The sequence below is a fragment of the Pseudomonas sp. Snoq117.2 genome, assembly GCF_900110545.1.
GTDB classification, from domain to species: Bacteria; Pseudomonadota; Gammaproteobacteria; order Pseudomonadales; family Pseudomonadaceae; genus Chryseomonas; species Chryseomonas benzopyrenica.
Map to the genome: position 1 here is coordinate 1 of NZ_FOED01000004.1, position 56,296 is coordinate 56,296.

52 protein-coding genes and 1 pseudogene (1 of these 53 cut by a window edge) are annotated in these 56,296 nt (G+C 66.1%); 12 read left to right on the plus strand and 41 right to left on the minus strand.

Translation table 11 applies throughout. The features are described 5' to 3' along the window. Positions 1-129: 129 nt before the first annotated feature. The 10 genes from pdxJ to rpoE form a co-directional block, all read right to left on the minus strand. Complete coding sequence (gene pdxJ / locus BMZ43_RS11875; RefSeq protein WP_093253800.1) at positions 130-870, minus strand: pyridoxine 5'-phosphate synthase; 741 nt, start codon at positions 868-870, stop codon at positions 130-132. Between the two features lie 3 nt (positions 871-873). Continuing rightward, on the minus strand, positions 874-1,557 hold the full coding sequence (gene recO, locus BMZ43_RS11880) for a DNA repair protein RecO (RefSeq protein ID WP_093253803.1): 684 nt from the start codon (positions 1,555-1,557) through the stop codon (positions 874-876). Between the two features lie 2 nt (positions 1,558-1,559). Continuing rightward, on the minus strand, positions 1,560-2,465 hold the full coding sequence (gene era / locus BMZ43_RS11885) for a GTPase Era (RefSeq protein WP_017640152.1): 906 nt from the start codon (positions 2,463-2,465) through the stop codon (positions 1,560-1,562). Then, complete coding sequence (rnc, locus tag BMZ43_RS11890) at positions 2,458-3,147, minus strand: ribonuclease III (protein ID WP_064307342.1); 690 nt, start codon at positions 3,145-3,147, stop codon at positions 2,458-2,460. The genes era and rnc overlap by 8 nt, the downstream gene beginning before the upstream one ends. Then, positions 3,144-3,539, minus strand: a complete 396-nt coding sequence (locus BMZ43_RS11895; protein WP_017640150.1) for a DUF4845 domain-containing protein — start codon at positions 3,537-3,539, stop codon at positions 3,144-3,146. The genes rnc and BMZ43_RS11895 overlap by 4 nt, the downstream gene beginning before the upstream one ends. Further along, complete coding sequence (gene lepB / locus BMZ43_RS11900; protein WP_093253806.1) at positions 3,536-4,390, minus strand: signal peptidase I; 855 nt, start codon at positions 4,388-4,390, stop codon at positions 3,536-3,538. The genes BMZ43_RS11895 and lepB overlap by 4 nt, the downstream gene beginning before the upstream one ends. Positions 4,391-4,395: 5 nt before the next feature. Continuing rightward, complete coding sequence (lepA, locus tag BMZ43_RS11905) at positions 4,396-6,195, minus strand: translation elongation factor 4 (protein ID WP_017640148.1); 1,800 nt, start codon at positions 6,193-6,195, stop codon at positions 4,396-4,398. Between the two features lie 147 nt (positions 6,196-6,342). Next, a complete protein-coding gene (locus BMZ43_RS11910) occupies positions 6,343-7,767 on the minus strand; it encodes a DegQ family serine endoprotease (RefSeq protein WP_026083737.1) in 1,425 nt (474 codons plus the stop codon). Between the two features lie 222 nt (positions 7,768-7,989). Beyond that, on the minus strand, positions 7,990-8,517 hold the full coding sequence (locus BMZ43_RS11915; RefSeq protein WP_093253809.1) for a sigma-E factor negative regulatory protein: 528 nt from the start codon (positions 8,515-8,517) through the stop codon (positions 7,990-7,992). Positions 8,518-8,550: 33 nt separating this feature from the next. Beyond that, positions 8,551-9,132, minus strand: a complete 582-nt coding sequence (rpoE, locus tag BMZ43_RS11920; RefSeq protein WP_026083736.1) for an RNA polymerase sigma factor RpoE/AlgU — start codon at positions 9,130-9,132, stop codon at positions 8,551-8,553. Positions 9,133-9,463: 331 nt separating this feature from the next. Here rpoE and nadB point away from each other — a divergent pair, with 331 nt between their 5' ends. Next, positions 9,464-11,089 carry an L-aspartate oxidase gene (gene nadB / locus BMZ43_RS11925; RefSeq protein ID WP_017640143.1) on the plus strand — a complete coding sequence of 542 codons (1,626 nt, stop codon included), beginning with the start codon at positions 9,464-9,466 and terminating at the stop codon, positions 11,087-11,089. Here nadB and BMZ43_RS11930 read toward each other — a convergent pair. Next, the gene (locus BMZ43_RS11930) at positions 11,046-11,498 is read right to left on the minus strand and encodes a protein YgfX (RefSeq protein WP_017640142.1); all 453 of its coding nucleotides are present in this window, start codon (positions 11,496-11,498) and stop codon (positions 11,046-11,048) included. The genes nadB and BMZ43_RS11930 overlap by 44 nt on opposite strands. Beyond that, positions 11,482-11,739, minus strand: coding sequence for an FAD assembly factor SdhE (locus BMZ43_RS11935; RefSeq protein WP_068383084.1), 258 nt, complete (start codon positions 11,737-11,739; stop codon positions 11,482-11,484). Before BMZ43_RS11935 ends, BMZ43_RS11930 begins: the two co-directional genes overlap by 17 nt. Before the next feature lie 122 nt (positions 11,740-11,861). On the opposite strand from BMZ43_RS11935, the gene BMZ43_RS11940 reads away from it, so the two are divergent. Together BMZ43_RS11940 and BMZ43_RS11945 are read left to right on the plus strand one after the other, a co-directional pair. Next, positions 11,862-12,779 (plus strand): CAF17-like 4Fe-4S cluster assembly/insertion protein YgfZ, encoded by a 918-nt coding sequence (locus tag BMZ43_RS11940; protein ID WP_017640140.1) that lies wholly within the window; start codon positions 11,862-11,864, stop codon positions 12,777-12,779. Between the two features lie 40 nt (positions 12,780-12,819). Further along, positions 12,820-13,656, plus strand: coding sequence for an HDOD domain-containing protein (locus BMZ43_RS11945; RefSeq protein ID WP_093253814.1), 837 nt, complete (start codon positions 12,820-12,822; stop codon positions 13,654-13,656). A gap of 175 nt (positions 13,657-13,831) precedes the next feature. On the opposite strand, the gene BMZ43_RS11950 is transcribed toward BMZ43_RS11945, so the two are convergent. Both BMZ43_RS11950 and BMZ43_RS11955 read right to left on the minus strand, forming a co-directional pair. Continuing rightward, on the minus strand, positions 13,832-15,235 hold the full coding sequence (locus tag BMZ43_RS11950) for a sensor histidine kinase (RefSeq protein ID WP_093253817.1): 1,404 nt from the start codon (positions 15,233-15,235) through the stop codon (positions 13,832-13,834). After that, positions 15,228-15,899: a response regulator gene (locus BMZ43_RS11955; RefSeq protein WP_093253821.1), complete on the minus strand. Its 672-nt coding sequence runs from the start codon at positions 15,897-15,899 to the stop codon at positions 15,228-15,230. The genes BMZ43_RS11950 and BMZ43_RS11955 overlap by 8 nt, the downstream gene beginning before the upstream one ends. 330 nt (positions 15,900-16,229) lie before the next feature. Between BMZ43_RS11955 and BMZ43_RS11960 the strand changes: the two genes are divergently transcribed. The 3 genes from BMZ43_RS11960 to BMZ43_RS11970 are packed head-to-tail and all read left to right on the plus strand — an operon-like array spanning position 16,230 to position 19,228. Further along, on the plus strand, positions 16,230-17,210 hold the full coding sequence (locus BMZ43_RS11960) for a Bug family tripartite tricarboxylate transporter substrate binding protein (RefSeq protein WP_017640136.1): 981 nt from the start codon (positions 16,230-16,232) through the stop codon (positions 17,208-17,210). Between the two features lie 49 nt (positions 17,211-17,259). Continuing rightward, the gene (locus tag BMZ43_RS11965) at positions 17,260-17,718 is read left to right on the plus strand and encodes a tripartite tricarboxylate transporter TctB family protein (RefSeq protein ID WP_017640135.1); all 459 of its coding nucleotides are present in this window, start codon (positions 17,260-17,262) and stop codon (positions 17,716-17,718) included. Between the two features lies 1 nt (position 17,719). Next, complete coding sequence (locus BMZ43_RS11970) at positions 17,720-19,228, plus strand: tripartite tricarboxylate transporter permease (RefSeq protein WP_064307347.1); 1,509 nt, start codon at positions 17,720-17,722, stop codon at positions 19,226-19,228. Between the two features lie 55 nt (positions 19,229-19,283). On the opposite strand, the gene BMZ43_RS11975 is transcribed toward BMZ43_RS11970, so the two are convergent. The 7 genes from BMZ43_RS11975 to ppc all read right to left on the minus strand — a co-directional run bounded on the left by BMZ43_RS11975 (position 19,284) and on the right by ppc (position 26,557). Then, complete coding sequence (locus BMZ43_RS11975; RefSeq protein WP_093254384.1) at positions 19,284-20,066, minus strand: class I SAM-dependent methyltransferase; 783 nt, start codon at positions 20,064-20,066, stop codon at positions 19,284-19,286. A 31-nt stretch (positions 20,067-20,097) separates the two neighbouring features. Then, entirely contained in the window at positions 20,098-20,799 is a 702-nt protein-coding gene (locus tag BMZ43_RS11980) for an extensin-like domain-containing protein (protein WP_093253826.1), read from the minus strand. Between the two features lie 107 nt (positions 20,800-20,906). Then, positions 20,907-21,764: a DUF72 domain-containing protein gene (locus BMZ43_RS11985; protein ID WP_093253831.1), complete on the minus strand. Its 858-nt coding sequence runs from the start codon at positions 21,762-21,764 to the stop codon at positions 20,907-20,909. Next, the gene (locus BMZ43_RS11990; protein WP_093253836.1) at positions 21,764-22,123 is read right to left on the minus strand and encodes a hypothetical protein; all 360 of its coding nucleotides are present in this window, start codon (positions 22,121-22,123) and stop codon (positions 21,764-21,766) included. The genes BMZ43_RS11985 and BMZ43_RS11990 overlap by 1 nt, the downstream gene beginning before the upstream one ends. Positions 22,124-22,260: 137 nt before the next feature. Beyond that, positions 22,261-22,944, minus strand: coding sequence for a tRNA (adenosine(37)-N6)-threonylcarbamoyltransferase complex dimerization subunit type 1 TsaB (tsaB, locus tag BMZ43_RS11995; protein ID WP_093253842.1), 684 nt, complete (start codon positions 22,942-22,944; stop codon positions 22,261-22,263). Positions 22,945-23,082: 138 nt separating this feature from the next. Then, positions 23,083-23,730, minus strand: coding sequence for an adenylate kinase (gene adk, locus BMZ43_RS12000; protein ID WP_017640128.1), 648 nt, complete (start codon positions 23,728-23,730; stop codon positions 23,083-23,085). 190 nt (positions 23,731-23,920) lie between these two features. Then, positions 23,921-26,557, minus strand: coding sequence for a phosphoenolpyruvate carboxylase (gene ppc, locus BMZ43_RS12005; RefSeq protein ID WP_093253849.1), 2,637 nt, complete (start codon positions 26,555-26,557; stop codon positions 23,921-23,923). A 163-nt stretch (positions 26,558-26,720) separates the two neighbouring features. Here ppc and BMZ43_RS12010 point away from each other — a divergent pair, with 163 nt between their 5' ends. From BMZ43_RS12010 to BMZ43_RS12020, 3 genes are all read left to right on the plus strand, one after another. Continuing rightward, on the plus strand, positions 26,721-27,056 hold the full coding sequence (locus tag BMZ43_RS12010) for a pilin assembly protein (protein WP_093253854.1): 336 nt from the start codon (positions 26,721-26,723) through the stop codon (positions 27,054-27,056). Positions 27,057-27,323: 267 nt separating this feature from the next. Further along, positions 27,324-27,755: a DUF4398 domain-containing protein gene (locus BMZ43_RS12015; protein ID WP_007161972.1), complete on the plus strand. Its 432-nt coding sequence runs from the start codon at positions 27,324-27,326 to the stop codon at positions 27,753-27,755. Positions 27,756-27,800: 45 nt separating this feature from the next. Beyond that, positions 27,801-28,574: a lipotoxin F family OmpA-related lipoprotein LptF gene (locus tag BMZ43_RS12020; protein ID WP_017640124.1), complete on the plus strand. Its 774-nt coding sequence runs from the start codon at positions 27,801-27,803 to the stop codon at positions 28,572-28,574. A 58-nt stretch (positions 28,575-28,632) separates the two neighbouring features. Here BMZ43_RS12020 and BMZ43_RS12025 read toward each other — a convergent pair. The 5 genes and pseudogenes from BMZ43_RS12025 to msbA all read right to left on the minus strand — a co-directional run bounded on the left by BMZ43_RS12025 (position 28,633) and on the right by msbA (position 35,807). Next, positions 28,633-30,122: pseudogene (locus BMZ43_RS12025) on the minus strand (helicase HerA-like domain-containing protein). 49 nt (positions 30,123-30,171) lie between these two features. Beyond that, the gene (gene hldE, locus BMZ43_RS12030; protein ID WP_064307353.1) at positions 30,172-31,599 is read right to left on the minus strand and encodes a bifunctional D-glycero-beta-D-manno-heptose-7-phosphate kinase/D-glycero-beta-D-manno-heptose 1-phosphate adenylyltransferase HldE; all 1,428 of its coding nucleotides are present in this window, start codon (positions 31,597-31,599) and stop codon (positions 30,172-30,174) included. A gap of 90 nt (positions 31,600-31,689) precedes the next feature. Next, entirely contained in the window at positions 31,690-33,105 is a 1,416-nt protein-coding gene (locus BMZ43_RS12035; RefSeq protein WP_064307354.1) for a PIG-L deacetylase family protein, read from the minus strand. A gap of 1 nt (position 33,106) precedes the next feature. After that, on the minus strand, positions 33,107-34,003 hold the full coding sequence (locus BMZ43_RS12040; RefSeq protein ID WP_064307355.1) for a GNAT family N-acetyltransferase: 897 nt from the start codon (positions 34,001-34,003) through the stop codon (positions 33,107-33,109). Beyond that, on the minus strand, positions 33,993-35,807 hold the full coding sequence (msbA, locus tag BMZ43_RS12045; RefSeq protein WP_093253858.1) for a lipid A export permease/ATP-binding protein MsbA: 1,815 nt from the start codon (positions 35,805-35,807) through the stop codon (positions 33,993-33,995). The genes BMZ43_RS12040 and msbA overlap by 11 nt, the downstream gene beginning before the upstream one ends. Before the next feature lie 248 nt (positions 35,808-36,055). On the opposite strand from msbA, the gene BMZ43_RS12050 reads away from it, so the two are divergent. Further along, a complete protein-coding gene (locus BMZ43_RS12050; RefSeq protein WP_093253863.1) occupies positions 36,056-36,652 on the plus strand; it encodes a serine acetyltransferase in 597 nt (198 codons plus the stop codon). Here BMZ43_RS12050 and BMZ43_RS12055 read toward each other — a convergent pair. Beyond that, positions 36,627-37,466, minus strand: a complete 840-nt coding sequence (locus BMZ43_RS12055; protein ID WP_093253867.1) for a glycosyltransferase family protein — start codon at positions 37,464-37,466, stop codon at positions 36,627-36,629. The genes BMZ43_RS12050 and BMZ43_RS12055 overlap by 26 nt on opposite strands. A gap of 22 nt (positions 37,467-37,488) precedes the next feature. Then, positions 37,489-38,538 (minus strand): hypothetical protein, encoded by a 1,050-nt coding sequence (locus BMZ43_RS12060; protein ID WP_093253871.1) that lies wholly within the window; start codon positions 38,536-38,538, stop codon positions 37,489-37,491. Between the two features lie 117 nt (positions 38,539-38,655). On the opposite strand from BMZ43_RS12060, the gene BMZ43_RS12065 reads away from it, so the two are divergent. Next, positions 38,656-39,297 (plus strand): lipopolysaccharide kinase InaA family protein, encoded by a 642-nt coding sequence (locus BMZ43_RS12065; RefSeq protein WP_064307359.1) that lies wholly within the window; start codon positions 38,656-38,658, stop codon positions 39,295-39,297. Position 39,298: 1 nt separating this feature from the next. Here BMZ43_RS12065 and BMZ43_RS12070 read toward each other — a convergent pair whose 3' ends face one another. The 13 genes from BMZ43_RS12070 to glnE form a co-directional block, all read right to left on the minus strand. Beyond that, positions 39,299-40,471, minus strand: a complete 1,173-nt coding sequence (locus tag BMZ43_RS12070; protein WP_064307360.1) for an O-antigen ligase family protein — start codon at positions 40,469-40,471, stop codon at positions 39,299-39,301. A gap of 5 nt (positions 40,472-40,476) precedes the next feature. Then, positions 40,477-41,238 (minus strand): glycosyltransferase family 2 protein, encoded by a 762-nt coding sequence (locus tag BMZ43_RS12075; protein WP_017640113.1) that lies wholly within the window; start codon positions 41,236-41,238, stop codon positions 40,477-40,479. A gap of 50 nt (positions 41,239-41,288) precedes the next feature. Next, complete coding sequence (locus tag BMZ43_RS12080; RefSeq protein WP_093253876.1) at positions 41,289-42,248, minus strand: glycosyltransferase family protein; 960 nt, start codon at positions 42,246-42,248, stop codon at positions 41,289-41,291. Then, positions 42,245-43,378, minus strand: coding sequence for a glycosyltransferase (locus BMZ43_RS12085; RefSeq protein ID WP_093253880.1), 1,134 nt, complete (start codon positions 43,376-43,378; stop codon positions 42,245-42,247). Before BMZ43_RS12085 ends, BMZ43_RS12080 begins: the two co-directional genes overlap by 4 nt. Beyond that, entirely contained in the window at positions 43,375-45,117 is a 1,743-nt protein-coding gene (locus BMZ43_RS12090) for a carbamoyltransferase family protein (RefSeq protein ID WP_093253884.1), read from the minus strand. Before BMZ43_RS12090 ends, BMZ43_RS12085 begins: the two co-directional genes overlap by 4 nt. A 186-nt stretch (positions 45,118-45,303) precedes the next feature. Continuing rightward, the gene (locus tag BMZ43_RS12095; RefSeq protein WP_093253887.1) at positions 45,304-46,725 is read right to left on the minus strand and encodes a lipopolysaccharide kinase InaA family protein; all 1,422 of its coding nucleotides are present in this window, start codon (positions 46,723-46,725) and stop codon (positions 45,304-45,306) included. Further along, positions 46,722-47,477, minus strand: a complete 756-nt coding sequence (locus tag BMZ43_RS12100) for a lipopolysaccharide kinase InaA family protein (protein ID WP_064307365.1) — start codon at positions 47,475-47,477, stop codon at positions 46,722-46,724. Before BMZ43_RS12100 ends, BMZ43_RS12095 begins: the two co-directional genes overlap by 4 nt. Further along, positions 47,474-48,205, minus strand: a complete 732-nt coding sequence (locus BMZ43_RS12105) for a lipopolysaccharide kinase InaA family protein (protein ID WP_017640107.1) — start codon at positions 48,203-48,205, stop codon at positions 47,474-47,476. The genes BMZ43_RS12100 and BMZ43_RS12105 overlap by 4 nt, the downstream gene beginning before the upstream one ends. Beyond that, entirely contained in the window at positions 48,205-49,011 is an 807-nt protein-coding gene (gene rfaP / locus BMZ43_RS12110; protein WP_093253890.1) for a lipopolysaccharide core heptose(I) kinase RfaP, read from the minus strand. The genes BMZ43_RS12105 and rfaP overlap by 1 nt, the downstream gene beginning before the upstream one ends. Beyond that, positions 49,008-50,126, minus strand: a complete 1,119-nt coding sequence (locus BMZ43_RS12115; protein WP_093253893.1) for a glycosyltransferase family 4 protein — start codon at positions 50,124-50,126, stop codon at positions 49,008-49,010. The genes rfaP and BMZ43_RS12115 overlap by 4 nt, the downstream gene beginning before the upstream one ends. After that, on the minus strand, positions 50,123-51,130 hold the full coding sequence (gene waaC / locus BMZ43_RS12120) for a lipopolysaccharide heptosyltransferase I (protein WP_017640104.1): 1,008 nt from the start codon (positions 51,128-51,130) through the stop codon (positions 50,123-50,125). The genes BMZ43_RS12115 and waaC overlap by 4 nt, the downstream gene beginning before the upstream one ends. Then, positions 51,131-52,165, minus strand: a complete 1,035-nt coding sequence (waaF, locus tag BMZ43_RS12125; protein ID WP_093253896.1) for a lipopolysaccharide heptosyltransferase II — start codon at positions 52,163-52,165, stop codon at positions 51,131-51,133. It lies immediately after the preceding gene. 113 nt (positions 52,166-52,278) lie between these two features. Continuing rightward, a complete protein-coding gene (gene glnE / locus BMZ43_RS12130) occupies positions 52,279-55,239 on the minus strand; it encodes a bifunctional [glutamate--ammonia ligase]-adenylyl-L-tyrosine phosphorylase/[glutamate--ammonia-ligase] adenylyltransferase (protein ID WP_017640102.1) in 2,961 nt (986 codons plus the stop codon). Positions 55,240-55,568: 329 nt separating this feature from the next. Between glnE and aceE the strand changes: the two genes are divergently transcribed. Next, positions 55,569-56,296: the 5' end (the start) of a pyruvate dehydrogenase (acetyl-transferring), homodimeric type gene (aceE, locus tag BMZ43_RS12135; RefSeq protein WP_093253899.1), read on the plus strand. The gene runs 1,915 nt beyond the window's last position; only the first 728 of its 2,643 coding nucleotides appear in the window; it begins with the start codon at positions 55,569-55,571; the stop codon falls past the right edge of the window.

Genomic DNA, 56,296 nt, shown 5'->3' on the forward strand with positions numbered 1-56,296 from the left:
GAGAGCCAAATGGCGAAGAATCCGTGGACCCCTCGCCCGGCTCAGACCTAAGTGCTTGATTTTCAAGCCGCTTCAGCGTCTGCGCCGGAAGTGGGCGCATTATAGGGGAGTTTCAGAGCAGGTCAACAGTTATTTTACGATCGAGTTGCAGCGGATCAATTCGGCCATGTCCCTGACCGCCTGCTTGAAGCCGACGAAGACGGCCTGGGCGACGATGGCATGGCCGATGTTCAGTTCGTTGATGCCCGGCAGCGCCGCGATGGGTTGGACATTGTGGTAGTGCAGGCCATGGCCGGCATTGACCACCAGCCCGAGGCCAGTGGCGAATTCCACCGCCTTGGCCAGCCGCTGCAGCTCATCGGCTTGCTCTTCCTGGGTCTCCGCTTCGGCGTAGCGACCGGTGTGGAGTTCGATCACCGGAGCACCACTGTCCTTGGCCGCCTGGATCTGCTGCAGATCGGGATCTATAAAGAGAGATACTTCCGAAGCGGGCAGTGCAGCGATGGCGTCGCGGATACGCTGGACCTGCCCCACTACATCCAGGCCACCTTCGGTGGTCAGTTCTTCCCGGCGCTCGGGCACCAGGCAGACGTGCTCGGGACGGATCTCGCGAGCGAATGCCAGCATTTCAGCCGTCAGGGCCACTTCGAGATTCATGCGGGTCTGCAGGAGGTCACGCAGCAGGCGGACATCCCGCTCCTGGATATGGCGACGGTCCTCGCGCAGATGCAGGGTGATGCCATCCGCTCCCGCCTCCTCGGCGTCCAGCGCCGCCTTGACCGGATCGGGATAGCGGGTACCCCGCGCCTGACGCAGGGTGGCGACATGATCGATGTTGACGCCCAACAGAACACGACTGAAGTCTTTCATGGCTTATTCACTTGGCTTGGCGAACAATTCGCGACTCATGAGGGGTTTGCTGCCCAGGTGCGGCGCCAGGGCCTGGCGCATCAGGCGCTTGGCAGCGCGGACTACCGTAGGATCGTCCCATTCGCCACGCTCCAGTGCCAGGATTTCCGCGCCGGCCAGACAACCCGGGCGCACCTCGTCGACGGGCTCGAAGCCCTGGTCCGGAATGAAGCGATAGAGGCGCTGGGCGTCAATGGCCTGGCCATCCAGGGCCAGGGACAGCGAGAAACCGTAGCCCAGCAGATCAAGCAGACGCCATTCGAAGGTGCGCAGCAGGGGTTCGACAGGACGACCCTGGGCTAGGGCAGCGAGGGTCAGACCATAGAGCTCGAAGAGGGCGGGATAGGGATCTTCGGCGGGTAGCAGCCTGACCAGCAGCTCATTGAGATAGAAGCCACTGAATAGCGCCTGCCCCTGGAGTAGAAAAGGCGGCGCCAGGGCCGCCACCTTCTGCAGATTCTTCAGCTCCCCGCGCCCGCTGAGCTGGGCTTCGAGGGGAATGAAGGGCCTGGCCAGACTTCCGGAACGGGAGCGGGCCGCGCGCAACACCGTGCGGACCCGGCCGAAGGCGCCGAACACATCCACCAGCGCACTGCTTTCCCGATAGGGGCGCGCATGCAGGACGAACAGCGGCTCAGACGCCTGCATCGCTAGAGGTCGGAGTAACCCAGAGAGCGCAGGGCGCGCTCGTCATCGGACCAGCCGCCTTTGACCTTGACCCAGAGATTGAGCATGACCTTGGCGTCGAACAGGGTTTCCATGTCCTGGCGGGCTTCCTGGCCGATGCGCTTGATGCGCTCGCCAGCCTGACCGATGAGGATCTTCTTCTGACCATCGCGCTCGACCAGGATCAGGCCATGGATGTGCAACACTCCGTTCTCGTACTTGAATTCCTCGATCTCGACGGCGACCTGATAGGGCAATTCCGCCCCCAACTGACGCATGATCTTTTCGCGAATCAACTCGGCCGCCAGGAAGCGACTGGATCTGTCGGTGATCTGGTCTTCGGGGAAGAAGTGGTCGCCTTCCGGTAGGCGCTCGGCCACCAGCTCTTCAAGGGCATCGAGATTGTGGCCGTGCTGGGCGGAAACCGGAATGAGCGTCGCTTCCGGCAGCTGCTCCTGCAGCCATTGCAGGTGCGGCAGCATGTCGGCCTTGTCTTCCAGGCGATCCATCTTGTTGACGGCGAGCAGCACCGGGCACTTCACGAAGCGGACCCGCTCCAGCACCATCTGGTCTTCGTCGGTCCAGCGGGTACGGTCGACCACGAACACCACGACATCCACATCGCGCAGGGCGGTGACGGCCGTCTTGTTCATGAAGCGGTTGAGCGCCTTCTGGTTTTCCTTGTGCAGACCAGGGGTATCCACATAGATGGTCTGCACCTCACCCTCGGTCTTGATGCCGAGCATGTTGTGCCGGGTCGTCTGCGGCTTGCGCGAGGTGATGGCCAGCTTCTGTCCGAGGATATGGTTGAGCAGCGTGGACTTGCCGACGTTGGGGCGACCCACGATGGCTACGTAGCCGCAGCGCGATGCCTTCAGCTCATCATTCATGACCATTCTCCACGCCCAGGGCGATCAAGGCCGCCGAGGCAGCTATCTGTTCGGCGATGCGGCGACTGACGCCCTGCCCCGTCGTTTTCTCATTGAGCATGGCGATCTCGCATTCGACGAAGAAGACCCGGCAATGGGGCTCTCCTTCGATGGCGACCACCTCGTAGCGCGGCAGGTCGCAGGCGCGTGCCTGGAGGAACTCCTGCAGCCGGGTCTTGGGATCCTTGTTGGTATCCACCGGCGTCAACTCGCGTAGTTGCGGCCCGAGCCAGGCCATGACCCGATCCTTGGCGGCGTCCATGCCGGCATCCAGATAGATGCCGCCAATCAGAGCTTCCATGGCATCGGCGAGGATGGATTCGCGGCGAAAGCCACCGCTCTTGAGTTCACCGGAGCCCAGGCGCAGGTAATCACCCAGTTCGAAACTGCGAGCCAGCAGCGCCAGGGTCTCGCCCTTCACCAACTTGGCCCGCAGACGGGACAGCTGACCTTCGCGGGCCTGAGGGAAGTGATCGTAGAGGGCTTCGCCGATGATGAAGTTGAGGATGGCGTCGCCGAGAAATTCCAGGCGTTCGTTGTTGCGACCGGCAAAGCTGCGGTGCGTGAGGGCGAGCAGCATCAGGTCCGGGTCCTTGAAGGTATAACCCAGCCGACGCTCGAGGCGATCTAGAGATAAAGTCACGGGAGATTTATACGGAAATCACGATTGAAACGAACGACCAGATCGATGTTGCGGATCAGGTGTTCACGTTTTTCATAGTCGAGGTGGATCTGCAGGTGATTGCCTTCGGCTTCGACGCGCATGGCCTTTTGCAGATCGAGATCACGGATGTCGTTTACCTGCATCCCCTTCCCCACATAGCTGTAGACGTCGGACACGCTGCGAATCTGGTTATCGGGATTGTCGCCGATGGATTCGATGACCTTGGTCAGAGCATTGTAGTCCAGGTAATGGGGCGCGAGTTTCATGGCCGTACTGGCCAGGAAAGCGATGATGCAGAGTGCGAGCAGACCACCGAGAAACGACAGCCCCTGCTGACGCGACGGACGACCAGGCACTCTGCGTTCATTCATCTGATGATACCTACGCGAGACAGGGTGGGCATGCTCTGCAGCTTGGGCTCCGGCCAGCTCAGCCAGACGGCGAAGGCCTTGCCGACGATGTTGCGGTCGGGAACCATGCCGAGCAGGTCACGGGGAATGCTGGGATCGTCCCAGTAGCGACTGTCGTTGGAGTTGTCGCGGTTGTCACCCATCATGAAGTAGTGACCGGCAGGCACCTTCCACTCGTGGTCGGGTTCCATGCGGTAGCGGGTCATCTCTTCGCGAATCAGGTGCTCGGCCTTGCCCAGTTGCTCCTTGAACAGCTTGACGCTGCCCAGCGAACCCGGCTCGTCGCCCACCAGCTCCTCGCTGACGCGCTGGCCGTTAACGTACAGCTGCTTGTCGCTGGTGTAGCGGATGGTATCCCCCGGCACCCCGATGACGCGCTTGATGTAGTTGACGCTGGGATCGCTGGGATAGCGGAACACCATGACGTCACCACGCTGGGGATCGCCGATCGGGATGACCTTGAGATCAATCACCGGCAGGCGAATGCCATAGGCGAATTTGTTCACCAGGATGAAATCGCCCACTTCCAGGGTCGGCTTCATGGAGCCCGACGGAATCTGGAAGGGCTCAACCAGGAACGACCTCAGGATCAGCACGATGGCCAGGACAGGAAAGAAGGACTTTCCGTACTCGACCAGCGCCGGCTCCTTGTTCAACTGCTCCAGTACCGCCGGATCGGGCTCGCTGACCTGCTGCCCGTAGGTCTGGATCGCCTTGCGACGACGCGGTGCGAGCACCAGCAGGTCGATGAGGGCCAGGGCGCCGCAGACGGCGACCGCGAGAACCAGCAACAGAGGGAAGTTCAAAGACATGGGCTTCAGCTATCCACCTTGAGCACGGCCAGGAAGGCCTCCTGAGGAATCTCCACGCTACCGACCTGCTTCATGCGCTTCTTGCCCGCCTTCTGCTTTTCCAGCAGCTTGCGCTTACGGGAGACGTCACCGCCGTAGCACTTGGCCAGAACGTTCTTGCGCAGCGCCTTGACGGTGGTACGAGCGACGATCTGACCGCCGATCGCCGCCTGGATCGCCACGTCGAACATCTGCCTGGGAATCAATTCCTTCATCTTCTCGGTCAGGGCGCGACCCTTGTAGTGCGCCTTGTCACGATGGACGATCAGGGCCAGGGCGTCGACCTTCTCGCCGTTGATGAGGACATCGAGCTTGACCAGGCTGGCGGCTTCGAAGCGATCGAAGCTGTAGTCCAGCGAGGCATAGCCGCGGCTCACCGACTTGAGGCGGTCGAAGAAGTCCAGCACCACCTCGTTCATCGGCAGGTCGTAGCTGACCTGCACCTGGCTGCTGAGGAATTGCATGTCGCGCTGGACGCCACGCTTCTCGATGCACAGGGTGATGACGTTGCCCAGATGCTCCTGGGGCACCAGGATATTGGCGCGGACGATGGGCTCGCGCATCTCGGCGACGGAGGCCAGGTCCGGCAGCTTCGACGGGTTGTCGACATAGATGGTGCTGCCATCCTTTAGCACCACCTCGAAGACCACGGTCGGCGCGGTGGTGATGAGGTCGAGATCGTATTCGCGTTCCAGGCGCTCCTGGATGATCTCCATGTGCAGCATGCCGAGGAAGCCGATGCGGAAGCCGAAGCCGAGGGCCTCGGAGCTTTCCGGCTCGTATTGCAGGGCCGCGTCGTTGAGGGTGAGCTTCTGCAGCGCTTCGCGGAAGTCCTCGAAGTCATCGGAGCTGACCGGGAACAGACCGGCGTAGACCTGCGGCTTGACCCGCTGGAAGCCCGGCAGCATGGCCACGTCGGGGGTGGCGCTGAGGGTCAGGGTGTCGCCGACCGGGGCACCGAGAATTTCCTTGATGCCGGCGATGATGAAGCCCACTTCACCGGCCTTCAGATCGGGCATTTCGGTGTGCTTGGGCGAGAAGACGCCGACGCTGTCGACCTGGTGCACCTTGCCGGTGGACTTGACCAGGATCTTGTCGCCCTTCTTGACCCGCCCGTGCTTGACGCGCACCAGCGAGACGACGCCCAGGTAGTTGTCGAACCAGGAATCGATGATCAGCGCCTGCAGGGGCGCGTCGATTTCCCCTTCGGGCGGCGGGATGACCTTGACCAGTTGCTCCAGCACCTCGGGTACGCCCATGCCGCTCTTGGCGCTGCAGGGCACGGCGTCGGTGGCGTCGATGCCGATGATGTGCTCGATCTCGGCCTTGACCTTGTCCGGCTCGGCCTGGGGCAGGTCCATCTTGTTCAGCACCGGCATGACCTCGAGGCCCTGCTCAATGGCGGTGTAGCAGTTGGCGACCGACTGGGCTTCCACGCCCTGGCCCGCATCCACCACCAGCAGCGCGCCTTCGCAGGCGGCCAGCGAACGGCTGACTTCGTAGGTGAAGTCGACGTGGCCGGGGGTATCGATGAAGTTGAGCTGGTAGGTCTTGCCGTCCTGAGCCTTGTAGTACAGCGTGACGCTGTGGGCCTTGATGGTGATGCCGCGCTCGCGCTCGAGATCCATGGAATCCAGGACCTGGGCCTCCATTTCTCGGTCGCTCAAACCACCACAGATCTGGATGAACCGATCCGCAAGCGTCGACTTGCCGTGATCGATGTGGGCGATGATGGAGAAATTGCGGATATGGCTCAGATCACTCACGAATCAGCACTCGAATAGCCAGCAGCGGAACATCCGCCGGGAAAATAGCGGGGGAGTTTACCTGAATGCGGCAAACAAGGGGACTCGCGCCGTTCGAGCGGACAAAAAGAAGGGGCAGTCACCTGCCCCCACTCCCCTACCCGGTCCTTACTTGCCTGGCAGCTTGAAGGTGATGAAGCTGGCGCGGCCCTCGCGCACCACGCGCATCGAGATGGAGCGACCCGCCGGCAGTGCCGAGGTGATCTTCTCGAAGGCCGTGGCGGATTCGATGGGCTGGTTGTTCAGATGGGTGATGACATCGCCCGGACGCAGACCGATGGCCGCGGCGGGACCGTCGCCACTGAGCTTGTTAATGACCACACCGCTCTGGATATCCATGGTCTTCTTCTGCTCGGCGGTCAGGTTGGCCACGGCGATCCCCAGGCGATTGCTGGCCCGATCGGAACCGCGTTCGCCACCGGACGTGGCCTGGTCGTCCTTGGGCATGTCGCCCACGGTGACGCTGAGGTTCTGCCGCTTGCCTTCGCGGATGACCTCCATGTCGGCCTTGGCGCCCGGCTTGAGGTTGCCGATCAGGTGCGGCAGGTCGGCGGATTCCTCGATCTTCTGGCCGTTGACCGAGAGGATGACGTCGCCGACCTTGATGCCGCTCTTGGCTGCCGGGCCGTCGTCCAGAATCTGGGCGACCAGGGCACCGGCCGGACGATCCAGGCCGAAGGACTCGGCGAGATCCTTGTCCACTTCCTGGATGACCACACCGAGCCAGCCACGGCTGACCTTGCCTTCGGTCTTCAGCTGATTGGCCACGTTCATGGCCACGTCGATCGGGATGGCGAAGGACAGCCCCATGAAGCCACCGGAGCGGGTGAAGATCTGCGAGTTGATCCCGACCACCTCACCCTTGAGGTTGAACAGCGGGCCACCGGAGTTGCCCGGATTGATGGCAACGTCGGTCTGGATGAAGGGCACGTAGCTTTCGTTGGGTAGGCTACGGCCCTTGGCGCTGACGATACCGGCGGTGACCGAATGATCGAAGCCGAAGGGCGAGCCGATGGCCAATACCCATTCGCCGACCTTCAATTGATCGGAGCTGCCCAGCTTGAGGGTGGGCAGATCTTTGGCATCGATCTTCAGCAGGGCCACGTCGGTACGGGGATCCGCGCCGATCAGCTTGGCCGTGTGATCGCTGCGATCGGAGAGACGCACCAGGATCTCGTCGGCATCGGCGACCACGTGGTTATTGGTCAGGATGTAGCCATCGGCAGAGATGATGAAGCCGGAACCCAGCGACTGGGCCTGCTCCTGCTTGCCACGGGGACTGCGCGGCATTTGCGGAATGCTGCGCTCGAAGAATTCACGGATGCCCGGCGGCAGACCTTCCAGGTCCGGCATGGTCATGGCGCCAGCGCCGCGACCTTCGGGAATTTTCTGTCGGGTGCTGATATTGACGACCGCGGGAGACGCTGCCTCGACCAGGCCGGTGAAATCCGGCAGATCGGCCCGAGCCATGGCCGTCAGTCCCATCAGCCAGAGCCCCATCAGGGCCGCCGTGTAATGCTTTAGATTGCGCATGCGCATGCAGCTCCACTCTATCCAATGACTTGAACACATCGCTGGCGACCAGCCCTTCCCGGATGGGAGGCATAGTCAGTGACGACTGGCAGCAGAAATAGCACGCCCTTGCTGAACGATAGCTTTCGAAGCTTTTTTGCGACCTGGTCGAAAATCCTTCAGGCAAAAAAAGGGCACCTGAAGCTTAACTCCAGGCGCCCTTTCTGCGGTGAGACCAGCGAATCAACGCTGGGCAGGAGCATCCTGCTTTTCACCAACCGCCGGCTGATTAGCCTTGGCTTCGGCGTTGGCCTTGGTGCTTTCTTCGCTGAAGCTGGCCAGTACGGCCGGGCTACGCGCAGGTTGCGGCACGGTCAGCTGGCTCGGCGCCTGCTGGGCCAGACCCTGGGTAGAGACGTCAGACTGATTGTACATCCGCACACCCGCCAGTACGGCGAAGGTCACGGACGCGGCAACCGCGACACGACCCAGGCTCGACCAGCGACCCTTGCTGACCTGAGCAGCGACGGGCGCTGCCGGGGCTGCGGCGACCTCATCACGCTCCAGCGTGGTGGTAACGCCCTTGGCGATGTCCAGATTCGGCATCATGGGCTCGCCGCGAATCACGGCGCTGACCATGGCGTAGCGCGACCAGGTGGCGCGCAATTCCGGGTCCTTGCTGACCTCGGCGATGACACGCCGGGTTTCGAATTCGTCCGCTTCGTTATCCATAACAGCGGACAGGGATTCCAGCAGGGCTTCACGACTCATACGTATTACCTCTCTAAAAGCTGTCGCCGCTGTCTATGCATCACGCAGCAGGGGCTGCAATGCTTTGTCTATCGCTTCCCGAGCTCGGAAAATCCGAGACCGGACCGTTCCAACCGGACACTGCATGACATTAGCAATGTCTTCGTAGCTGAGGCCTTCGAACTCACGAAGGGTCAGCGCGGTACGCAGATCTTCCGGGAGTTGCTGGATGGTACGGTGCACGGTGGCCTCGATCTCATCCCGCAAGAGGGACCGCTCTGGGGACTCGATATCCTTTAGAGCATGGTCGCCTTCATAAAATTCCGCATCTTCGGCACTGACGTCGCTGTCCGGTGGACGACGACCCCGGGCAACCAGATGGTTTTTCGCCGTGTTGATGGCGATGCGATAAAGCCAGGTGTAGAAAGCGCTATCACCGCGGAAGTTCCCGAGCGCGCGATAGGCCTTGATAAAAGCCTCCTGAGCGACGTCCTGGGCTTCCTGGGTATCGTGGACGAAACGCACGATCAGACCGAGGATCTTGTGCTGATACTTGAGCACCAGCAGGTCGAAGGCACGCTTGTCACCACGCTGGACGCGCTCGACAAGTTGTTGATCCTGCTCCTGGGTGGGCAGGGCTTGCTTGCTGTCCTTGGCTTGCAGCTCTTTATCGTCCTTGCTTTCACTATCGACGCGCGCTGCTAGACTGGGCTGTTGCACGAAAGTTCTCCCCTCCACAGCAGTTGATGAGCGAGCACTAATATGGCTGCTGATCGCTCCTGGGTGTCACTGATTTAGCTTTGGCAGATGGCTCATTCTCGTCTGGGCATTCCCGCCGCACGGATGAGCAATTATCTGTACATAGACCCTGCTCCACGCCCGCGAGTTCCCTGCTCGATGCCGCGCGATGGCTATGCCGTCAGCCGCCTTGTTCCTATACTCGCCGTCTCGGTGAGAAGGAAACGTCATGGCGCGTCATCTGGAATTCGATGTCCTGGTAATCGGCAGCGGCGCCGCGGGCCTGACGCTCGCGCTCAATCTGCCGGCGACGCTGTCGATCGCGGTCTTGAGCAAAGGCGAATTGGCGCAAGGCTCGACCTATTGGGCCCAGGGTGGCGTCGCCGCCGTGCTGGACGAGGGCGATACCGTCGAGGCGCACGTGCAGGATACCCTAATCGCGGGCGCCGGACTGTGTGACGAAGGGGCCGTGCGCTTCACCGTCGAGCACAGTCGCGAGGCCATGCAGTGGCTGATCGACCAGGGCGTGCCCTTCACTCGCGAACAGGACACCGGCAAGGGCGGCCTGGGCTTTCACCTGACCCGTGAAGGCGGCCACAGCCACCGACGCATCATTCACGCCGCCGATGCCACCGGCATGGCCATCTTCGACACCCTGCTGCGCATCGCCGAAGGCCGCCCCAACATACAGCTGCTCAGCCAGCGCGTGGCGGTGGATCTGATCACCACGGAAAAGCTCGGCCGGCCGGGCGCCCGTTGCCTGGGCGCCTATGTGCTCGACCGGACCAGCGATCAGGTGGACACCCTGCACGCACGCTTCACGGTGCTGGCTACCGGCGGGGCCAGCAAGGCCTACCTCTATAGCACCAACCAGGACAGCGCCAGCGGCGACGGTATCGCCATGGCCTGGCGCGCCGGCTGCTCGGTGGCCAACCTGGAATTCAACCAGTTCCATCCCACCTGCCTCTATCACCCCCATGCGCGGAGCTTTCTGATCACCGAAGCCCTGCGTGGCGAGGGCGCGGTGTTGCGCCTGCCCGATGGCGAACGCTTCATGCCGCGCTTCGACCCCCGCGCCGATCTGGCACCGCGGGACGTGGTGGCCCGCGCCATCGACCATGAGATGAAGCGCCTGGGCGTCGACTGCGTCTTCCTCGATATCAGCCACAAGCCGGCGGACTTCGTGCAGGAGCACTTTCCCACGGTCCATCGGCGCTGCCTGGAGCTGGGTATCGACATTACCCGCGATCCGATCCCGGTGGTACCGGCGGCGCACTACACCTGTGGCGGCGTGCGGGTTGATGCGCATGGGCGCACGGATCTCGCCGGCCTCTACGCCATCGGCGAGACCAGCTGCACCGGTCTGCATGGGGCCAATCGCATGGCCAGCAATTCGTTGCTGGAGTGCTTCGTCTATGCCCGCTCGGCGGCGCTGGACATCCAGGCGCAGGAGGCCGAGATCGTCATGCCGCGCGACCTGCCCGACTGGGATGCCAGCCAGGTGACGGACTCGGACGAGGACGTGGTCATCGCCCACAACTGGGACGAACTGCGGCGCTTCATGTGGGACTACGTCGGCATCGTGCGCACCACCAAGCGCCTGGTACGCGCCCGCCATCGCATCCGGCTGCTGATGGACGAGATCGACGAGTTCTATAGCAACTATAGAGTCAGTCGCGACCTGATCGAGTTGCGCAACCTGGCGCAGGTGGCGGAGCTGATCATCGAGAGCGCCCTTGCCCGCCAGGAAAGTCGCGGCCTGCATTTCACCCTGGACTATCCGCAGCTCGCCAGCGACGCCGCCCGGGACACTATTCTGGTGCCGCGAACCGGCGCGGGGCGAAGCGAAGCCTGACCCGCAGGCGGCGATGGGCGTCCGCGGTCAGGCTGTCACGGGCGATGCAGAGACTGCGAGTGAGTCTTTCGCCAGGCAGGCGATAGCGCAGGACCACCAGCAGCGGCAATGCCAGGCTGTCCGGGCATAATTGCACAGCCTGCCAGCCACTGGCCGGCGACCAGAGCTGCCACCCCTCGGCGCCATGCCGTAGCCGCCGCGGAACCTCCGGATAGCGCTGCTGGAGCTGCCGCTGGCGCACACGCTGCCAGGACCAGAGCACCAGCAGCGTCAGGAGAGCTTTGAGCGTCCAGGGAATGGCCGTCAGCCAGGGGCTGATCCCTGCAGCGAACGCCGCTACGGCATGCAGCCGCAGGAGGCCCGCCGAGGCGCTCCAGCGGCATTCGAAGGGCTCAAGCCGGCTGGACACGGTCCAGGATCATGCGCACGATGATCTGCAGGTCGGCGTCTTCCGGTTCGCCGCGCTGCATGAACCAGTGGAACATGTCCTGATCCTCGCACTCGAGCAGCTTGCGATAGCGCGCCTGGTCTTCGGCAGTCAGGGAGGAATAGACCTCCTTGACGAAGGGCACCAGCAACACATCCAGCTCCAGCATGCCGCGGCGGCTGTGCCAGTACAATCTATTGAGTTCGGTAGCTTCGGTACTCATGGGGACTCCTGCGACAATCGGCGCAGTATAAGCCTGAAGCGCCCCATCGCGCAGTGCGCCTGACATTCACTCTGGGCGCGCCTATGATGAGCGGCTTCACTCGACACGGAGCTGCAGCCGCAATGGCCAACTCGCCGTATTTCTGCCGCTTGACCCACGAAGGCGTCCTGGCCATCCGCGGGGTCGATGCGACCAAGTTTCTCCAGGGGCAGCTGACCTGCAACCTCAATTATCTCGCTGACGACCAGGCCGGTCTGGGCGGTCGCTGCACGCCCAAGGGCCGTCTAGTCTCCAGCTTCCGCATCGTCAAGCAGGCCGACGGCTATCTGTTGGCGATGGCCGCGGAACTGGTCGAGCCACTGCTGACCGATCTGAAGAAATATGCGGTCTTCTCCAAGTCGACGCTCGCGGATGAAAGCGCCCAATGGCAACGCCTCGGGCTCTCGGCTGCGGGCTTCGCCAGTGCCTATCCCGACATCGCGCTGGGTGACCAGGCCAATGCCGTGGCGCCGCTCGATGACGGCTTCGCCCTGCGGCTGGAGGATGGCCGGGTCGAGACCTGGCGCGCGGCGGACGCAGCGGTGCCGGCCTTGCCGGAGGTCGCGCTCGATGAGTGGCTGCTGGCCCAGGTGCGGGCCGGCGTGGGCCAGCTGTTCGGCGCGACCCGCGAGCTGTTCGTCCCACAGATGATCAACCTGCAGGCCCTGGATGGCGTGAGCTTTCGCAAGGGCTGCTATACCGGCCAGGAGATCGTCGCGCGCATGCAGTACCTGGGCAAGCTCAAGCGGCGTCTCTATCGCCTGGCCGGCAGCGACCAGCCCCCTGCCGTGGGTACCGAGCTGTTCTCGCCAGTCCATGGCAGCAGCGTGGGCGAGGTGGTACTGGCCGCGCCAAGCGCCGAGGGTTGCGAGTTCCTGGCCGTGCTGCAGGGCGATGCCGTGGCTGACGGGCGCATCGCGCTGGGCAGCTCGGACGGGCCAAACTGCCGTTTACTCGATTTGCCCTACTCTCTCGACAGCGATCGTGAAATAAAGCGCTGAAGGTTGGGATCGCCTTTTCCGCTCCTCACACAGGTATGTCATGACTCCTCTTGCTGAAAAAGTTGTTCAGGATCTTCTCCACGCGATAGACACGGACCGCGTGGTGCTGCCCACCCTTCCCGAGGTGGCCCTGAAGGTCAGAGAAGCGGCCGAAGACCCCAACGTGGGCGTCGCCGAGCTGAGTCGGGTGATCGCCATGGACGCAGCCCTGACGGCGCGCTTGATCAAGGTGGTCAACAGCCCGCTGCTGCGCACCAGCAAGGAGATCACCGACCTGCAGATGGCGGTCGGACGCCTGGGCATCAACTACACGGCGAATCTGGCCACGGGTCTGGCCATGCAGCAGATGTTCCAGGCCACCAGCGACGCCGTGGATCGCAAGATGCGCGAGGTCTGGAGCCAGGGCACCGAGATCGCCGCCATCAGCCATGCGCTGTGCAAGAGGTACACCCGCCTGATGGCCGACCGCGCCCTGCTCGCCGGCCTAGTGCACCAGATCGGCGTGCTGCCGATCCTGACCTATGCCGAAGAGCAGGAAGAACTGCTGGCCAACGCCATCACCCTCGATCAGGTGACCGCGCGCATCCATCCGCAGATCGGCGAACGCATCCTCAAGGTCTGGGATTTCCCGGCCGACATCGCCTGCGTGCCCCGCGAATACCTGGCGCTGGAGCGTCAGCCCGCCGCGGCCGACTATGCCGATATCGTGCAGGTCGCCTCGCAGCTGCACGCGCAGCGTCAGGGTCAGGGTCAGCAGGAGAGCTCGGTCCAGACGCTGCCCGCCGGCATCCGCATGGGGCTGAACAATCAGCCGGACCCCGCTCAGGATCCGGCCTTCTGGGACGCGGTGGAACAGTCGCGCACCCTGCTCGGCTGAGCCTAGGCCTGTCTGAAAAGTCGCCGAGCGGAGGTCAGGCAAGGCAAAAATCCGTGAGGAAGCGGACCGGGCTCGCGAACGAGTTTACGAGTGGTAAATGAGCATTCCGGCCGGGCTGGCGATCCAGCGAATCTTTAACGCAGCATGGCCAAGCACAGGCACTTTTAGACAAGGCCTAGGCTTCCTCGGCGGGAAATTCAACCCTTACCCGTAGCCCGCCGAGCGCGCCGTCCAGCAACTGGATACGGGCGCGGTGGGCGGCGCAGATCTCACCGACGATGGCCAGCCCCAGACCGGCACCACCGGACTGGGGATCCAGGCGCTGAAAGCGCTCGAAGACCTTGGCCCGCGCACTGGCAGGAATGCCGGGACCGTCATCCTCGACCTCCAGCACCGCCGGGGCCAACACCCGCACCACGATGTTGCCACCTGACTGGCTGTGGGCCAGGGCGTTTTCCACCAGATTGCAGAGCAGCTCGTTGAGCAGCGTCGGCTCGCCGATCACCGGCGCCTTGGCGAAGGGCTCGAAGGCCAGGGCGACGCCCTTGGCATGGGCCAGCGGGGCCAGCGCCATGGCCAGCTCCCTGGCCAGCTCGCTGAGTTCCAGGCGCTCGGCACCCCCTTCGGCGATGGCTTGGGCACCACTCTCGATCCGTGCCAGCGACAGCAGCTGATTGGCCAGGCGCGCCAGGCGATCGGTGCTGGTGCGGGTTTCTTCCAGGGTGGCGCACCAGGCCTGGGGCTCGCGTTCGCGCAAGCCCAGTTCGACCCGCGCCTTGATCGCTGCCAGCGGGGTGCGCAACTCATGGGCGGCGTTGGCGATGAAGTCGGCCTGGCGCTCGAACAGTCGGCGCAGACGCAGGGTGAAGCCTTCCAGGGCATGCACCAGCGGCAGCAGTTCCTGGGGCGCGCGCACCTCGGGCAAGGGCCGCAGATCGTCCACCCCGCGTTCTTCCACGGCCCGGCGCAGGCGCTCCAGGGGACGCAGAGCGGCGCCCACCGCCATCCATACCAGCAGGATGGCACCCAGCCCCATCAGCCCCAGGCGGATCAGGGTGTCGGTGAGCAGGCTGCGGGCCACCTCTTCGCGGGCTTCTGCGGTCTCGGCGACACGAATCTCGGCCATGCCGGTGAGATCCGGCTGGCTGACCGGCTGGGCCAGGCTGACCACCCGCACGTCCTTGCCGCGATAGGTGCTGTTGTAGAAGCGCGCCAGGGCCGGATAGTCGCGGGTCAGGGCTGCGTCCGGTGGAGGTGGCGGGATCTCCTCGTAGCCGGAAATCAGTCGGCCACGGGTGTCCAGCACCTGGTAGAAGATGCGTCCGACGTTGTCGTAGGCGAAGTTGTCCAGGGCGATGTAGGGCACATCGGCACGCAGGGTGCCGTTGCTGGCGGACAGGCCCGCGGCGATGGTACGGGCCGAGGCCAGCAGCGTCCGATCATAGGCCACGTCGGCCAGGCGCCGGCCATTGAGATAGGCGGCCAGGCTGCTGACCGCCAGGATCACGGCGAGCAGGATGACCATGCGCAGCAACAGGCGGCCACGCAGGCTGCCAGCGGCCTTCGCCACGTCAGCCATGCTGCTCTTCCAGCAGATAGCCCAGGCCGCGGAAGGTGACGATGCGTACCGCGCCGGCCTCCAGCTTCTTGCGCAGGCGATGCACATAGATCTCGATGGCTTCGGGACTGGCTTCCTCGTCCAGGCCGAAGACTTGCGAGGCGAGCTGCTCTTTGCTCATGACCCGGCCGGGGCGGGCGATGAGTGCAGCCAGTACGGCGTGCTCGCGGGAGGTGAGCGACAGTGCTTCCTCCGCCAAGGTGAAGCGCGAGGTATTGAGGTCGTAGATCAGTGGACCGCAGCGTTGCTGGCGATCCCCGCCCAGCACGCTGCGGCGCAGCAGGGCCTTGACCCGGGCTTCCAACTCGGTGAGCTCGAAGGGCTTGGCCAGGTAGTCGTCGGCACCGAGATTGAGGCCCTGCACCCGATCCTTGACCTCGCCGCGGGCGGTCAGCATCAGCACCGGCAGGCGATCACCGCGCTCGCGCAGGCGCGCCAGGACCTCGAAGCCGTCCATGCGCGGCAGGCCGATATCGAGGATAGCCAGGGCATAGCTCTCACTCTGCAGGGCCAGATCCGCGGCCACGCCATCGTTGAGCAGATCGACGTTGAGCCCGGCATTCTTGAGCGCCTGGGCGACGCTTTCGGCCAGTGGCGGATGATCTTCGACCAATAGGATGCGCACGCTGACAGCTCCCGCTCAAAAAATTCGAGTTTACCGGATACCGGCCAGCTGGCCTGTAGCCGGAACCGCACTATTGCCGCCTTTCACGATTGAAAGGCTGTTGAAAGCTTGGCGGTCTAGAGTGAAAGGTAGCGGTCCCAGAACCGCATGATGCTTGCCCAAGCGCCACCCCTGGTTGGCCAACAACAATAACAAGCGGAACGACATCCATGCTCGCCCTCGCGCAGCTCCACGTGCTCACCCTTCTCTTCTGTGAACGATCGCCGCCCTGGCGAGCCTGAGCCGTGTCCGCCTGTCAGCTTCTGAAATAACAACAAAAGGAAGACGTCGATGAGCACCACCTTGCGCAACCTCACCCTGACCCTGGCCGCCTCCGTGCTGCTGTCCGCCCAGGCCGTGGCCGAACCCAAGCGTCCTGAATGCATCGCCCCGGCCTCCCCGGGTGGTGGCTTCGACCTGACCTGCAAGCTGGCCCAGAGTGGCCTAGTGGAAGCCAAGTTGCTGGACAAGCCCATGCGCGTGACCTACATGCCCGGCGGGGTAGGCGCGGTGGCCTACAACACCGTGGTGGCTCAGCGTCCGGCCGATGGCGACACCATCGTCGCCTTCTCCAGCGGTTCGCTGCTGAACCTGGCCCAGGGCAAGTTCGGTCGTTTCGACGAGAAGGCCGTACGCTGGCTGGCGGCGGTGGGGGCCAGCTATGGCGCCATCGCGGTCAAGGCCGATTCGCCCTACAAGACCCTAGGTGATCTGGTCGAGGCGCTGAAGAAGGACCCGAGCAAGGTGGTGATCGGCTCCGGCGGTACCGTGGGCAGCCAGGACTGGATGCAGACGGCCCTGATCGCCAAAGCCGCCGGTATCAATCCCAAGGAACTGCGCTACGTGGCCCTGGAAGGCGGCGGCGAGATCGCCACCGCGCTGCTGGGCGGCCACATCCAGGTCGGCAGCACCGACATCTCCGACTCCATGCCCCATGTCGAGGCCGGCAACATGCGCCTCCTGGCGGTCTTCGCCGAGCAGCGTTTCGACGAGCCGGCGATGAAGGACATCCCCACCGCGCGTGAGCAGGGCTACGACATCGTCTGGCCCGTGGTCCGCGGCTTCTATGTCGGCCCGAAGGTCACCGACGAGCAGTACAACTGGTGGAAAGCCAGCTTCGACAAGCTGCTGGCGTCCGACGACTTCGCCAAGCTGCGTGATCAGCGCGAACTCTTCCCCTTCGCCATGACCGGTGCCGAACTGGATGCCTATGTGCAGAAGGAAGTCGCGCGCTACCGCGGCATGGCCAAGGAATTCGGCCTGATCCAGTAACAGAGCCCCCGCCCCTGGCGCCCCTCCGGGCGCCTTCGAGGATGTCGACATGATCTTCCAACGCGCCTTCATGGCGGTCTGGCTGGTGGCCGGACTCGTCATGCTGTTCATCGCCCGGGATTACCAGGCGCCCTTCTCCTACGAGCCGGTCGGTCCGCGGGCCTATCCGATGCTGATGTTCGGGCTGATGAGCCTGGGCCTGGCCTATCTGATCATTCGTCCCACGCCGATCGGCGACGGTGAAGACCAGAAGCCGCTGGACGCTTCCTCGCTGCGCAAGGTGGTGGCCTGCTGCGTCATCCTGCTGGGCTATGCCCTGACCTTCCAGCCGCTGGGCTTCCCCTTGAGCGCCTTCCTGACCGCCACCCTGTGCGGCCTACTCTATGGCGGCCGCCTGATGCCTTGTGCCCTGGTCAGCCTGCTGCTCTCGGTAAGTCTCTATGTGCTGTTCGACCGGGTGATGGAAGTCCCCCTACCCCTTGGCGTGCTGGAATTCCTGGAAGGCTGACATGGAAACCTTGAATTTTCTGATGCAGGGCTTTGGCGTCGCCATGACGCCGACCAACCTGATCGTGGCGCTGATCGGCACCCTGATCGGTACCGTGGTGGGTTTGTTGCCGGGTCTCGGGCCGATCAACGGCATCGCCCTCTTGATCCCGGTGGCCTTCGCCCTGGGCCTGCCGCCGGAAACCTCGCTGATCCTGCTGGCGGCGGTCTATCTGGGCTGCGAGTACGGCGGTCGGATCTCCTCGATCCTGCTGAACATCCCCGGCGAAGCCGCGACCATGATGACCTGTCTGGACGGCTATCCGCTGGCACGCCAGGGCATGGCGGGCGTAGCCCTGTCGCTGTCGGCCTGGAGCTCCTTCATTGGCGCCTTCATCGCCACCTGCGGCATGGTGCTGTTCTCGCCGCTGCTGGCCAAGTGGGCGATCGCCTTCGGTCCCGCGGAATACTTCGCGCTGATGGCCCTGGCCATTCTCAGCCTCTCCGGCATGGCCGCCGAAAAGCCGGTCAAGACCCTGGTCGCCGCGCTGTTCGGCCTGGCCATCGCCTCCGTGGGCATCGACGCCAACAGCGGCGTCTATCGCTTCACCTTCGACAACGTGCACCTGGCCGACGGCATCGACTTCGTGATCCTGGTACTGGGCCTGTTCTCGGTGAGCGAACTGCTCCTGCTGCTGGAGCAGACCCATCACGGTCAGGTCGCGGTCAAGGCTACCGGGCGCATGCTGTTCAATGTGCGCGAAGCGCGCAGCGTGTTCATGGTCAACCTGCGCAGCTCGGTGAGCGGCTTCATCATCGGCGTGCTGCCGGGCGCCGGCGCGACCCTGGCCAGTGCCCTGGCCTACACCACCGAGAAGCGCATGGCCGGTGCCGATGGCAAGTTCGGCAAGGGTGACCTGCGTGGTCTGGCCGCACCGGAAACCGCCATCGGCGCGGCGGTGTGCGGCAACATGATTCCCATGCTGACCCTGGGCATCCCCGGCTCGGGCACCACCGCGGTGATGATCGGCGCCCTGACCCTGTACAACATCACCCCCGGCCCGCTGCTGTTCCAGAACGAGCCGAATCTGGTGTGGGGCCTGATCGCCTCGCTGTTCATCGCCAACGTGATGCTGCTGATCCTCAACGTGCCCATGGTGAAGATGTTCACCAAGATCCTCGATGTGCCGAACTGGTCGCTGGCCCCGGCCATCGCCATCATCACCGGCATCGGCGTCTACGCGGTGCACGCCACCACCTTCGACCTGGTGTTGATGGTCTGCGTGGGCATCTTCGGCTACATCATGCGCAAGCTGGACTTCCCGCTCTCACCGCTGCTGCTGGGCTTCATCCTCGGCGAGCTGATGGAGACGAGTCTGAGACGCGCACTGTCGATCTCCAACGGCGAAGTGGGCATCCTCTGGCAGAGCGGCATCAGCCAGGCCATCTGGATCGTCTGCATCCTGATGGTGGCCCTGCCCTTCTACCGTGCCTGGCGCAAGCGTCGCGCACCCAAGGCCGCGACCGTCTGAGGTCGGCGACACCCGCGCCCGCGGCCGGAGTCCTTCCGCCCGCGGGCTTTTTCATTCAGGAAGATTTGAAGCTCTTCTTCGGATAGATGTCGTAGCGGCTGGACTTGCCCTCCAGCACATAGCCCGGTTTCACCCCTTCGATGACCGGTGCCTTGCGCGGGCGCTTGACCACCACCCGGTGACTGGCGCGGGCCAGGGCGGCGGCGAGCAAGGCCGGGGCATCCAGGTCGTCGCCCACCAGCGGGCGGAACAGGCGCATTTCCTTCTTCACCAAGGCGCTCTTGTCGCGATGGGGGAACATGGGATCCAGATAGATCACCTCGGGCGCCTCGCCCTCCCCGCCCTGCAGGTAGGTGGTGGAATCGGCCTGTACCAGGGTCATCAGGGCAACGATGCCGGCCGCCTCGGGGTCCCGCGCCGCGCGGGCCAGGCCGTCTTCGAGCAGGGCGGCGATCAGCGGCTGGCGCTCCAGCAGCGTCACCGGGCAACCCAGGGTGGCCAGCACGAAGGCGTCGCGGCCCAGACCCGCGGTGGCATCGAGGATACGCGGGCGCACACCCGGCCCGACCCCGACCGCCTTGGCGATCATCTGGCCGGCGCCGCCGCCGAACTTGCGTCTATGGGCCGCTGCGCCCTCGACGAAATCCACCCGCACCGGACCCGGCGCCTCCGGGCCGCGCTGGACCAGTTGCAGGCCTTGAGCGCCGAACTGCAGGGCGAACTCTTCGGTGGTGGCGGTACCCAGGGGCAGGCCCAGGCGCGCGGCCCAGGCCGCGGCGGCCTCGGTGAAGGCGGGTTCCAGGGCTTCGACGATAAGCGCGGGGTGGGCGGTGGACATGGGCGACTCGCAGGCGAAAAGACCCGTCATTCTACCGGCAGACGCGAAAGCCACCCATGTCGACATGGAAATGATCGCGGTGCGCCGCGTTGTAGTCCGGTCCCAGGGTGGTATTGAAGGAGCGGCAGGCCCCGTCGCGTACCAGCCGCAGAAAGCGCTGGGCCTGGGGATCGCCCTTCCAGTCCCGCGCCACGCTGATGCGCCGACCGTCGGCCAGGCGCAGCCCGGCGATGTCCAGCGCATTGGCGGTGGCGTGCTGACTGCGCCGGCCGCTGGCGCGACCGTAGATGTTGCGGCAGGCGAAGCTGCCATAGTGCTCCACCTCGGCGACCCGCTGGCCATAGACGGCTTCGGCGGCCGGTTGCAGGGCCTGGCGTTCGAACAGCGCGAAACTCACCGCCAGCGGACAGCTGGCGACGAAGCTGCCGTTGAGGCGCACCCCTTCCCCCCGCTGGATGCGTACCGCCCGCTCCAGCGGGCAGTCGGCCGAACCGGGATTGCCGCGCAATTCGCGAAAGTTGAGCGCCGAGGTGGCCAGGGACGCCGCGCAATAGTCGGCATCGGCCTGCAGACGCCAGAGCTTGAGCCGGGTGAAGGCATTGGCGGGTGCCTGGATATCCAGTGGCGCCCAGGGGTTATAGGCCGGCGGGATGCGTAGCCAGCCCTGGTCGAAGGCGGTGTGCAGACCGCTGTAGAGCAGGATGACGAGACCGAGCAGGTGTCTGGCTTTCATGCGGCGCGCCGAAGAGGATTCACAAGGCGAAGTCTTCATCAGACCGGAGCGGCCAGCGGGAATGCCGGCGAAAACGTCGCCAAACGTATCGCGGCGGACGCCAGGGGCTAGAGCAGGCCGAGTTGCTCGGTGTCGGCGGTGCTCAGCTCGGGCAACGCCGGCAGGCCGGGCAGGCGTTTGCGCAGCTGGGCATGGAATCTCAGGGCCAGTTCGGGCGCCTGGCGATTGTCCGGGGTGTGCAGGAAGACATAGGGCACCTTGCCCCCTTCGATCCAATCGGCCACCCGGGTCACCCACTTGGCCAGGTAGTAGTCGTTCGCCGCCAGCTCCAGGCGACCGATGAAGCGCACCTGGGGATGCTCGCTGAAAGCCAGGGCACGGGCCGGTACCCGCGGCTTCTTGGCCTGGGCCAGGCGCACGGCCGGCTCACTCGGATTGGCGCTGAACAGGGCCGCGGAATCCAGGCCGACGCGTTCCACACCCAGCTCCATGAGCAGGCGATTGAGCGCGCGCTCGGTTTCGCCCTTGTCGAAAAATGCCAGGTGCCTGACCTCCACGGCCAGGGCGCAACGCGGTGCCATGGCCGAAAGAAAGACCTTCAGCTCATTGAGCCGATCCGGACCGAAGCCCGCAGGCAGTTGCAGCCACAGCGGACTGGCCCGTTCGCCCAGGGGCGCCAGCAATTCCAGAAAGGTGCGGGCGCTGGAGAGTTGCACCCGCAGATCCTCGGCATGGCTGATGTCCCGGGGAAACTTGGCGCAGAAGCGAAAGCCGGCCGGCATCAGCTCGGCCCAACGGCGAATGGTGTCCGCCGAGGGCCAGGCATAGAAGGTGGTGTTGCCCTCCACGGCGTTGAACACCTGGGCATAACGCAACAGGAAGTCACCCGGGCGCAGGCCGTGGTAGAGGCTTTCGCGCCAGGCGTTGTCGTTCCAGGAGGGACAGCCGAGAAAGTACGGCAGCATCAGGCGTAGAGATCGAGGCCCACGACGCTGGAGGAGCCATCCGGCTCGGCGCCGAGGGCGGCGGTGTTGCCGTAGCTGGCCAGCGCCTGTTGCGCACGTGCGGTGAGCTGACTGGCGAAGCGCCCTTCGCGCTCGCTGAGCACCAAGCCATTGCCACCGCCGTTGCCGGTATCGGTCGCCGCGGCCGCCTCGACGCGGCGCACCGGCTCGAGCTTGGGCTGAGCGTTGTTGGCCGCTTCGCGGGCGATGGCGTTTTGACGGGCGGCCTCGTCCTGCGCCACCTCGCGTACGGGCGTGACCGCGCGCGAGGAACGATTCAGGGGGTAAGCAGAGTAGGAATAGCCGCTGTCAATGCGCATGGCAGGTCCCGAACGGATGGCACTACTCTAAGTAGGGTCGAAAGCTATGACAATCAAGGGCCGGACGCCCGTCGCGACCGGCGGACGAGCGGCATATACGGCTTGGACGTCAGACTATTACGCCGGGTTTCCTGACGTCAGACGGACTGCTTGGGAGTGGCGACCCGATCACGCAGATAGACGGGTTGCGCCGCTTCGGATTCGGCCGACACGGCTTCGCCGCGCTGCCAGGCCGAGGCCGCCAGCACCGCCAGGTCCTGCGCATGGGGCAACAGGCTGGCATCGCTCTCGACCAGCGGCACGGCCATGCGGCCGGCATAGCCCCAGCCGGTGCCGGCCCCGAACCAGTCACCGGTGGCAGCCTCTGGCAGGGCGATGGCCTCGGGTGCCAGCACGGCTTCCGCCCCCGCCAGCACCATGGCTGCGCCGTCCAGGCGATAGCAGCCCCAGTAGACCTCATCCATGCGCGCATCGATGGCGGCGGCCACCTGGGTCATACCCCGCTCGCGCCAGGCGCGCTGGGCGATGATGGCCAGATTCGATACCGGCAGCACCGGCCGGTCCAGCCCGAAGGCCAGGCCCTGCACCACACCGATGGCGATGCGTACGCCGGTGAAGGCGCCAGGGCCGCGACCGAAGGCGATGGCGTCCACCTGCGCCAGACTCAGACCGGTCTCGGCCAGCAGCTCCTGCACCATGGGCAGCACCCGCTGGGCATGCAGGCGCGGCGCGATCTCGTAGCGATGGATGATCTCGTCGCCCAGATGCAAGGCGACCGAGCAGGCTTCGGTGGCGGTGTCGAGGGCGAGCAGGATGGACATGGGGTAGATCCGCAACTAGGGAAAAGGGCTGCGCATTCTAGAGTAAGACGGGTCGCGAGGGGACCCGCCCATCGATCGTGACGCCAGGACGGCGCCGCGACCGGACCGCCTGCAGGCACAGGCGGTCGTTACCGGCTTTTAGCTCAGGGCCTGCAGCACCTTGGCGGTGATGGCGTCCACCGAACCCACGCCCTCGATGCGGCTGCACTTCGGCGTGCCCTGGGCGGCGCCCAGCTTCTGGTAGAAGTCCACCAGCGGCTTGGTCTGGGAATGATAGAGGTCCAGACGCTTGCGAATGGTGGCTTCGCGGTCGTCTTCGCGCTGTACCAGCGGCTCGCCGGTCAGGTCGTCGGTGTCGGCGACCTTCGGCGGATTGTGCTCGATGTGATAGACGCGCCCCGAACCCGGATGCACGCGGCGACCTGACAGGCGCTGGACGATTTCTTCGTCATCGACGGCGATTTCCAGCACGTGGTCGATCTTGACGCCCGCGGCTTCGAGGGCTTCGGCCTGGGGAATGGTGCGCGGGAAGCCGTCGAACAGGAAACCCTTGGCGCAATCGGCGTCGAGGATGCGTTCGCTGATCAGGGCGATGATGATCTCGTCGGAGACCAGGCCACCGTTGTCCATGATGTCCTTGACCTGCAGGCCCAGGGGCGTGCCAGCCTTGACCGCGGCCCGCAGCATGTCGCCGGTGGAAACCTGCGGAATGCCGAATTTCTCAGTGATGAACCGGGCCTGAGTACCTTTGCCGGCACCGGGCGCTCCCAGCAGGATTACGCGCATCTGTTGCTCCTTAGAATGGTCTCGGACTGGCAGCCCACGCAGGGCGCTGTCGCGATGATTGTTGTCGACGACACGAGACGGCCAAAGGGACCAACCATACACAGCGCCCCCTGGCCGCACAAGTTACCAAGCGTCGCAGGTGCCGGGCCCGTCCAGACGACCCCGGGCACCGGCAAAAGCGACAGTCTGCTCAACCGGTATTGCGCAGTCCCGCGGCGATCCCGGCCACGCTCACCAGCAGGGCCTGATCGAGCGCCGCCGGCTGGCTTTCGCCCGCCGCCCGCGCCCGGGCCAGCAACTCGATCTGCAAGAGGTGCAGCGGATCGAGATAGGCGTTGCGCACGGCGATGAACACCAGGGTTTCCGGATGGTGTTCGAGCAATTCCCCCTGCCCGGTCAGCCGCAATACCGCCACGCCGGCCTGGCGCAGCCGCTCGCGCAGCTGGCTGCCCAGCACCTGCAGGTCGGCCTCCACCAGGCGCTGGTCATAGAGCCGCGCCAGTTCGGCTTCGGCCTTGGCCAGCACCATCTCCAGCATGTCGATGCGGGTCTGGAAGAACGGCCAGCCTTCGCGCATCTCGCGCAGCAACGGCGATTCGCCACGGCGTTCGGCCTCGTCCAGCGCCTTCTCCCAGCCGAGCCAGGCGGGCAGCATCAGCCGGGTCTGAGTCCAGGCGAAGATCCAGGGGATGGCCCTGAGGCTTTCCACGCCGCCTTCGCGGCGCTTGGCCGGGCGACTGCCCAAGGGCAGCCGGCCCAGCTCCTGCTCCGGAGTGGCCTGGCGGAAATAGCTGACGAAATGCGGATCCTCGCGCACCACGCCGCGATAGGCCTGCAGGCTGTCGCGGGCCAGGCGATCCATCTGCTCGCGCCAGGCCGGTTCCGGCGCTGGCGGCGGCAGCAGGGTGGCCTCCAGCACGGCGCCCAGGTACAGCGCCAGATTCTGCTCGGCGATGGCCGGCTGGCCGAACTTGAAGCGGATCATCTCGCCCTGTTCGGTGGTACGGAAGCGCCCGGCCACCGAGCCAGGCGGTTGCGAGAGGATGGCCGCATGGGCTGGACCGCCGCCACGCCCCACGGTGCCACCGCGGCCATGGAACAGCAGCAACTCCACGCCACGGCTGGCGCAGATGTCCACCAGGGCTTCCTGGGCACGGTACTGGGCCCAGGCCGCCGCCAGGGTGCCGGCGTCCTTGGCCGAATCGGAATAGCCGATCATGACCTCCTGGGGACCGGCCAGGCGCGCGCGGTAGTCGGGCAGATCGAGCAGGCTGGCGATGGCGCTGCCGGCATGATCCAGGTCGTCGAGGGTCTCGAACAGCGGCACCACCCGCATCGGCTGGCGTACCCCGCACTCGCGCAGCAGCAGCTGCACGGCGAGGACATCCGACGCCACGCCGGCCATGGAGATGACATAGGAGCCCAGGGCATCGGGCGGCGAGGCGGCGATCACGCGGCAGGTGGCGAGCACCTCCTGGGTATCGGCCTCCAGCTCGGCGTCCAGCGGCAGCAGGGGACGCCGGCTGCCGAGCTCGCCACGCAGGAATTCCAGGCGCTGCGCCTCGCTCCAGGCGGCATAGTCGCCCAGATCGAGATAGCGGCAGATATCGGCCAGGGCCGCGGCATGGCGCGCGGCGTCCTGGCGGATGTCCAGGCGCACCAGATAGAGCCCGAAGGTACGGGCCCGGCGCAGGGTATCGAGCAGGGAGCCGTCGGCGATGACGCCCAGGCCGCAGTGCTGCAGGGAGTCGTAGCACAGCTGCAGCGGAGCGATCAGCTCGGCGTTGTCGCTAAGGATATGCCGGGCGCCGGCATGGGGATCGGTGATGGCATGGGCCGCCCAGCTGCGGGTGATCTGCAGCCGCTCGCGCAGCACCTTGAGCACCTTGCGATAGGGTTCCGGGTGATCGCCGGCCTGCTCGCGCAGGGCCGGACTCGCCGCCTGCATGGACAGCTCCGCGGCCAGCCGGTCGACATCGCGCAGGTAGAGATCGGCGGCCATCCAGCGCGCCAGCAAGAGCACCTCGCGGGTGATGGCGGCGGTGACATTGGGATTGCCATCGCGGTCACCGCCCATCCAGGAGGAAAAGCGCACCGGCGCCGCGGTCAGCGGCAGGCGCTGGCCGGTGCGTTCCTGCAGGCAGTCGTCCAGCTTGCGCAGCAGGCTGGGGATCGCCTGCCACAGCGAATTCTCGATCACCGCGAAGCCCCACTTGGCTTCGTCCACCGGCGTCGGCCGCTGGCGGCGGATCTCCTCGGTGTGCCAGGCCTCGGCGATCAGCCGGCGCAGCCGGGCCTCGATGGCAGCCACCTCGGCGGAAGTCAGGTCGCGATGATCGAGGGCCGCCAATTGCGCGCTGATCTCGTCGTATTTCTGGATCAGGGTGCGCCGCGAAACCTCGGTGGGGTGGGCGGTCAGCACCAGATCGATGTCCAGCGCCGCGACCCGCTCGGCCAGCTCCTGGCCGGAGTGACCGGCCGCGGCCAGGCGCTCCAGCAACTCCGGCAGCACCTGCTGCTCGAAGGGTGGCGGCTCATCTTCGGTGCGCCGTCTGACCCGGTGATATTCCTCGGCGATATTGGCCAGGTTGAGAAAATGGCTGAAGGCCCGCGCCACCGGCAGCAGTTCGTCTTCGGCCAGGGTATCCAGGGTGTCGCCCAGCTGGCGGGCACCCTCCGCGGAGCCGCCACGGGCGGCCTTGGCGCCCTTGCGGATCCGCTCGATCTTGTCGAGAAAGGCCACGCCATGCTGGTCGGCAATGGTCTGCCCCAGGAGCTCACCCAGCAGCCGCACCTGCTCGCGCAGGCGAATATCGATTTCCACCATCTCGTGCTCCTCGAAAGTACCGGTTCGGACCTCACGGCAACCGCTGCGGTCTAGCGCAGAAGACAGCACCCTGCTGTCACGGTTGCAAGCCCCGGCTGTTGCAGGGTGCCCAGCCTCGCTCAACCTGAATATCCGACCTTTGCCTAAGCCACGGGAGATACCCATGAAGATTCGCGAACTCGCTCACCAATGGGAGCAGCAGGCCACCACCTCCGGCACCACCCGCAGCTACCGCCTCGACTTGGAAGTCGAGACCGCGGCCCGTCTCGAGGCCCTTTGCGAACTCTATCCCCAGCGTACGCCCGAAGCCTTGCTCAGCGAGTTGCTGGCGGCCGCCTTCGAAGAACTGGAAGCCAGCTTTCCCTATGTGCAGGGCGAGGAAGTGGTGGGCACCGATGAACTCGGCGACCCCCTCTACGCCGATGCCGGCACGACGCCGCGCTTCCTGGAACTGGCGCGCAAGCACCTGCATCGACTGCAGTCCGACACGGCGGATTAGCCGCCGACCTGCAGCTTTACCTACGCCGCTACCGCTCTGCCAAACACCTCCACGCCACGGCAAAATTCGATAGCCAGTGAACATTTTTGTCGGATGAGCGGTCACAGAGTCAGACCGCAGCGCTGGACGAGGGCTGGTTGTCAGCACCCGCCACGGACCTCTCGGGGTCGCGCCGGGCTTGTTTCCACATGCGGCTTTCCATGACCAGGCGCCCGCCCTGCCCGTGCCGGCGGCGCGCTTTTCGGATCAACAACGGAGCTTGAATCCATGAAGAGTGCCACTGCCCAAAAGTCCCTTTCCAAAGCCTGCACCCTGAAACTGGCAGCCCTTGCCCTGGGCAGCTCGCTGTTGCTGGCCGGTTGCGCCGGCAATCCGCCGACCGCGCAGATGGCCGTGACCCAGTCCGCCGTCAACGAGGCCGTGAGCTCCGGTGGCAACCAGTTCGCGCCCATCGAGACCAAGTCGGCCCAGGACAAGTGGACCCAGGCCCAGACCGCCCTCTCCAACGAGAAGTACGACGAAGCCAAGCAACTGGCCGAACAGGCCGAGTGGGATGCCCGCCTGGCCACTCGCAAGACCCAGGCCGCCAAGGCCGACGCCGCACTCAAGGATGCCCAGAACAGCATCCAGCAGATCCGTGAGGAAGGTCAGATCAACCTGCAGCTCCAGCAGAACCTGCAGAAGAAGGTCCAGCAGTAAGCGACCGCCCCTTTCCTCCCTTCACGAACTCAAAGGACGACCATCATGCGTAAACACATTCTGATCCCTGCCGTGTCGCTGCTCAGCCTGGCCCTGGCCGCCTGCTCCACGCCGCCCAACCCCAACCTGGAACAGGCCAAGTCCGACTATTCCGCACTGGAGTCCCAGCCCCAGGCTGCCCAGCTGGCCGCCCTGGAGACCAAGGATGCCGGTGCCTGGCTGCAGAAGGCCGAAAAGGCCTACAAGGACGGTGAAAACGAGAAGACCGTCGACCAGCTGGCCTACCTGACCAACCAGCGCATCCAGACGGCCATGCAGACCATCAAGCTGCGCATGACCGAAGCCCAGATGCAGAACGTCGACGCCGAGCGCACCCAGGCCCGCCTGGACGCCCGTACCGCCCAGCTCAAGCAACTGCAGGACGCCCTGCAGGCCAAGCAGACCGAGCGTGGCACCGTGGTGACCTTTGGCAACGTGCTGTTCGACTTCAACAAGGCCGAACTCAAGCCCCAGGGCTACGCCAATGCCCAGAAGCTGGCCGATTACCTGAAGCAGAATCCCGAGCGCAAGGTGATCGTCGAGGGTTACACCGACAGCGTCGGCAGCGACTCCTACAACCAGCAGCTGTCCGAGCGTCGCGCCCAGGCCATCCAGACCGCCCTGGTCAGTGCCGGTGTCGAGCCGAGCCGCATCCAGACCCGTGGCTATGGCAAGGCCTTCCCGGTGGCCAGCAACAGCAATGCCTCCGATCGCGCCCTGAACCGTCGCGTGGAAGTGACCATCTCCAACGACGCCAATCCCGTCGCCCCGCGCATGTAATGGCGGCGTGAAAGCAAAAGACCCCGCCAGGCGGGGTCTTTTTTTGCCTGCTAATCGGCTAGCGGCGCTTGCCGCCCAGCAAGGAGCCGAGCAGCCCACGCACCAGCTGCCGCCCCAGCTGATTGGCCGCCTGGCGCGCCGCGCTCCTGAGCGCGCTCCCCGCGAGCTCCCCCACCAGATCGCTGAGGGCACCGCCCTGCCCCGCCTTGGTCTTTTCCGCAGCCGGCGCCTCCGCCGGTCCCCGCTCGGCCCGACGCTCCCGCAGAATCTCGTAGGCCGACTCGCGATCGACCGCCCGCTCATAGCGACCCCCCTGGGGCGACTGACGGATCAGCGTCTGACGCTCGGCTTCGCTCAGGGGACCGACCCGGGATTGCGGCGGCGCGATGGCCACGCGCTGGACCATCGCCGGCGTGCCCCGGTCTTCCAGGCTGCCTACCAGGGCCTCGCCGATGCCCAGCTCAGTCAGCACCTCCAGGCTGTCGAACGCCGGATTGGGTCGGAAGCCGTCTGCCACCGCGCGCAAGGCCTTCTGCTCCCGCGCCGTGAAGGCGCGCAGGCCATGCTGGATGCGCAAGCCCAGCTGGGCGAGAACGGCATCCGGCAGGTCGCTGGGCGACTGGGTGACGAAATAGACGCCGACGCCCTTGGAACGGATCAGCCGTACCACCTGTTCCAGACGCTCGCGCAGGGCCTTGGGGGTATCGCCAAACAGCAGATGGGCCTCGTCGAAGAACAGCGCCAGCACCGGCTGGTCGGCATCGCCACGCTCGGGCAGTTGCTCGAACAATTCGGCCAACAGCCAGATCAGGAAGGTGGCATAGACCTTGGGCGCCTCATGCACCAGGCGGCTGGCGTCGAGCAGGTGGATGCGGCCACGGCCATCGGGCTCGGGGCGCAGCACCTCTTCCAGCTGCAACGCCGGCTCGCCGAAGAAGGCCTCGGCGCCCTGCTGCTCCAGGGTCGCCAGCCGACGCAGCAGCGCCTGGGCCGAGGCGCCGGTGAACAGGGCGCGGTCTTCGCCAAGGATCTCGGGCTGTTCGCGCAGGTGATTGAGAACCGCCTTGAGGTCCTTGAGGTCGAGCAGCAGCAGGCCTTCGCGATCGGCCATGGTGAAGGCAGCGTGCAAGGCGGCCTGCTGGCTGTCGGTCAGCTCCAGCAGATTGCCCAGCAGCAGCGGCCCCATCTCGCTCAGGGTGGTGCGCAGCGGATGACCGCGCTGGCCGTCGACGTCCCAGAGGGTGACCGGATAGGCGCGGGACAGATGCGGCAGGCCCTGGGTGGCGATACGCTCGGCCAGCTTGCCCCGGGGCGCGCCGGCCGCGCCGAGGCCGCAGAGATCGCCCTTGATGTCGGTGGCGAAGACGGCGACACCGGCATCGCTGAAGCCTCGGCGAGACGCTGGAGGGTCACGGTCTTGCCAGTGCCCGTGGCGCCGGCGATCAGGCCGTGGCGGTTGGCCAGCTTGAGGGGGTGGCCAAGGGGGTGGCCAGCGTTCTGGTCAGCTGAAACGGCGGTACCCAGGATCAGCAGGGTCGTCGAGGACATGGCGCAGCTCCGTAGCGGTTCTGCGCCAGCTTAACCCGAGCGTCCGCGCTCAGGTACGGTTGCGGATGCGCTCGACGATGGCGGTGGTGGAGCTGTTTTCCACCAGGCCGAGGATGCGTACCTCGCCACCATAGGCCTGCACGATCTGGGCGCCGACCACCTCTTCGACGCTCTTGTAGTCACCACCCTTGACCAGCACATCCGGACGCACCTGCTCCAGCAGGCGCTCCGGGGTGTTCTCGCTGAAGGGGATGACCCAGTCCACCGCGCCGAGGCCGGCCAGCACCGCCATGCGCCGGTCGACGCTGTTGATCGGTCGGCCCGGGCCCTTGAGGCGGGTCACGGAGGCGTCGTCATTGACCGCCACGATCAGGCGATCGCCCTGGGCCCGCGCCTGTTCCAGGTAGGTCACGTGACCGGCGTGGAGGATGTCGAAGCAGCCGTTGGTGAAGACGATCTTCTCGCCGTGGGCGCGGGCGTCCTCGATGGCCAGCTGCAACTGCTCCAGGGTCAGGACGCCGCGCTCGGAGCCTTCCGAACGCTGCACCGCGCGCCGCAGCTCGGGGGCGCTGATGGCGGCGGTACCCAGCTTGCCGACGACGATGCCGGCGGCCAGGTTGGCCAGCCCCACGGCCTGGGGCAGGTCTTCACCGGCGGCCAGGGCAGCGGCCAGGGTGGAGATCACGGTGTCGCCTGCGCCGGTGACATCGAACACCTCGCGTGCGCGCGCCGGCAGGTGCAGGGCCGGTTGAGCGGGACGCAGCAGGGTCATGCCATGCTCGCCGCGGGTCACCAGCAGGGCGCCCAGGTCCAGGCGCGACATCAGTTCGCTGCCCTTGGCCACCAGTTCGGCATCGTCGGCGCAGACGCCGACGATGGCTTCGAATTCGGACAGATTCGGCGTGATCAGACTGGCGCCGCGATAGATGGAGAAGTCCTTGCCCTTGGGATCGGCCAGCACCGGGATGTTGCGCGCCTTGGCCAACTGGATGAGGGCCTGGTGGTTCTTCAGCGCGCCCTTGCCGTAGTCGGACAGCACCAGCACCTTGACCCCGGCCAGCATGGCGGCGGTGTCCGAAGCCAGCGCCTGGGCATCGGTGTCGAAGGGCTCTTCGAAGTCGACGCGGATCAGCTGCTGATGGCGACTCATGATGCGCAGCTTGACGATGGTCGGCTGCTGGGCGATGCGCTGGAAGCGCACCTGCACATGGGCGGCTCTCAGGCTGTCGGTGAGGGCATCGGCGGCTTCGTCCTGGCCGGTGACGCCGACCAGATAGGCCGGTGCGCCCAGGGCGGCGATATTGAGGGCGACGTTGGCCGCGCCACCGGGACGATCCTCGTGCTGGTCGACCCGCACCACGGGCACCGGCGCCTCGGGGGATATCCGCGAGGTGGTGCCGTGCCAGTAGCGGTCGAGCATCACGTCGCCGACCACCAGGACCGGCGCGAGATCGAAGCGAGGCATGGTCAGCTTCATAGGGACAGGCTCCAAAGCGCGAAAATGGCGGCGATCATAGCATAGGGGCCAAGGCGCCCCGGAAGCGCCTGCCAGCGGGAGACGCCGGGGTCAGGGCTCGTCGCGGCGGCTTATCCAGAACAGCTCGTGACGGCGCACGGCCTTGCGGAAGAACTCGTCTTCGCCGGTGCGCGGCCAGCGGCGTCCAGCCAGCAGCCACTGGATGGCCCGACGCAGGCGCTTCTTGGCCGGCAGCGGCACCAGCAGGTCGTGCTGCATACCCAGGGCCATGGCCTTGTCCAGCCGCCGCTCGGGCGTCAGCAACGGACTCCAGGGTACCAGGGGCGTGGGCGTTTCGATGGCCGGCGGCAGGGCGATGCCGCCCTCGGCCGGGCCCATGGGCCAGCGGTCGTTGTCGTGCAGGTGGTTGGCGTAGAGCAACTCGAGCTCGGGCTGCCACTGACTGAGGGTCAGGGCCTCGCGCAGGGCCTGGGTGCTGGCCACGTGATCGGCATGGGGATCGATCTGCGGATGCGGCAGCACCACCACCTCAGGGCGAAAGTGCTCCAGCAGCGCCACCAGGTCGGCGACCAGATTGCGCCAGGTGGGGGCGCCGTCGACATCGCCGGGCAGCTGCAGGGGATTGTGGCGCCGGGCGCTGCGCACATCGCTGTCGCCGGACTCGCGTGAGCCGAAGGCCTCCGCCGGCGCCTGGCGCATGGCCGGCAGCTGCAGGCAGTAGTAGCCCAGCTGCACGCAACGCGCTGGCGGTACCCCGCCCCACAGCGGCGTGACCAGACTGTCCCAGGTACGCAGTCGGCCCTTGAGCCGGGCCGCGGCCTGGCGGTCGAGGCCCAGGCGCTGGTAGTGCTCGGCCTCGATCTCGCCCTGAGTCAGGGTGACGATGCTGGCTTCCCGTGCCTGGCTGTAGAGCCCGAAGGCGGCCAGCTCGGCATCGTCGGCATGGGGCGCGATGACTATGACCCTTTTTTCGCGTAGATCCGGCTGGGCGAAGACATGCAGGCGCAACTCGCCCTGCAGCCGACAGAAGCGTGTCCAGAGGTGCAGCTCGCCACGGCGCAGGGCCTCGGCATAGCCGCTGAGATTGACATAGCGCCGCCCGGCGACGCCGCGCTCGAAGTCCTGGCGATCACTGTCGTCGCCCGCCCGCAGCCGCACCTGGGGATCCAACAGTCGGCCGAGCCAGCCGGCACGCAGGCGGCATTCCAGGAACAGCGTCAGCTCGCCCGGCGGTAATTCCACCGCGGCCAGGCGACCGTGCTGCAGATGCAGGCCCAGCACCAGGGTGTCGGTGGGGAACTGGTAGCTGTAGTTGTCACGCGGCGAATAGAAGAGATGGTCGGCGAACCAGGCCTCGTGGCCGAGCCAGACCAGCAGCGCCAGCAGCGGCGCGCTCCACCAGGGCCCCAGCGCCAGGCAGCCGAGCAGCACGACGGCGATGACCGCCAGGGCCAACCGCTTGTGCCGGCGGTGACGTTTGAGCAGGGCTTGTTTGCGGGCGGTCATCTCAGCTCTCGAAGACGGTGACGCGATGGCACCAGCGGTCCTTGTAGTCGCGATCGGCGCGGCCGAAGGAATAGCGCAAGGCCTTGCCCAGGGCGCGGGCATCCTGCCAGGCGGCCTGGGTATTCAAATAGGTGAGGACGCTGCCGGGACTCAGGTCGCTGGAAGCAGGGTCGACACCGCCGTTGACGTATTCGACGCTGATCCATTCGGGCGCTTCCACCCGATAGAGCACCTGGATGGCCACCGGGCGCTCGCCGAGCATGAGCAGCGACCCGGTCATGAACTCCCGCAGCAGGGCGAACACCTCGGCCAGGCGCTCCTTACCCGGGACCTCGAAGCCCCAGCGCGCCTCGAACAGCTCGGCATAGATCCGCGCCTGCTCGGTGCTGTCCAGCTCGGCCATGGGTACAGCACGACCGCCAGCATCTTCGAAGAGCCGCTGCTCGCGACGCTGGTTGTAGCGGAATTTCTTCGACCAGGCTTCCGGCTCACGGAGCATGGCCAGTTCTTCGCTCTGCCGACGCAGACCAGCGAAACGCTCGTCGCACAGTGGCGACAGATAGCGGGCGCGCTGCCGCAGGGGCGCCGCGCTACCCGGCGCAGCGGGCAGGATGATCTCGGCATTGCCCAGGTCGAACAGGGCGCGCTGGCGGCGCTTCTTCAGCACGCTGCGCGAGAGCGCCAGTTCACGCCCCCAGCAGGGTACCGCGGCCTGCAGACCGTCCGCGCCGGGCCAGCCCAGGTAGCGCACCGGAATGCCGGCCAGTTCGGCCAGACGCGCGACGATCTCGGGGTGAGTCGCGACGCTGCCGCCATGGCGCTGCCAGGTGGCGGCATAGTCGGCCGCGGAGATCGTCGTCCAGCCGCGTTCGCGCCAGAAACGGAAGCTATTCAGCATGGGACGTGGGCGCCACGGGAGCGACTTCCTCGAATTGCTTGGCGTGCAGGCGCGCATAGTAGCCGTTCAGCGCCAGCAGCTCGCCATGGCTGCCACGCTCGACGATGCGGCCATGGTCCATCACCAGGATCAGGTCGGCCTTCTCGATGGTGGAGAGGCGATGGGCAATCACCAGGGTGGTGCGCCCCTGCATGACCCGGTCCAGTGCCGCCTGGATATGGCGCTCGGATTCGGTGTCCAGCGCCGAGGTGGCTTCGTCGAGGATCAGCAGCGGCGCGTTCTTCAGCAGCGCCCGGGCGATGGCCAGGCGCTGGCGTTGACCGCCGGAGAGCAGCACGCCGTTCTCGCCGACCTGGGTGTCGTACTGCTGCGGCAGGCGCTGGATGAATTCGTCGGCATAGGCCGCTTCGGCCGCCGCCTTGACCTGCTCCATGGGCGCCCCGGCCAGATCGCCATAGGCGATGTTGTTGGTGACGCTGTCGTTGAACAGGGTGACGTGCTGGGTCACCAGGGCGATGTGCCGGCGCAGGTTGTGCAAGCGATAGTCCTGGATCTCCAGGCCGTCGAGGAGGATCTCGCCTTCTTCGTGCTGGTAGAAGCGCGGAATGAGATTGGCCAGGGTCGACTTGCCGCTGCCCGAGCGACCCACCAGGGCCACCATCTGGCCGGGCTCGGCGACGAAGTCGATGCCTTCCAGCACGGCTTTCTCGGTACCCGGATAGCGGAAGGTCAGGTTGCGCACCTCCAGGCGACCCTGGACGCGCTCGCGCTCCTCGCGGCCTTCGTCGCGCTCGGCGGGCTCGTCGAGCTGCTCGAAGATGCTTTCCGCACCGGCCACGCCGCGCTGGATGGTGGAGCTGACTTCGGAAAGCTGGCGGATCGGCTTGGGCAAGAGGCCGGCCATGGTGATGTAGGCCACCAGGTCGCCGGCGGAGGCCTCGCCACGCAGCCAGAGCACCAGGAACATCAGCACCGCCATGGCCGAATAGATGACCAGCTGCAGCATGGGCGTATAGACCGCGCCGGTCTTGGTCATGGTCAGCTGCTTGTCGGTGTTGGCGGTGCTGGAATCGAGGAAGCGCTGCTGCTCGTAGGTTTCGCCGCCAAAGCTGCGCACCACCCGATAGCCCTGGATGGCCTCGGAGGTGATGTGGGTGACGTCGCCCATGGCCGACTGGATCTTGCTGCTCTGCTTGCGGAACTTGCGACTGGCGCTGGTCACCATCAGGGCGATCAGCGGCAGGATGGCCACCATCACCAGGGTCAGCTTCCAGTTCATCCACAGCAGCGAGGCGAACAGGAAGATCACGGTCATGCCCTCGCGGATCACCACCTTGATCGCCTCGGTGGCGGCGCCGGTCACCATGGTGACGTTGAAGGTGATACGCGAGATCAGGTGGCCCGAATTGTTGGCGTCGAAATAGCGATTGGGCAGGCGCAGCATGTGGTTGAACAGCGCCACGCGCAGGTCGTGCACCAGGCCGAGGGAGACCCGCGCCAGGAAGTAGTTGCCGAGAAAGGAACCGACGCCCTGCCAAGCGGCGATGAGGATGATCATCAGCGGCACCGCCTGCACCAGGTGCAGACCACCGACGATGGGCCAGCCCGGGAACATGGAGGCGTTGGGATTGTTCAGGCCATCGACGAAGTACTTGAGGATGCCCGCCAGCATCGGCTGGGTGGAGGCGAAGATCAGGAAGCCGACGATACTCAGGGCGAACATGCCGATGTAGGGCCGCACGTAGCCGAGCAGGCGGAAATAGATCTTCAGACTGGAGGTCTGCGCAGGGGAGTCTTGGCTCATGGTCTCGTCGTGACGCAAAAGCGCCATGTTAACACGCACCCGCCGCCGACCCAGCGGCGGGATTTTCCGCTAGGCTCTGCACGAAAAGTCGTCGAGCGAAGGTCAGGCGAGGCGAAAAAGGCCGAGGAAGCGGAGTCTATGAGCGGTAAATGAGCATTCCGCATGTCTTTTTCAACGAAGCATCACCGAGCGCAGACTCTTTTCGTACAGAGCCCAGGCTTGCCCTCCCCCGCCCCGGAACACCTATCATGCCGCCGCTGATCGCCACCTTCGCCGAACTCAAGGATTACTGGCGCCTGGAGGTGCTGGACGCACCCGGCAAGCCCTTGCGACTCAAGCGTCTGCTCCGGCGCGTCACCGCGGGAGAGAGTCCGAGCTTCCTGTTCTGGTATCGCCTGGCGCAATTCCTGTACTGCCGCCCGCGCGGCCTGCTCAACTACCGCAAGCTGGCGGAGCGGATCAATCGCCGGCTGATCCGTCGGCACAATATCGAGATCCTGCTGGGCGCCCGTATCGGCCCCGGGCTGCGCCTGCCCCATCGCATGGGTATCTGCGTGTCGAATCTGGCGGTGATCGGCCGCAACGTGATGATCCGCCAGCACACCACCATCGGCATCAAGAGCGACAATCCGGCGCAACTGGTCGGCATCTTCATTGGCGACAATGTCAGCCTTGGCGCCCACGTCTGCATCGTCGGCGACCACCTGACCATCGGCGACAACGTGGTGGTCGGCGCCGGCGCCCTGGTGATGCGCGACATCCCCGCCGACAGCCTCTACTACAGTCGCCACGAGGCGGTGATCCGTCCGCTGCCGGGCGCTACGCCCGGGGATGGCGCCCGCTGAGGATGGTCCGCAGCATCTGCGGCAGCACGCTGTACAGATACGGCCGATTGCCCAGCAGCTGCCGCCCCAGGTAGCGCAGCACCTTGCCGCGCGAGGCGCCCTTGTAGTGCAGGCGCAGCAGCAGGGCGACATAGAACTTCTCGATGTCGCGAAAGCGCCGCTGGGCCGGAGTTTCCGCTTCCAGTTCGGACAGCGAATGATCGAGGATGCCCGCGCAGCGCAGCGCCACCGGCTCGTCCCGCGCCAGCGCCTGTACCCGCAGGAAAAAGGAGACGTCGACGCCATAGAGGGCGAAGCGCTCGTCGAAGACATCGCCGTAGCGAGCCGCGATACGCGCGGCCAGGCCCTGCGTCAGGCACAGGCCCGAACTGATGGTCACGGTGGCCTGGGGATCCAGGGACCCTTCCGCGGTCACCACCGCCTTGTACTGGTGGGGATAGCGGATGGTGCCCGCCCCCAGCACCAGGGGTACCAGCAACTCGGCGCCCTGGCCAAGCGCCTGCAGAAAGCGCCCGTCCACCACGGTGTCCTGGTCGAAGATCACCAGGCGCTCGGCGCCCAGCCGCAGTGCCTGGTTGTAGACCCGACTCAGGGGCGGATTGCCGAGGTCTTCCTCGATCAGGACCGTCGTCCAACCCGGGGCTGCCAGCAGCGCCTGGCGCTCCGCGTCCTCCAGCGTCCGGGGGCCGTTGTTCCAGACCAGCAGGGCGCTGTCGGCCGGCAGGCTGGCCGGGGGCTGGGCCAGCAGGCTGTCGAGGGTGGGCGACTCCGCGGGATGCAAGCCATAGAGGACAACGAGAAAGAGCGTTCGCATGGACTTCCCTGGGGATCGCGGCCTAGCCGCGCACCCGCTTGCGCAGATAGTCGAGGGCCGCGCCAGCTTCGTCGGCCAGGTGCGGACGCGGCAGGTCGTTGGGCCAGATGCCTTCGGCGAAGGCCTGGCGATCGCCGCCGCCGAGACGCTCGCTCAGCGCCCGCTCCCACCAGACGTGGCGACAGGCACGGGCATAGCTGTCCTGGGGCGCCAGGCAGCCATAGAGCAGCTTGCGCCCCAGGCTCGCCCGCTGCTTGTCCAGACCGGCCAGCTGCCACTTCACCCGCAACCGGGTCCAGACATCTGGCAGCGGCTTGGTCAGGGGCACCTCCTGCCAGTGCTGCTGCAGCGCCGGCGAAAAGTCCTCGCCATAGCGCTCGAAGAAGTGCGCCAGCATGAAGTGCAGAAAGCGCTTTTCCGCGTAGTAGTGGCGCACGGGGCCGCGCGCCTCGCCGATGGCCAGATCCGCCAGGCTGAACGACAGGGCGATCTGCTCCAAGGTATGGACCTCCTCGTCGTGGCCATGCCAGTCGTCGATCAGGGCGATGGCCTGCTCGACCCGCGGCAGATGGACCCGCGCCAGACCACAGACGCCGCTGTTGTAGAGCCGGGTCTCTTCCGCCGGCTCCTGGCCACGCGCGGCCAGGGCTGCTGCGAAGCGGGCGAATTCCGGGCGGGTACGGGCCTTGCGCCAGGACCACTCCTCGATGTCCAGCAGCCCGCGTCCGCTGTCGATGCCGTCAAACAACGACGCCAGCGGCGCCTGGACCACGGTGTCGCTGTCCAGGAACAGGGTCCTGTCGGCCCGCGGCAAGGCCCAGGCGATGGCGCAGGCCTTGCTGCGGTGCAGATAGCCGTGCTGCCCCTGCCACTCCCTGAGCGTCGCGGCCTCGATGGCCACTACTTCCGCCGGCCAGCCGCGATAGTCCTGCGGCCGATCGGTCAGGATACGGAGGGCGATGTCCTGGCCCTGCCGCCAGTGCAGGGCGCTGAGCAGGCTGAACTTCAGCTCCTGCCGATAGGCCTGGGCACCGCCGTAGACGAAATACAGGAGTTGGCGTGTGGGGCGCATGTAAAGCTGCCGGCAAAAATCTGATTCTAGCAACAAGCGGCCGGATAGGTCGCAGGGGTCACTTCACAGCCTGCCACCTTCGGGTAACATGCACGCCCTGACGTTGACGGGTCCTGCATGAAGCCTCTCGAACATTCGCGCTATCTCGAACTGCGCGACGCCGCCCAGGTAGTGGAAGCCGATCACCATGGCGACAAGGTCCTGCGCCTCACCGATGGCAGCTATCTCAAGCTCTTTCGCCGCAAGCGGCTGCTGACCTCGGCGGCGCTGTTTCCCTATGCCCAGCGCTTTGCCGACAACGCCCGCCAACTGGCCGAGCTCGGCATTCCCTGTCCGCAGGTGCTGGAGGTCTATCGCGCCGCCTCGCTGCAGCGCGATCTGGTGCACTACAGCCCGCTGCCGGGCGCCACCCTGCGCCAGCTGCGCACCTCGGACGAGGCCGCGGCGCTGCGCCCCGCCCTGGGTCGCTTCATAGCCGAATTGCACGACAGTGGCGTCTACTTCCGCTCGCTGCACCTGGGCAACGTGGTGCTGACGCCAGAAGGCGAACTGGGCCTGATCGACATCGCCGATCTGCGCTGTCATGCGCGGCGTCTGCCGCTGCGCCTGCGGGTGCGCAACTTCCATCACCTGCTGCGCTACGGCGAAGATCGCGACTGGCTGTTCGAACCCGGTCGCGAACCCTTCCTCAGGGCCTATGCCGAAGCCTGCCGCCAGCCCCTGGACTGGCGCGAGCTCGACCGGCAGCTGCAGGACTAGATCAGGACTGGACCGGCACCGCCTGTCCCAGCGCCAGCTTGCGCCGGCGCTGCACCTCGGCGCCGACGATCATCGCCGCGGGCAACAGCACCAGCGGCCACAACTCGTCCGGATTGCCGATCAGCTTGGCGCCGTCGAAATTGAGCATCAGCAGGGCCACGGCCAGATAGAGTCCCCAGGGATCGCGCTGGCGCAGAGCCGCGCCCAGGCTGGCCAGCATCAGCACGCCGAAGATCAGCAGCGACACCAGGCCGGTGTAGATGCCGAAGGAGACGAAGATGTTGTGCGGGTGCTGGATGGCCTCGGTGCCATGCAGCAGGTCGTGACTCTGGTAACCCAGGCCGCAGCCCAGCCACCAGCCGCAGGACTCCCAGTCCTTGATCATGAAGTGGAACAGCTCGATGCGTCCGGAATCCGCCCGGCCCCAGAAGGCGACGAACCAGGCTTCGGTATGCACCACCTGGACCACTCCGGCGATCAGGGCACTGACCAGGACGACCAGCGCCAGGGTGCGCAGCGGAAAGCGCGGAAAGGCGAAGAGCACGCCGAGGGCGGCGAGAAAGCCGATGCCCACCAGGCCGGTACGGGTCTGCAGGGCGAAGGAGATGCCGACGATGCTGACCACCACCGCCGCCAGCAACTCGATCCAGCGCCGCTCGCGGATCCAGGTGGGCGCGGCCAGGCCGCCCAGGCAGACCATCCAGATGCTCACATAGATGGGATTGGAGATGCGTCCCGGCAAATGGATGACCCGCTGGCCGACCGCATAGTGGCCGGTGAGCCAGAACACCAGGCTGGAACCCACGGCATAGGCGCAGACGACCCAGAACGCCAGGCGCACGAAGCCGGGGCGGCGGAAGAAATCGCCATCCACCAGGCAGGCCACGGTCAGCACGAACAGCAGCACATAGAGAATATGCTTGAAGAACTGTCCCTCTTCGGCCCGTGCCCCCGGCACGATGAACCAGGCGAGAAACACCAGCCAGAGCAGCAGCAGCGGCGAGCGCCAGTCGATCAGCCGCGGCCGCAGCACGAAGAGGATCAGCGCCGGCAGGGCGATCGCCGCATAGAAGTAGCTGTTGATCCACTTGGCCGTGGGGATGCACAGGTAGGCGGCCATGAACACCAGCACCGCCAGGGTGAAATAACGACTCTGCTGCACGCGATCGAGCAAGGGTGTCACCACAACAGGGCTCCCAGGAGTGCGCCGACCAGGAAGGCCAGTGCCAGTTTGATGCGTTCCATCCGCCGGCGCTTCTGCTTGTCGTTGCGGTCCTTGTCGCTGACCACGTGCTGGCCGAAGCCGGTATGCAGCACGGCATCGTTTTCCAGGATCAGCGCGTGGCGCTGGGCGTCGGCATAGCGCCGGGACAGCTCCTTCTCGCCGCTCAGGTCGCCATAGGGGGCGTGTAACAGATAGTCGGCACGCCGGCGCAGACCGGGATTGAAGGAAAAACCCTGCCATTCGGGCTTGTGCGAGCCGACTTCGTAAAAGGCGATACCGGCATGCACCTGCCGCGACTTGAGATAGACGTAGGGGCTGTGGATCGCCAGGTCATGGGCATGGCTGCGCAGCCAGACCTGCAGCGCCTGGGGATCGGCCTCCAGCAGCGCCTGGGAGTCCTCGATGAAGCCCGGGCGATAGAAGGCCCAGTCGTCTTCGCAGTGGAAGATCCAGCTGGTCTCGACCCGGGCATAGGCGGCGTCGACACTGCGCATCTGGCCAAGCTTGGGATTGTTGACGATGAACTCGGTGTGTTCGCGCCAATGGGCGGGGATGCAGTCCCGTACCGCCTCGTCACCGGAATCTTCGGTGATGAAGACGCGGCGGATGGGCGCGGTGTTGAATTCGTCGAAGGTCGCCAGCGTCTGCCGCAGCAGGTCGAAGCGCCCGCAACTGGTGACGACCACGGAGATGTCGCTGTCAGCGGAAAACTGCACGTTCTACCCTTTCTGCCAGTTGAGTCGAAAGCCGGACCTCGGGCAGCGCATCAGCGTCCCAGCCTGCCGAGCAGGCGGTGCAGGAACCCCGGAGCGACTGCCGGTCGCAGCGCTGGGGTTATAGCCGAAACGATGCGCTCACCCAAGTGGCCGAAAGCGAAAGAGTGACGCGCCAGGGCCTCTCCAGCCCTGGCGATGGCCGCGGCGTGCGCCGGATCGCCGCGCAGCCGGGCGAGTTTCTCGCGCAACTCGTCCAGCGAGCGATAGAGCACCACGTTGACGCCATCCGCAAAACCCAGGGCGCGGTTCTCCTCTTCACCCTGATCGAAGGTGAAGAGCACGCAGCCGCAGGCCATGGCCTCGAAGTTCTTGATCATGTATTCGCCCATGCCGACATCGGCGCCAACGAAGTAGCGGATGCGGTTGAGGGTATGCAGGTATTCGTCGCCCGAGCGGGTCTTGGTGATCAGCAGCGGCTCGACCTTGGCCAGGTCTTCCAGCAATTGCTTGCGCCCGCTGTAGGCCACGCTGCCGAGGCTGCCGACGAAGCCCAGTTCGATGTCGCGCTCGACACCCAGGTCGCGCAGGCGGCTGTCGTCATAGCCCTTGGGCACGAAGTGGGCGTCTACCCCCTCCTCCTGCAGCCGCCGCGCCACGCCGGCACCGGAGACCAGCACCCGGACGTGGGGCATGGTCTGGTAGTAGCGACTGAACTTGCCGGTGTACTTGCAGGGGATGAAATTCTGGTAGGCGTCGTGTTCCAGCTCCACCAGATTGGGCAGGCTGCGGATGAACGAGACCTGTTTGAGCTGCTTCTTGAATCTTAGGAACAGCAGGATGCGGTCGTATTGCTCGGGCTGGGGCACGGCGCGGCGGAAATAGCCGCGCAGGTCGGCCTGTTCCTCGTCACTCAGCCAGCGCAGGTCGCAATCGCAGTGGGCGGCGATGCTGGCATAGAAATGGTCCAGCAGGATGCGTTGCTCCTTCTGGACCAGGAACAGGACTTTCACGGCGCCGGGGCCTTAAAGGCGGCGACCATGGGCAAACGCCAGAAGTCGCGGCGCACGGCCTCATCGGAGAAGCGTTCGGCCAGGCGCTCGCGCATGTGCTGCACGCAGGCGCGTCGCTGGCTCGGTGCCAGCCGACCCAGGTGCTGCAGCCCCTGGCCGAGGGCTTCGGCATCGCCCAGGGGAAAGAGGAAGCCGACGCCTTCGACGATCTCCCGGGCGCCGCCGCAGGAGGTGGCGATCAGCGGCACGCCGGCGGCCATGGCTTCCAGCAGGACCATGCCGAAGGGCTCGTGATCGGAACTCAGGGCAAAGACGTCGAAGGCCTTGAAGTAGCGCCGGGCGCCTTCCACCTGGCCGAGGAACAGTACCCGGTCGGCGATGGCCAGTTCGCGGGCCAGGTCCTTGAGGTCGTCTTCCAGGCGGCCCTTGCCGAGAATCGCCAGCAGGGCATTGGCCGGCAGATTCGGCAAAGCGGCGGCGAAGCCGCGCAACAGAGTGGCCTGGTCCTTGTCCGGATGCAGGCGGCCGACGTTGCCGACGATCCAGGCCTCCTGGGGCAGCTTGAGCTCGGCGCGGGCCTGATCGGCCGGCAGCAGCTCACGTTCCACCGCCTCGACATCCAGGCGGTTGTAGAGGGTCTCGATACGCTCAGCCGGCCAGTCCTTGAGGCGCTGGCGGATCTCGTCGCGTACCGCGTCGGAGACTGCCAGGAGCGTCAGGCGCTTGCTCATCAGCTTGGCGAACAGCCGCCGACCGAGCCGGTCGTAGTCGCCAAAGGCGTGGTGTACGCCGATCACCGGCAAATTGGTGGCCAGGCAGGCGATCCAGATCGGCTTGAATCTATGGGCGATGACGAAGCGGATGCCCCGCGAGCGGACGATCTCGCGCAGCGCCTGGATGGCGCCGAGCTTGAGTCCGCGCACGTCCCGGGAGGAGTACTCCAGGAACAGCACCTCGTCGCTGCCGCAGCCGGCCGCCACCTCGGCGTCGGCGGTGCCGGTGAGAAAGACGGTGGTGACGCGATAGCCGCTGCCCGCGAAGAGGCTGGCGGTCTGGCGGGCGCAGTCGAGGAAGGGACCGTCGTAGCCGTGACAGAACTGCAGCACCCGCGGTTCGGCGGAACGCGTCATAGGCCAGCCCCCTCCTTGACCACCAGGATGTCTTCCATGATCAGGTACTGCAGATCCGAGCCGAAGAACATGTTCAGGGCGTCGGTGGGCGAGCAGACCATGGGTTCACCGCGGCGGTTGAGCGAGGTGTTGAGGGAGACGCCGTTGCCGGTGAGCTTTTCCAGCTCGACCATGAGGTCGTACCAGCGCGGATTGTGCCGGCGCTCCAGCACCTGGGCGCGGGAGGTGCCGTCTTCGTGGACCACCTCGGGTACCCGGCTCTTCCATTCCTCGTTGACCTCGAAGGTAAAGGTCATGAAGGGCGAGGGATGGTCGACCTTGAGCATCTGCGGCGCCACGGTGTCGAGCATGGACGGGCAGAACGGCCGCCAGCGCTCGCGGAACTTGATCTGGGCGTTGATGCGATCGGCCACGCCCGGCACGCTGGGGCAGCCGATGATGGAGCGACCGCCCAGGGCGCGCGGACCGAATTCCAGGCGACCCTGGAACCAGGCCACCGGATTGCCGGCCACCATGATCTCGGCGATGCGCTGGGGCATGTCGTCGATCCGCTCCCACTTGGGTGCGTTGGGATGGCGGGCGCAGGCGGCGATGACGTCTTCGTTGCTGTAGCCGGGGCCGAGATAGACGTGCTCCATCTTCTCCACCGGTACGCCGCGGGCATGGGAGACGTAGGCGGCGGCGCCGACGGCGGTACCGGCATCGCCCGAAGCCGGCTGGACGAACAGCTCCTTGACCTCGGGACGGGCGATGATCTTCTGGTTGAGCTTGACGTTGAGCGCACAGCCGCCGGCAAAGGCGATTTTCCCGGTCTGGCGGATGATGTCGCCCAGGTAGTAGTCCATCATCTCCAGCGCCAGCTTCTCGAACAGTGCCTGCATGCTGGCGGCATAGTGGATGTAGGGATCGTCGGCGATGTCGCCTTCCCGCTTGGGCCCCAGCCACTCGATCAGCTTGGGCGAGAAGTAGTAGCCCTTGCCCTTTTCCTTGTAGCGGCGGAAGCCGATGACGTTGGCGTAGTCGGTGTTGATGATCAGCTCGCCGTTCTCGAATTTCGCCAGGCGCGAGAAATCGTACTTGCTGGCATCGCCATAGGGCGCCATGCCCATGACCTTGAATTCGCCGTCGAGCATCTCGAAGCCGAGGAATTCGGTGAGGGCGCCATAGAGGCCACCCAGGGAGTCCGGGTCGTAGAACTCCTTGATCTTGTGGATCTTGCCGTTCTCGCCGTAGCCGAAGAAGGTGGTGGCGTACTCGCCCTTGCCGTCGATGCCGAGGATCGCGGTCTTTTCGCTGAAGCCCGAGCAGTGATAGGCACTGGAGGCGTGGGCCAGATGGTGCTCGACGGCCTCCAGCTTGACCTTCTTGAGGTCGAAGCCGAGCTGCACCAGGCACCACTCGATGCGCTTCTGGTAGCGGTGATAGCGGCGATTGCCGAACAGGATGGCGTCCAGGGCGCGATCCGGTGCGTAGGCATAGCGTTTGGCGTAGTGCCAGCGGGCTTCGCCGAAGAGACTGATGGGCGCATAGGGGATGGCCACCACGTCGACATCGGCGGGGCTGATCCCGGCCTGTTCCAGGCAGAACTTGGCCGACTCGTAGGGCATGCGATTCTTGGCATGCTTGTCGCGCACGAAGCGTTCTTCTTCCACCGCGGCGATCAGCTTGCCGTCGATATAGAGCGCGGCGGAGGGATCGTGGCTGAGGGCGCCGGACAGGCCAAGGACGGTCAGGGACACAGGTAAAGCCTCTGTACAGGGCGAAGCCAGGGGAGTTCGCCGGGGTTTCGCGAGGCCGCTGCAGGCCCGCCTCGCCTCAAAAACGGCGAATTATAGCCGTTCAGGCAGGCCACGGGTAATGGCCGCACGCCGGAGCGGGGCCTAGCGCACGGCGATTCAGCCCCGGTACAGATGGCGGGTCGGCGATCAGGCCGGCGGCAGGCGCTCGTCGAGCAGTCGATGCAGGGCGCTGTCGGCCGGCCAGTTGCGCAGTAGCCGGGCGCGGTCGCGGGCATAGGCGCTGGCATAGGCGCGGTCGCTGGCATGGGCCTGGAAGGCGTCGAGGTCGATCACCAGCCAGCGACCTTCATGCCAGATCAGGTTGGTGCCCTTGAAATCGCCATGGCCGAGGCGCTCGCGACGCAGGGCTTCCACAAGCGCCAGCAGGGCCTCCAGCTCGGCCACCGGCGGCGCGGCATCCACATAGGGCGCGAAGCGCTCCAGCAGATTGGGCCCGTCGACGAAGGGCGTCACCAGATAGGCCCGCCCGCGCAGGCCGAGAAAGCGGCGCTCGCGCACGGCCAGGGGCTCGGGGGTGGGAATACCAAGGAAGCGCAGCCGGTGCCCTTCGCGCCAGCTGTGCCAGGCCCGGCTCGGCCGCCAGAAGCGCGTCAGCCAGTGGCCGAAGCCCTTGATGTTGTATCGCTTGAGCACCAGGTCCTGACCCTGCCACTGCAGCCGGGCCACGGTGGCGGCGCCGCCGTCCTTGAAGGTCGGCAGACCGGCCAGGGCCGCATCGGGATCGGCCAGCAGGCCTTCCAGGCGATTCAGCCAGGTGCGCCGCACGGCGATCAGGCCAAAGGCGCTGCGGGTGACGGCGAACAGGGTGCACTCCCGGCCGCTCTTCTTGAGGTAGTCGGCCAGGCGCCAGCGACGAATCTCGGCGGTGCGCGCCAGCAGGGCCTCCAGGCGCAGGGCGTGTTCGGCATTGACCAGCAGGTAGTGGATCAGCAGCTCTTCCAGCTGGGCATCCAGGGTTGCAGGCAGCTGGGCGAAGAACACCGCCAGATTCTCCTGCACCTGGGCCTGGGACAGCGGCTGGCCGACCGTTTCGGCCTGGATGTCCGCCGCGTCTATGACCAGGGCGGCGCCGTCCTTGACCAGCAGGTTGTCCAGGTGCAGATCGGCCTGCCAGAGGCCCTGGGCGTGCAACCGCGCCAGGGTGGCGAGGGCCGCGCCGAGCAGGTCGTTCTGCGCGGGAGACAGGGGCGGCTCGCCAGCGATCCGCTGCCAGAGGTGCTCGACGCTGGGCGCCGCCTCGATGAAGTCGAACAGCAACCAGGCGCCCTGCCCGCTCGCCTCGCCGCTGTCCAGCAGCGCGGGGGTCGCCGCCGCGGCTGCCGCCAGCAGGCGACAGCCCTCACGCTCGCGGGCGAATTGCCGACTCGCGCGCTCGCCGACCAGTAGCTTGGCCAGCACTCGCCGGCCCTGCCAGCGGGCCTCGCCGACATAGCGCTGACCGGGCAGCACCCTGAGCAGCGACAGCAGTTCCAACTCGCCACTGGGCAGTTCGATACGCAACGGCAGGGTCAGCGCACGACCGGCCTTGGTCAGTTGCTCCAGGGTCATGCCTTGCGCTCCTTGTGGCGGCGACGCCCGGCCAGACGCCGACTCCAGTCGCGCACGGCGACGCTGTCCAGCGGCTGGTCCAGATAACTCGCCAGCAGGCGGGCGATGTCCTGCTCGCTCCATTGCGGCGCGCGGCGCAGCAGGGGTTCGAGATCGCGCAGACGATCGCGCCGGCCGAACAGCAGCGGCCGGGTCTTTTCCAGATCGATCAGCCGCGCGGCCAGGCCTTCGCCCTGACGCTGCAGGAACAGATGCTTGGGATAGAAGCAGCCGTGCACCTGGCCGGCGCCATGCAGCTGGCGCGCCAGTTCGCCGACGGCGACCAGCACCGCCTGGCGCTCCTCGGGGGCCAGGTGCGCCCAGACGCGCAGCCAGCTGTCGAGGTCGCGCCAGTCATCCAGCGCTCGGGTCAGCAAGATGGCACGCCAGCCCTGGTCATCGCGGCGCTCGCCGTAATAGGCCAGCTCCAGCGCTGGGATGCCGCGCTCGGCGTAGCGGCGGATATTGCGACTCTCGCGGGCGAAGGTCGGCTCGCCCAGCGGGCGGGCCAGGGTGCGGGTCAGGTAGTCGCGCTGGCGCTTGAGGTAGTAGCCATGACCGTTAACGTCAAGGCGAAACACCTGACTGAAACCGCCGCGTCCCTGGTTGGGTTCGTCCACCGCGGTCAGCTCCAGCGCCCACAGCGCCGCGAAGCTGTCCAGGCCCTGGCCGGCCAGCACGGCCCGATCCTCGGCCGCCCATACCTCGTTCATTCCCGCCCCTTGAAATAGTCCAGCACCTCGCGGATGCGCCCCTTGTCGTTGTCGCTGAGGCGCGCGCGACCTCGGTATTGCAGATAGAACCTGAGGCGCTGGGTGCGTGACAGCTGGTACTTGGCCACCTTGTCCAGGCAGGCCAGGTCCTTGACGATGCGCCAGCGCAGCCAGTGGCCGACCCAGAAGGCGCCAGCCGGGCAGTCGATGAGATAGAGCACGCCCTGGCCATCCACCAGCAGGTTGCGCCACTTGAGATCGTTGTGGACGAAATGGTGATCGTGCAGGGTACGGGTCGCCGCGGCCAGCTGACGACTGACCTTGTCCACCCAGACCCGGTCGCGCAGCCGCGGATCCTCGCGCCGGGCCAGTTCGGCGAGATCCAGGGTATCGGGAATCTCGCGGGTGATCATGGCGCCGCGGGTGAACCCCCGGGGAGAGCGCTCCATCCCCCAGGCCACCACCGGCGCGGTAGCTATGCCCCACTTGGCGAAACGCTTGAGATTCTGCCACTCGGCCTTGACCCGCGGCCGCCCGACATAGCGCCGCAGCCCCTTGCCGGCGCCATGGTAGCGCTTGACGTAGTAGCGGATGCCGTCGCGCTCGATGCGTACCACTTCCGACAGCGGATCGCTGGTCAGGCGTTCGCCGGTCAGGGCGAACACCGCGTCCAGGGTCGCGAATTCGGGCAGGTGGGCGACGCTGGAATCGATGCGCCAGTCAGCCATCAGAGGCGGTCCCCGTAGCGTTCCTTGCGCTCCAGCAAGGCGGCGGCCTTGCGTTCCAGCCGCGCCAGCAGCGGCGCCTCGTCGCGCAGGATCTCGCGCAGCGGCCGCTGGAAGTAGCCCTGCAGGAAGCGCAGGAAGTCACGTCGCGTCAAGCCGATGCCCAGGGCGGAGAAATACAGCCCGGCCAGGTCCTTGTCGCGCCAGCGCCGGGGCACCTGGGCGCGGCACTGGGCGCGGTGCAGGTCGATCAGCCAGAGTCGCAGATTGGCCACGGTGACCGGCTGGGCGGTGTCGAGCAGGAAATGGCAGATGTAGCAGTCGCGATGGTTGACACCGGCCCGGTGCATCGCCCCGGTCATGCGCGCCACCTCGGCGATCAGCGCCCGCTTGAGCAGGGGCTCGGGGGGCTGGCGGACCCAGTCGAGGCTGAAGTCTTCGAGGCTGACGGTGGGCGCCAGCTCCTCGGTGATGATGAAGGAGTGCTGGGTCGCCGGATTGACGCCGCGCTCGCCAAAGGCCACCGCGGTCATGGTCGGCACGCCGACCTGATGCAGGCGTTCGATGGCCTGCCATTCCTGGCGCGCACCCAGCACCGGCTGCTTGGCCTGCAGCAGATTCTTGGCGATCTCGCCCCAGCCGATGCCGCGGTGGATCTTGACGAAGTAGCCACGACCGGCCACCTCGGTGCGCAGGGTGCGGCGTCCGTCCAGCTCGCGATAGACCTGGCCCTGCAGGGCCTCCACGGCGACGAAGGGATCCTGGCCGGCCCAGCGGCTGGCGAAGGGCTCACGCAATTCCAGGGTCATGCCACCCCCAGGATGACATCGGCGGCGCGCTCAGGCAGCGAATAGAGATCGGCGCTGTCAGCGAAGGCCAGGCCGTTGCGACCCTGCACCGCGCGGCGCTCGGGATCGGCCAGCAGTTCGGCCAGCATCCGGTCCAGGGTCTCCTGGGCAAAGGGCGACGGCACCACCGCGCCGGCGCGGGCCTCGTCGATGTAGTGGGCATAGCCGCAGACGTCGGTGACCAGCACCGGCAGCCCGGCGACCAGCGCCTCCAGCAGCACGGTACCGGTGTTCTCGTTATAGGCCGGATGGATCAAGAGATCGGCGCCGAGCAGGAAGCGCGGGATGTCGCTGCGGCCCTTGAGGATCTGGACGCGATCGCTCACGCCCAGGGCCTTGGCCTGCAGCAGGAAGGGCTTGGGATCGTCCTGGCCGATGGCGAAGAGTCGAGTGCGGCGGCGCAGCTCCTTGGGCAAGGACGCCAGGGCCCGCAGGCTGCGATCCAGGCCCTTGGTCTTGAAGCCGGAGCCGATCTGCACCAGCAGCAGCTCGCCCTCTTCCAGCTCGAATTCACGGCGGAAGTCGGCGCGGATCTCGGCGGCATTGGCCGGCGCACGGCGATCGGCGGCGATGCCCGGCGGCAAGAGGTGGAAGCGCGGTGCAGGCGTCCCATAGTGCTTGACGAACAACGGCTGCTGCACCTCGGAGATCATCAGGATCTCGGTCGGCGACTCGGGGGCGAACACCGCGCGTTCGTATTCGGCGAAATGGCGATAGCGGCCCCACTGGCGATAGAGCGGATTGCGCAGGGTCTGGGCCTTGTCCTCGAAGCAGGGATCGGCGGCGTAGTAGACGTCCAGCCCCGGCATCTTGTTGAAGCCGATCACCCGATCCACCGGATCGCGGGCGAGGTCGGCCTCCAGCCAGGCGTGGAATTTCTCGTTGCGCCGGTGATTGAACAGGGCGCTGACCCTGGCCACCCGCACGTCGAAGCCCTCCGGCACCGGGCCTTCCCAGATCAGGGTGTAAACGCGGATGGCATGGCCCCGGCGCTGGCACTCCTGGGCGATGCGCAGGAAGTCCCGCTGCAGGCCGCCAAAGGGAAAGTACTTGTAGAGCACGAAAGCCAGGGTCATGCGGGGAGGTCTTCCAACAGCAGGGTTTCCAGTTCCAGTTCGACCCGCTCCGGGGTCAGGGCGGCCAGACTCGCGGCGGGCTGATCGCGCGGCTCGTCGGTGCCATCCAGGCCCACGGCACTCAGGTGCACCTGGGCGCGGCCATAGGCGCCGACCTTTTTCGGACTGGTCGGGCCATAGAGCGAGACGGTGGGTACATCCAGGGCGGCCGCCAAGTGACCCAGCCCGGTATCCACCGCCACGCAGGCCCGGGCGCCGGCCAGCACCTTGGCCACCCCGGCGAGATTCAGGCGCGGCAGCACCTGGACGCCATCCAGGCCGTCGGCGATGCGTTCGGCACGGGCATGTTCCGCCTCGTTGCCCCACAGCAGTCGCACCGGCCAGTCCAGTTGGCTCATGCGCTCGGCCAATTCGCGCCAGTGCGCTTCGGGCCAGTGCTTGCTGACCCAGGTGGTGCCGTGCAGGAACACTACATAGGGCGTCTCGTTGGGGCCGGCCAGACGTTGCCGATCCAGGCCGTAATCACCCACGCCCGCCGGCAGCGGATAGTCCAGGGCCTGGGCGAACAGCTGGCGGATCCGCTCCAGGGCGTGCTGCCCCTTGGCGACGTGATAGCGCTCGTCATAGAAGCGGCTGGCCAGGGGCTCGCGCGCGGAATTGCGGTCGAGACCGGCGACCGGCGCCTCGGCGTAACGGGTCAGCCAGGCGCTCTTGAGCAGGCCCTGGGCATCGATCACCCGGTCATAGCGCTGCTCGCGCACGCGACTCTTGAATTCGCCCCACTCGCCACTGGCCCAGGCGGAAAAGGGCTGCTTGCGCCAGCGGCGCAGGGCCACCGGAATCACCTGGCTCACAGCCGGGTGCCAGGCGGGAATCTCGGCGAAGCCCTCCTCCACCACCCAGTCGAAGCAGATGCCGGGAATGGCCCGGGCCGCATCTGTCAGGGCCGGCAGGGTATGGATGACATCGCCGAGGGAGGAGGTCTTGATCAGCAGCACGCGCATCTAGCCCACCTCGATCGGATCGGCGACCAGGCGGCCAAGCGCCTCCTGCACCAGGCTCGGCTGCAGCAGGCGCAGGCAATCGTAATGGCCGAAGCGGCAGGTACGGTCGAAGCAGGGACTGCACTCCAGCCCCAGGCGCACCACCTCGACCTGGCTGGCCAGCGGCGGCGTGAAGCCCGGCGAGGTGGAGCCATAGACCGCCACCAGCGGGCGATCCAGGGCAGCGGCCACGTGCATCAGACCGGAATCGTTGCTGATGACCGCACCGGCACAGGAAAGCAGGTCGATGGCCTCGGCCAGGGAGGTACGCCCGGCGAGGTTGTAGACATCCTCTTCGAAGCCGGGGGTGACCCATTCGCGGATCTCCTCGCCACCCGGGGCATCCTTCTGCGAACCGAACAGCCAGACCTGCCAGCCCTGGCGCAGCCGGGCATCGGCCACGGCGGCGTAGTGCTCGGCCGGCCAGCGCTTGGCCTCGCCGAATTCGGCGCCCGGGCAGAGCGCCAGCACCGGCCGGTCCAGGCTCAGGCCGAAGCGCTCCAGGGCGGCGTCACGGCTGGCCGGGTCGATGGCCAGCCGTGGCTTGGGATAGGGTTTGGGCAACTCCGCACCGGGCGCGTAAGCAAGCGCCATGAAGCGCTCGATCATCAGCGGATAGCGCGCCTTGTCGAGGGTGCGGATGTCGTTGAGCAGGCCAAATCTCATCTCGCCGCGCCAACCGGTACGCTTGGGGATGCCGGCGAAATAGGGCACCAGCGCCGACTTCAGCGAATTAGGCAAGAGGATCGCCTGGTCATAGCGACCACGCAGCTGCTGGCCGATGCGCCGGCGGGTGGCCAGCTCGAAGGCGCCATGGCCGAGGGGAAAGCTCAGGGCTTCGCGCACCTCGGGCATGCGCTCGAGCAGCGGGCGACTCCACTCGGGGGCGAGGACGTCGATCTGGCAGTCGGGGTGCTGGCGCTTGAGACAGACGAAGAGGGTCTGCGCCATCACCATGTCGCCGACCCAACTGGGTCCGATGATCAGAATATTCATGCTGGAAGGCGATCGGCACCTAGCGGGTGGCCGACTCCCACTCCCTCAGGCCCGGCCTGATCGAAAGCTCGCGCACGGACATCGACATCTTGCCTCTCCTTACTGATGGCGGCCTAAAAGGTGGCCGGATTGCCGGACGGCGTGTCCAGCCCCAGGCCGTGCCAGATACGGCGCACTTCGTCGCGCTCGGCGAGAAAGCCGTCGGCCGGTACCTTGCCCGGCTGCTTCTGCAGGACCAGGCGGTGCAGCGCGGCGCGGTAGGCCTTGTAGGCTTCGCGCAGGGCAATGGCGTCCGTGGCCGGTACCAGACCAGCCGCTTCGAGGGATTCCAGGATGCGGATGTTGTCGGGAAAACGCAGCAATTCGGGATGCTGCCACGACCAGGCCAGAACGGCATATTGGACCATAAATTCGATATCGACGATACCGCCGGCATCCTGCTTGAGGTCGAACAGCTGCTCCGGCCGGCGCGCGTTCGGCCCCAGTCCGCCGGCGGTCACCGCGGTGCCGAGGTTGTCGAGCATCTTGTCGCGCATGCCGGCCACGTCGGCCTGCAGGGTCGCCAGCTCCCGCTGCCGACCGAGGATGCGCGCCCGCACCTCGTCGAAGCGTTCTCCTAGACGTGGACAACCCGCCACCACCCGCGCCCGCACCAGCGCCTGGTGCTCCCAGGTCCAGGCCTCGCTCTGCTGGTAGCGCTCGAAGGCCTCCAGCGAACTCACCAGCAGCCCCGCCGCGCCGGACGGCCGCAGGCGCATGTCCACCTCGTAGAGGGTGCCCACCGGGGTGGTGGTGGTGAGCAGATGGATGATGCGCTGGCCGAGGCGATTGAAGAACTGGGCGCCATCCATGGGCTTGGCGCCATCGGTCTCGGCCAGGGGATCGGCGTCGTGGATGAACACCAGGTCGAGGTCCGAGCCGTGGCCCAGCTCGATGCCGCCGACCTTGCCGTAGCCGACGACGATGAAGTCCGGCTGGCAGGGCGAGCCGTCGCGCCGCTGCGGCGTGCCATGGCGCTGCACCAGCTGGCGCCAGGCCAGGCCGAAGACCTCTTCGAGGATCACCTCGGCCAGCCAGGTCAGGTAGTCGCTGACCTTCATCAGCGGCAGGCTGCCGGCGATCTCCGCCGCCGCCACTCGCAGGCTGTGGGCGCGCTTGAAGTGGCGCAGCACGTCCATCTGCTGCTCCAGGTCCTCTTCGGGCAGGCGCATCAGACGTTCGCGCAATTCGGCAGCCAACTCCGGCTTCTGCGGCGGATGGTAGAGCCGACCCTCGTTGAGCAATTCGTCGAGCAACGCTGGATAGCGGGCGATCTGCTCGGCCACCCAGGCACTGGCGCCGCAGAGTTCCAGCAGCCGTGCCAGGGCCGGCGGATTCTCGCTGAGCAGGACCAGGTAGGCGGAGCGTCGCGCCACCGCCTCCACCAGCGGCAGCACCCGCTCCAGCGCCCGATCGGGTTGCTCGTCGGCGCTGACCGCATCCAGCAGCCGCGGCATGAAGGCATCCAGGCGTTCGCGACCGGCGCGCTGCATGGCGCGCACCTGGCCACTGGCACGCAGGTTGGCCAGCAGTTCCAGCGCCTGCTCCGGCGCTTGGAAGCCCGCCTCGCGCAGTCGCGCCAGGGACTCCTCGGGGTCGAGCAGGTCTTCCCACAGCGGCAGCCAGCTGTCTTCCAGCTCGGCGCTCTGGGTCTCCTCCTCGGGATCGGCGATGGTCTGCTGGAAATGCCAGTCGATGCGGCTGCGCCAGCCGTCGAGCGCCGCGCTGAATTCATCCCAGTCGGCATAGCCCATGAGGAAGGCCACCCGCGCCCGCCCCTGGGGATCCACCGGCAGGGTCTGGGTCTGCTGGTCGGCGATGGCCTGCAACCCATGCTCGACATAGCGCAGGAAGCAGTAGCCCTCGCGGAGCTCCGCTTCGGCCGCGGCCGGCAGATAGTCGCGCTCGCGCAGACTGGTCAGTACCCTGAGCAGCGGTCGCTGTTGCAGCGCCGGATCACGCCCGCCGTGGATCAGCTGGTAGGCCTGGGCGATGAACTCCACCTCACGGATACCGCCCGCACCCAGCTTGACGTTGTCGGTCATGCCGCGGCGGCGCACCTCCTGGCGAATCAGCTGCTTCATGCTGCGCAGGGCTTCGATGGCGGAAAAATCCAGATAGCGCCGATAGACGAAGGGTCGCAGCAGGGTCAGCAGCTCGGCGCCGCTGACCTGGTCGCCGCCGACCACCCGTGCCTTGATCATGGCGTAGCGTTCCCAGTCGCGGCCCTGGTCCTGGTAATAGAGTTCCATGGCGGCAAAGCTCAGCACCAGGGCGCCGGCGCTGCCATAGGGCCGCAGGCGCATGTCGACGCGGAAGACGAAGCCCTCCACCGTGGTGGCATCCAGCGCCTTGATCAGGCGCTGCCCGAGGCGGGTGAAGAATTCCTGGTTGTCCTGCTCGCGCCGTGCGCCGCGGGTCTCCCCGGCCTCGCCATAGGCGAAGATCAGGTCGATATCGGAGGACAGATTGAGCTCCCCCGCACCCAGCTTGCCCATGCCCAGCACCACCAGTTGCTGTGGCTGGCCACTGTGGCGCCCGGTCGGCACGCCGAACTGGGCGCACTGCTGGGCGTAGAGCCAGGCGCAGGCCTGGTCGATGCAGGCATCGGCCAGCTCGCTGAGGTCGCGGCAGGTCTCCACCAGATCGGCCCGGCGAGTCAGGTCGCGCCAGACGATGCGCACCTGCTGCAACATGCGGAACCGCCGCAGCCGGCGCCCCAGTTCGGCCTCGTCCGGGCAATCGACGAGCGCCTCGCGCAACCGCTGCGCCATCTCGCCCGGTGCCAGTGACAGCTCCAGATCGCCACTGTCGACCAATGCCAGGCAGGGCTCGGGCAGGCGGCAGAACTGCTCGACGACGAAGTCACTGAGAGCTGCCACCCGCCGCCAGTCGGCACGCTGCGCCGCGGACCAGTCTGCCTGGCGGGCGGCAGCCGCGGGCAGCGTGGCCAGGGCGTCGGCCAGGCGCCGGTCGGCGAGCTCGGCACATGCGACGAGAGTCGGAGGCAGATCGGGACGAAGGAGGGGTATCATGGGCAGTCCTGCGCAGGGACGGTCGAACCCCACCACCCTGCCGCGAACCCCATGCCAGGGACATTCCGACGGACCACCTGGTCCGAGCGGGAACCGTTTTCACGTCCGCGGTTCGGAGTTCGCGAGCCCATGAGCAGCGCGTTCGACAAACGTCGAATTGTTTTTTATCGCATTACAGCTCGGAGCTGAAACGGATTTGAATTTGTAGTAAAACTACACGCCGATCGGAACCGTCCGGTCATAAATCCAAGAATTTTCGCTGCCCCCAAGAGGCCGGCGGCGACCCTGAGGCGACCGATTTTGGAAGCCTTTCCGCCCTGGAGCAAGCCATGCAAGATCTCGATCCCGTCGAAACCCAGGAATGGCTGGACGCCCTGGAGTCCGTCCTCGACCACGAAGGCGAGGAGCGCGTTCATTATCTGATGACCCGCATGGGTGAACTGGCTACCCGCAGTGGTACCCAGCTGCCCTACTCCATCAATACCCCCTATCGCAACACCATTCCAGTGACCAAGGAAGCCCATATGCCGGGCGACCTGTTCATGGAGCGGCGCATCCGCTCGCTGGTCCGCTGGAACGCCCTGGCGATGGTCATGCGCGCCAACCTCAAGGATCCGGATCTGGGTGGCCACATCTCCACCTTCGCCTCCAGCGCCACCCTCTATGACATCGGCTTCAACTATTTCTGGAAGGCGCCCAACGAAGAGCACGGCGGCGACCTGATCTACTACCAGGGCCATGCCTCGCCCGGCGTCTACGCCCGTGCCTTCCTGGAAGGCCGCCTCTCCGAAGACCAGATGAACAACTTCCGTCAGGAAGTGGACGGCAAGGGGCTGTCGAGCTACCCGCACCCGCACCTGATGCCCGACTTCTGGCAGTTCCCGACCGTCTCCATGGGTCTGGGTCCGATCACCGCCATCTACCAGGCCCGCTTCATGAAGTACCTGGAGAACCGCGGCTACATCCCCGCCGGCAAGCAGAAGGTCTGGTGCTTCATCGGCGACGGCGAGTGCGACGAGCCGGAAACCCTGGGCGCCATCTCCCTGGCCGGCCGCGA

Excerpts from the sequence above, each read along its gene's own strand:
- BMZ43_RS11895 (WP_017640150.1), bottom strand. The coding sequence starts at position 3,539 with ATGAATGAACGCAGAGTGCCTGGTCGTCCGTCGCGTCAGCAGGGGCTG.
- tsaB (WP_093253842.1), bottom strand. The coding sequence starts at position 22,944 with ATGTCCATCCTGCTCGCCCTCGACACCGCCACCGAAGCCTGCTCGGTC.
- BMZ43_RS11990 (WP_093253836.1), bottom strand. The coding sequence starts at position 22,123 with ATGCGCATTGACAGCGGCTATTCCTACTCTGCTTACCCCCTGAATCGT.
- BMZ43_RS12100 (WP_064307365.1), bottom strand. The coding sequence starts at position 47,477 with ATGAACGAGGTATGGGCGGCCGAGGATCGGGCCGTGCTGGCCGGCCAG.
- BMZ43_RS12105 (WP_017640107.1), bottom strand. The coding sequence starts at position 48,205 with ATGGCTGACTGGCGCATCGATTCCAGCGTCGCCCACCTGCCCGAATTC.
- waaC (WP_017640104.1), bottom strand. The coding sequence starts at position 51,130 with ATGCGCGTGCTGCTGATCAAGACCTCCTCCCTCGGCGATGTCATCCAT.
- nadB (WP_017640143.1), top strand. The coding sequence starts at position 9,464 with ATGGCGCGTCATCTGGAATTCGATGTCCTGGTAATCGGCAGCGGCGCC.
- rfaP (WP_093253890.1), bottom strand. The coding sequence starts at position 49,011 with ATGACCCTGGAATTGCGTGAGCCCTTCGCCAGCCGCTGGGCCGGCCAG.
- BMZ43_RS12010 (WP_093253854.1), top strand. The coding sequence starts at position 26,721 with ATGAAGATTCGCGAACTCGCTCACCAATGGGAGCAGCAGGCCACCACC.
- BMZ43_RS12040 (WP_064307355.1), bottom strand. The coding sequence starts at position 34,003 with ATGCTGAATAGCTTCCGTTTCTGGCGCGAACGCGGCTGGACGACGATC.
- BMZ43_RS12050 (WP_093253863.1), top strand. The coding sequence starts at position 36,056 with ATGCCGCCGCTGATCGCCACCTTCGCCGAACTCAAGGATTACTGGCGC.
- recO (WP_093253803.1), bottom strand. The coding sequence starts at position 1,557 with ATGCAGGCGTCTGAGCCGCTGTTCGTCCTGCATGCGCGCCCCTATCGG.
- BMZ43_RS11945 (WP_093253814.1), top strand. The coding sequence starts at position 12,820 with ATGACTCCTCTTGCTGAAAAAGTTGTTCAGGATCTTCTCCACGCGATA.
- msbA (WP_093253858.1), bottom strand. The coding sequence starts at position 35,807 with ATGAGCCAAGACTCCCCTGCGCAGACCTCCAGTCTGAAGATCTATTTC.
- BMZ43_RS11935 (WP_068383084.1), bottom strand. The coding sequence starts at position 11,739 with ATGAGTACCGAAGCTACCGAACTCAATAGATTGTACTGGCACAGCCGC.
- BMZ43_RS11985 (WP_093253831.1), bottom strand. The coding sequence starts at position 21,764 with ATGCTGCCGTACTTTCTCGGCTGTCCCTCCTGGAACGACAACGCCTGG.
- BMZ43_RS12085 (WP_093253880.1), bottom strand. The coding sequence starts at position 43,378 with ATGACGCGTTCCGCCGAACCGCGGGTGCTGCAGTTCTGTCACGGCTAC.
- BMZ43_RS11915 (WP_093253809.1), bottom strand. The coding sequence starts at position 8,517 with ATGAGTCGTGAAGCCCTGCTGGAATCCCTGTCCGCTGTTATGGATAAC.
- BMZ43_RS12055 (WP_093253867.1), bottom strand. The coding sequence starts at position 37,466 with ATGCGAACGCTCTTTCTCGTTGTCCTCTATGGCTTGCATCCCGCGGAG.
- BMZ43_RS12095 (WP_093253887.1), bottom strand. The coding sequence starts at position 46,725 with ATGACCCTGGAGCAACTGACCAAGGCCGGTCGTGCGCTGACCCTGCCG.
- BMZ43_RS12060 (WP_093253871.1), bottom strand. The coding sequence starts at position 38,538 with ATGCGCCCCACACGCCAACTCCTGTATTTCGTCTACGGCGGTGCCCAG.
- BMZ43_RS11965 (WP_017640135.1), top strand. The coding sequence starts at position 17,260 with ATGATCTTCCAACGCGCCTTCATGGCGGTCTGGCTGGTGGCCGGACTC.
- ppc (WP_093253849.1), bottom strand. The coding sequence starts at position 26,557 with ATGGTGGAAATCGATATTCGCCTGCGCGAGCAGGTGCGGCTGCTGGGT.
- lepB (WP_093253806.1), bottom strand. The coding sequence starts at position 4,390 with ATGTCTTTGAACTTCCCTCTGTTGCTGGTTCTCGCGGTCGCCGTCTGC.
- hldE (WP_064307353.1), bottom strand. The coding sequence starts at position 31,599 with ATGAAGCTGACCATGCCTCGCTTCGATCTCGCGCCGGTCCTGGTGGTC.
- era (WP_017640152.1), bottom strand. The coding sequence starts at position 2,465 with ATGAATGATGAGCTGAAGGCATCGCGCTGCGGCTACGTAGCCATCGTG.
- adk (WP_017640128.1), bottom strand. The coding sequence starts at position 23,730 with ATGCGCGTAATCCTGCTGGGAGCGCCCGGTGCCGGCAAAGGTACTCAG.
- pdxJ (WP_093253800.1), bottom strand. The coding sequence starts at position 870 with ATGAAAGACTTCAGTCGTGTTCTGTTGGGCGTCAACATCGATCATGTC.
- BMZ43_RS12035 (WP_064307354.1), bottom strand. The coding sequence starts at position 33,105 with ATGACCGCCCGCAAACAAGCCCTGCTCAAACGTCACCGCCGGCACAAG.
- BMZ43_RS11910 (WP_026083737.1), bottom strand. The coding sequence starts at position 7,767 with ATGCGCAATCTAAAGCATTACACGGCGGCCCTGATGGGGCTCTGGCTG.
- BMZ43_RS12020 (WP_017640124.1), top strand. The coding sequence starts at position 27,801 with ATGCGTAAACACATTCTGATCCCTGCCGTGTCGCTGCTCAGCCTGGCC.
- BMZ43_RS12015 (WP_007161972.1), top strand. The coding sequence starts at position 27,324 with ATGAAGAGTGCCACTGCCCAAAAGTCCCTTTCCAAAGCCTGCACCCTG.
- BMZ43_RS12065 (WP_064307359.1), top strand. The coding sequence starts at position 38,656 with ATGAAGCCTCTCGAACATTCGCGCTATCTCGAACTGCGCGACGCCGCC.
- glnE (WP_017640102.1), bottom strand. The coding sequence starts at position 55,239 with ATGATACCCCTCCTTCGTCCCGATCTGCCTCCGACTCTCGTCGCATGT.
- BMZ43_RS11975 (WP_093254384.1), bottom strand. The coding sequence starts at position 20,066 with ATGTCCACCGCCCACCCCGCGCTTATCGTCGAAGCCCTGGAACCCGCC.
- BMZ43_RS11950 (WP_093253817.1), bottom strand. The coding sequence starts at position 15,235 with ATGGCTGACGTGGCGAAGGCCGCTGGCAGCCTGCGTGGCCGCCTGTTG.
- BMZ43_RS12115 (WP_093253893.1), bottom strand. The coding sequence starts at position 50,126 with ATGACCCTGGCTTTCGTGCTCTACAAGTACTTTCCCTTTGGCGGCCTG.
- BMZ43_RS11940 (WP_017640140.1), top strand. The coding sequence starts at position 11,862 with ATGGCCAACTCGCCGTATTTCTGCCGCTTGACCCACGAAGGCGTCCTG.
- BMZ43_RS11960 (WP_017640136.1), top strand. The coding sequence starts at position 16,230 with ATGAGCACCACCTTGCGCAACCTCACCCTGACCCTGGCCGCCTCCGTG.
- BMZ43_RS11980 (WP_093253826.1), bottom strand. The coding sequence starts at position 20,799 with ATGAAAGCCAGACACCTGCTCGGTCTCGTCATCCTGCTCTACAGCGGT.
- waaF (WP_093253896.1), bottom strand. The coding sequence starts at position 52,165 with ATGAATATTCTGATCATCGGACCCAGTTGGGTCGGCGACATGGTGATG.
- BMZ43_RS11970 (WP_064307347.1), top strand. The coding sequence starts at position 17,720 with ATGGAAACCTTGAATTTTCTGATGCAGGGCTTTGGCGTCGCCATGACG.